Source organism: Mycobacterium arosiense ATCC BAA-1401 = DSM 45069, assembly GCF_002086125.1.
GTDB classification, from domain to species: domain Bacteria; phylum Actinomycetota; class Actinomycetes; order Mycobacteriales; family Mycobacteriaceae; genus Mycobacterium; species Mycobacterium arosiense.
Genome location: NZ_MVHG01000008.1, coordinates 1 through 56303, shown reverse-complemented (window position 1 = coordinate 56303; position 56303 = coordinate 1). Strand labels below are relative to the sequence as shown.

General features: G+C 66.4%; 58 protein-coding genes and 1 pseudogene (1 of these 59 running past the window's edge). 22 read left to right on the top strand and 37 right to left on the bottom strand.

The window, feature by feature from the left end:
- The 6 genes from BST14_RS05810 to BST14_RS05785 form a co-directional block, all read left to right on the top strand.
- Positions 1–33, top strand: partial view of a hypothetical protein gene (locus BST14_RS05810; RefSeq protein ID WP_083063625.1) — the final stretch only. The gene continues 291 nt to the left of window position 1, outside the view; the window shows 33 of its 324 coding nt (coding positions 292–324); its start codon lies off the left edge, out of view; it ends in the stop codon at positions 31–33.
- Positions 34–36: 3 nt separating this feature from the next.
- Entirely contained in the window at positions 37–1263 is a 1227-nt protein-coding gene (locus BST14_RS05805) for a metal-dependent hydrolase family protein (protein ID WP_083063624.1), read from the top strand.
- Positions 1235–1690 carry a nuclear transport factor 2 family protein gene (locus BST14_RS05800; protein ID WP_083063623.1) on the top strand — a complete coding sequence of 152 codons (456 nt, stop codon included), beginning with the start codon at positions 1235–1237 and terminating at the stop codon, positions 1688–1690. The genes BST14_RS05805 and BST14_RS05800 overlap by 29 nt, the downstream gene beginning before the upstream one ends.
- Positions 1691–1701: 11 nt before the next feature.
- Positions 1702–2805, top strand: coding sequence for an acyl-CoA dehydrogenase family protein (locus BST14_RS05795; protein ID WP_083063622.1), 1104 nt, complete (start codon positions 1702–1704; stop codon positions 2803–2805).
- A gap of 74 nt (positions 2806–2879) precedes the next feature.
- Entirely contained in the window at positions 2880–3638 is a 759-nt protein-coding gene (locus tag BST14_RS05790; protein WP_245845324.1) for an acyl-CoA dehydrogenase family protein, read from the top strand.
- Positions 3639–3779: 141 nt separating this feature from the next.
- Positions 3780–4049, top strand: coding sequence for a DUF4190 domain-containing protein (locus tag BST14_RS05785; protein ID WP_083063620.1), 270 nt, complete (start codon positions 3780–3782; stop codon positions 4047–4049).
- 7 nt (positions 4050–4056) lie between these two features.
- Here the strand turns inward: BST14_RS05785 and BST14_RS05780 are convergent, their stop codons facing one another.
- The gene (locus BST14_RS05780) at positions 4057–5232 is read right to left on the bottom strand and encodes an acyl-CoA dehydrogenase family protein (protein ID WP_083063619.1); all 1176 of its coding nucleotides are present in this window, start codon (positions 5230–5232) and stop codon (positions 4057–4059) included.
- A 241-nt stretch (positions 5233–5473) separates the two neighbouring features.
- Here BST14_RS05780 and BST14_RS05775 point away from each other — a divergent pair, with 241 nt between their 5' ends.
- On the top strand, positions 5474–6124 hold the full coding sequence (locus tag BST14_RS05775; RefSeq protein ID WP_083063618.1) for a TetR/AcrR family transcriptional regulator: 651 nt from the start codon (positions 5474–5476) through the stop codon (positions 6122–6124).
- A gap of 232 nt (positions 6125–6356) precedes the next feature.
- Positions 6357–7205, top strand: a complete 849-nt coding sequence (locus BST14_RS05770; RefSeq protein ID WP_083063617.1) for a mycofactocin-coupled SDR family oxidoreductase — start codon at positions 6357–6359, stop codon at positions 7203–7205.
- A 3-nt stretch (positions 7206–7208) separates the two neighbouring features.
- Here BST14_RS05770 and BST14_RS05765 read toward each other — a convergent pair whose 3' ends face one another.
- Positions 7209–7625: a DUF5313 domain-containing protein gene (locus tag BST14_RS05765; RefSeq protein ID WP_083063616.1), complete on the bottom strand. Its 417-nt coding sequence runs from the start codon at positions 7623–7625 to the stop codon at positions 7209–7211.
- Between the two features lie 21 nt (positions 7626–7646).
- Positions 7647–8138, bottom strand: a complete 492-nt coding sequence (locus tag BST14_RS05760) for a MarR family winged helix-turn-helix transcriptional regulator (RefSeq protein ID WP_083063615.1) — start codon at positions 8136–8138, stop codon at positions 7647–7649.
- Positions 8139–8223: 85 nt separating this feature from the next.
- Here BST14_RS05760 and BST14_RS05755 point away from each other — a divergent pair, with 85 nt between their 5' ends.
- The gene (locus BST14_RS05755) at positions 8224–9054 is read left to right on the top strand and encodes an SDR family NAD(P)-dependent oxidoreductase (protein ID WP_083063614.1); all 831 of its coding nucleotides are present in this window, start codon (positions 8224–8226) and stop codon (positions 9052–9054) included.
- 50 nt (positions 9055–9104) lie between these two features.
- Here the strand turns inward: BST14_RS05755 and BST14_RS05750 are convergent, their stop codons facing one another.
- The 10 genes from BST14_RS05750 to BST14_RS05705 all read right to left on the bottom strand — a co-directional run bounded on the left by BST14_RS05750 (position 9105) and on the right by BST14_RS05705 (position 20017).
- Complete coding sequence (locus BST14_RS05750; protein WP_083063613.1) at positions 9105–9914, bottom strand: SDR family NAD(P)-dependent oxidoreductase; 810 nt, start codon at positions 9912–9914, stop codon at positions 9105–9107.
- Positions 9915–9920: 6 nt separating this feature from the next.
- Positions 9921–12350, bottom strand: a complete 2430-nt coding sequence (locus tag BST14_RS05745) for a CaiB/BaiF CoA transferase family protein (protein ID WP_245845320.1) — start codon at positions 12348–12350, stop codon at positions 9921–9923.
- The gene (locus BST14_RS05740) at positions 12350–13372 is read right to left on the bottom strand and encodes an enoyl-CoA hydratase/isomerase family protein (RefSeq protein ID WP_083063611.1); all 1023 of its coding nucleotides are present in this window, start codon (positions 13370–13372) and stop codon (positions 12350–12352) included. Before BST14_RS05740 ends, BST14_RS05745 begins: the two co-directional genes overlap by 1 nt.
- 2 nt (positions 13373–13374) lie before the next feature.
- Entirely contained in the window at positions 13375–14514 is a 1140-nt protein-coding gene (locus BST14_RS05735) for a M24 family metallopeptidase (RefSeq protein ID WP_083063610.1), read from the bottom strand.
- A complete protein-coding gene (locus BST14_RS05730; protein WP_083063609.1) occupies positions 14504–15757 on the bottom strand; it encodes a M24 family metallopeptidase in 1254 nt (417 codons plus the stop codon). The genes BST14_RS05735 and BST14_RS05730 overlap by 11 nt, the downstream gene beginning before the upstream one ends.
- Positions 15757–16818: an amidohydrolase family protein gene (locus BST14_RS05725; RefSeq protein WP_211280662.1), complete on the bottom strand. Its 1062-nt coding sequence runs from the start codon at positions 16816–16818 to the stop codon at positions 15757–15759. Before BST14_RS05725 ends, BST14_RS05730 begins: the two co-directional genes overlap by 1 nt.
- 157 nt (positions 16819–16975) lie before the next feature.
- Complete coding sequence (locus BST14_RS05720; protein WP_083063684.1) at positions 16976–18220, bottom strand: cytochrome P450; 1245 nt, start codon at positions 18218–18220, stop codon at positions 16976–16978.
- Between the two features lie 5 nt (positions 18221–18225).
- Positions 18226–18420, bottom strand: a complete 195-nt coding sequence (locus tag BST14_RS05715) for a ferredoxin (protein ID WP_083063683.1) — start codon at positions 18418–18420, stop codon at positions 18226–18228.
- Between the two features lie 11 nt (positions 18421–18431).
- On the bottom strand, positions 18432–19097 hold the full coding sequence (locus BST14_RS05710) for a TetR/AcrR family transcriptional regulator (protein ID WP_083063608.1): 666 nt from the start codon (positions 19095–19097) through the stop codon (positions 18432–18434).
- A gap of 113 nt (positions 19098–19210) precedes the next feature.
- Positions 19211–20017, bottom strand: a complete 807-nt coding sequence (locus BST14_RS05705) for an SDR family NAD(P)-dependent oxidoreductase (protein WP_083063607.1) — start codon at positions 20015–20017, stop codon at positions 19211–19213.
- Between the two features lie 169 nt (positions 20018–20186).
- On the opposite strand from BST14_RS05705, the gene BST14_RS05700 reads away from it, so the two are divergent.
- Together BST14_RS05700 and BST14_RS05695 are read left to right on the top strand one after the other, a co-directional pair.
- On the top strand, positions 20187–20951 hold the full coding sequence (locus tag BST14_RS05700; RefSeq protein ID WP_083063606.1) for an SDR family oxidoreductase: 765 nt from the start codon (positions 20187–20189) through the stop codon (positions 20949–20951).
- A gap of 355 nt (positions 20952–21306) precedes the next feature.
- Positions 21307–22845 carry a multicopper oxidase family protein gene (locus BST14_RS05695; RefSeq protein ID WP_083063605.1) on the top strand — a complete coding sequence of 513 codons (1539 nt, stop codon included), beginning with the start codon at positions 21307–21309 and terminating at the stop codon, positions 22843–22845.
- 3 nt (positions 22846–22848) lie between these two features.
- Here the strand turns inward: BST14_RS05695 and BST14_RS05690 are convergent, their stop codons facing one another.
- The 8 genes from BST14_RS05690 to BST14_RS05655 are packed head-to-tail and all read right to left on the bottom strand — an operon-like array spanning position 22849 to position 31996.
- Positions 22849–23664: an alpha/beta fold hydrolase gene (locus BST14_RS05690; RefSeq protein WP_083063604.1), complete on the bottom strand. Its 816-nt coding sequence runs from the start codon at positions 23662–23664 to the stop codon at positions 22849–22851.
- On the bottom strand, positions 23664–24653 hold the full coding sequence (locus tag BST14_RS05685) for a cyclase family protein (protein ID WP_083063603.1): 990 nt from the start codon (positions 24651–24653) through the stop codon (positions 23664–23666). The genes BST14_RS05690 and BST14_RS05685 overlap by 1 nt, the downstream gene beginning before the upstream one ends.
- Positions 24641–25468: a coniferyl-alcohol dehydrogenase gene (locus BST14_RS05680; protein ID WP_083063602.1), complete on the bottom strand. Its 828-nt coding sequence runs from the start codon at positions 25466–25468 to the stop codon at positions 24641–24643. Before BST14_RS05680 ends, BST14_RS05685 begins: the two co-directional genes overlap by 13 nt.
- A 41-nt stretch (positions 25469–25509) precedes the next feature.
- A complete protein-coding gene (locus tag BST14_RS05675) occupies positions 25510–26811 on the bottom strand; it encodes an LLM class flavin-dependent oxidoreductase (RefSeq protein ID WP_083063601.1) in 1302 nt (433 codons plus the stop codon).
- Positions 26812–26813: 2 nt separating this feature from the next.
- Entirely contained in the window at positions 26814–28541 is a 1728-nt protein-coding gene (locus BST14_RS05670) for an FAD-binding protein (protein ID WP_142279283.1), read from the bottom strand.
- A gap of 8 nt (positions 28542–28549) precedes the next feature.
- The gene (locus tag BST14_RS05665; protein ID WP_245845319.1) at positions 28550–29467 is read right to left on the bottom strand and encodes a 3-carboxyethylcatechol 2,3-dioxygenase; all 918 of its coding nucleotides are present in this window, start codon (positions 29465–29467) and stop codon (positions 28550–28552) included.
- A complete protein-coding gene (locus BST14_RS05660) occupies positions 29415–31133 on the bottom strand; it encodes a bifunctional 3-(3-hydroxy-phenyl)propionate/3-hydroxycinnamic acid hydroxylase (protein WP_083063598.1) in 1719 nt (572 codons plus the stop codon). The genes BST14_RS05665 and BST14_RS05660 overlap by 53 nt, the downstream gene beginning before the upstream one ends.
- On the bottom strand, positions 31133–31996 hold the full coding sequence (locus BST14_RS05655; protein WP_083063597.1) for an alpha/beta fold hydrolase: 864 nt from the start codon (positions 31994–31996) through the stop codon (positions 31133–31135). Before BST14_RS05655 ends, BST14_RS05660 begins: the two co-directional genes overlap by 1 nt.
- Positions 31997–32121: 125 nt before the next feature.
- Between BST14_RS05655 and BST14_RS05650 the strand changes: the two genes are divergently transcribed.
- The 3 genes from BST14_RS05650 to BST14_RS05640 all read left to right on the top strand — a co-directional run bounded on the left by BST14_RS05650 (position 32122) and on the right by BST14_RS05640 (position 35740).
- Positions 32122–32799, top strand: a complete 678-nt coding sequence (locus tag BST14_RS05650; protein ID WP_083063596.1) for an IclR family transcriptional regulator — start codon at positions 32122–32124, stop codon at positions 32797–32799.
- Between the two features lie 14 nt (positions 32800–32813).
- Positions 32814–34430, top strand: a complete 1617-nt coding sequence (locus tag BST14_RS05645) for an FAD-dependent oxidoreductase (RefSeq protein WP_083063595.1) — start codon at positions 32814–32816, stop codon at positions 34428–34430.
- Positions 34431–34633: 203 nt separating this feature from the next.
- On the top strand, positions 34634–35740 hold the full coding sequence (locus BST14_RS05640; protein ID WP_158085855.1) for a GGDEF domain-containing protein: 1107 nt from the start codon (positions 34634–34636) through the stop codon (positions 35738–35740).
- Positions 35741–35908: 168 nt separating this feature from the next.
- Here the strand turns inward: BST14_RS05640 and meaB are convergent, their stop codons facing one another.
- Both meaB and BST14_RS05630 read right to left on the bottom strand, forming a co-directional pair.
- Positions 35909–36796: a methylmalonyl Co-A mutase-associated GTPase MeaB gene (gene meaB, locus BST14_RS05635; protein ID WP_083063593.1), complete on the bottom strand. Its 888-nt coding sequence runs from the start codon at positions 36794–36796 to the stop codon at positions 35909–35911.
- A 7-nt stretch (positions 36797–36803) separates the two neighbouring features.
- On the bottom strand, positions 36804–37943 hold the full coding sequence (locus BST14_RS05630; protein ID WP_083063592.1) for a thiolase family protein: 1140 nt from the start codon (positions 37941–37943) through the stop codon (positions 36804–36806).
- Positions 37944–38143: 200 nt separating this feature from the next.
- Between BST14_RS05630 and BST14_RS05625 the strand changes: the two genes are divergently transcribed.
- Positions 38144–38998: a proline iminopeptidase-family hydrolase gene (locus tag BST14_RS05625; RefSeq protein WP_083063591.1), complete on the top strand. Its 855-nt coding sequence runs from the start codon at positions 38144–38146 to the stop codon at positions 38996–38998.
- A gap of 22 nt (positions 38999–39020) precedes the next feature.
- Here BST14_RS05625 and BST14_RS05620 read toward each other — a convergent pair whose 3' ends face one another.
- The 4 genes from BST14_RS05620 to BST14_RS05605 all read right to left on the bottom strand — a co-directional run bounded on the left by BST14_RS05620 (position 39021) and on the right by BST14_RS05605 (position 43212).
- A complete protein-coding gene (locus BST14_RS05620; RefSeq protein ID WP_083063590.1) occupies positions 39021–39791 on the bottom strand; it encodes an enoyl-CoA hydratase/isomerase family protein in 771 nt (256 codons plus the stop codon).
- Between the two features lie 65 nt (positions 39792–39856).
- Complete coding sequence (locus BST14_RS05615) at positions 39857–40939, bottom strand: acyl-CoA dehydrogenase family protein (protein WP_083063589.1); 1083 nt, start codon at positions 40937–40939, stop codon at positions 39857–39859.
- Positions 40926–41831, bottom strand: a complete 906-nt coding sequence (locus BST14_RS05610) for an acyl-CoA dehydrogenase family protein (RefSeq protein ID WP_083063588.1) — start codon at positions 41829–41831, stop codon at positions 40926–40928. Before BST14_RS05610 ends, BST14_RS05615 begins: the two co-directional genes overlap by 14 nt.
- Positions 41809–43212, bottom strand: a complete 1404-nt coding sequence (locus BST14_RS05605; protein WP_083063587.1) for a class I adenylate-forming enzyme family protein — start codon at positions 43210–43212, stop codon at positions 41809–41811. Before BST14_RS05605 ends, BST14_RS05610 begins: the two co-directional genes overlap by 23 nt.
- 127 nt (positions 43213–43339) lie before the next feature.
- On the opposite strand from BST14_RS05605, the gene BST14_RS05600 reads away from it, so the two are divergent.
- The 3 genes from BST14_RS05600 to BST14_RS05590 are packed head-to-tail and all read left to right on the top strand — an operon-like array spanning position 43340 to position 45324.
- Complete coding sequence (locus tag BST14_RS05600; protein WP_083063586.1) at positions 43340–43678, top strand: 2Fe-2S iron-sulfur cluster-binding protein; 339 nt, start codon at positions 43340–43342, stop codon at positions 43676–43678.
- 20 nt (positions 43679–43698) lie between these two features.
- On the top strand, positions 43699–44013 hold the full coding sequence (locus BST14_RS05595) for a DUF4286 family protein (protein WP_083063682.1): 315 nt from the start codon (positions 43699–43701) through the stop codon (positions 44011–44013).
- Positions 44014–44055: 42 nt separating this feature from the next.
- Positions 44056–45324, top strand: coding sequence for an amidohydrolase family protein (locus BST14_RS05590; RefSeq protein ID WP_083063585.1), 1269 nt, complete (start codon positions 44056–44058; stop codon positions 45322–45324).
- 2 nt (positions 45325–45326) lie between these two features.
- Here BST14_RS05590 and BST14_RS05585 read toward each other — a convergent pair whose 3' ends face one another.
- Entirely contained in the window at positions 45327–46226 is a 900-nt protein-coding gene (locus BST14_RS05585; protein WP_083063681.1) for a TIGR03620 family F420-dependent LLM class oxidoreductase, read from the bottom strand.
- An 8-nt stretch (positions 46227–46234) separates the two neighbouring features.
- Positions 46235–47128, bottom strand: coding sequence for an SDR family oxidoreductase (locus BST14_RS05580; RefSeq protein WP_083063584.1), 894 nt, complete (start codon positions 47126–47128; stop codon positions 46235–46237).
- Positions 47129–47294: 166 nt separating this feature from the next.
- Here BST14_RS05580 and BST14_RS05575 point away from each other — a divergent pair, with 166 nt between their 5' ends.
- Positions 47295–48197 carry a LysR family transcriptional regulator gene (locus BST14_RS05575; protein ID WP_083063583.1) on the top strand — a complete coding sequence of 301 codons (903 nt, stop codon included), beginning with the start codon at positions 47295–47297 and terminating at the stop codon, positions 48195–48197.
- Positions 48198–48276: 79 nt separating this feature from the next.
- Here BST14_RS05575 and BST14_RS05570 read toward each other — a convergent pair whose 3' ends face one another.
- Genes BST14_RS05570 through BST14_RS05555 form a run of 4 tightly spaced genes read right to left on the bottom strand, consistent with a single transcriptional unit; the run spans position 48277 to position 52269 of the window.
- Positions 48277–49314, bottom strand: coding sequence for a CaiB/BaiF CoA transferase family protein (locus BST14_RS05570; RefSeq protein ID WP_083063582.1), 1038 nt, complete (start codon positions 49312–49314; stop codon positions 48277–48279).
- A complete protein-coding gene (locus tag BST14_RS05565; RefSeq protein WP_083063581.1) occupies positions 49311–50267 on the bottom strand; it encodes an LLM class F420-dependent oxidoreductase in 957 nt (318 codons plus the stop codon). The genes BST14_RS05570 and BST14_RS05565 overlap by 4 nt, the downstream gene beginning before the upstream one ends.
- Entirely contained in the window at positions 50252–50692 is a 441-nt protein-coding gene (locus BST14_RS05560; protein WP_083063580.1) for a cobalamin-dependent protein, read from the bottom strand. The genes BST14_RS05565 and BST14_RS05560 overlap by 16 nt, the downstream gene beginning before the upstream one ends.
- Positions 50692–52269 (bottom strand): methylmalonyl-CoA mutase family protein, encoded by a 1578-nt coding sequence (locus BST14_RS05555; protein ID WP_083063579.1) that lies wholly within the window; start codon positions 52267–52269, stop codon positions 50692–50694. Before BST14_RS05555 ends, BST14_RS05560 begins: the two co-directional genes overlap by 1 nt.
- A gap of 47 nt (positions 52270–52316) precedes the next feature.
- Here BST14_RS05555 and BST14_RS05550 point away from each other — a divergent pair.
- Positions 52317–52496, top strand: a pseudogene (locus BST14_RS05550) (SDR family oxidoreductase); the annotation flags it as partial.
- Between the two features lie 18 nt (positions 52497–52514).
- Here BST14_RS05550 and BST14_RS05545 read toward each other — a convergent pair.
- The 3 genes from BST14_RS05545 to BST14_RS05535 all read right to left on the bottom strand — a co-directional run bounded on the left by BST14_RS05545 (position 52515) and on the right by BST14_RS05535 (position 54448).
- Positions 52515–53327, bottom strand: a complete 813-nt coding sequence (locus BST14_RS05545; RefSeq protein WP_083063578.1) for a methyltransferase domain-containing protein — start codon at positions 53325–53327, stop codon at positions 52515–52517.
- Between the two features lie 85 nt (positions 53328–53412).
- Positions 53413–54111 (bottom strand): M15 family metallopeptidase, encoded by a 699-nt coding sequence (locus BST14_RS05540; protein WP_083063577.1) that lies wholly within the window; start codon positions 54109–54111, stop codon positions 53413–53415.
- Between the two features lie 133 nt (positions 54112–54244).
- Positions 54245–54448 carry a cold-shock protein gene (locus BST14_RS05535; RefSeq protein ID WP_083063576.1) on the bottom strand — a complete coding sequence of 68 codons (204 nt, stop codon included), beginning with the start codon at positions 54446–54448 and terminating at the stop codon, positions 54245–54247.
- A gap of 382 nt (positions 54449–54830) precedes the next feature.
- Between BST14_RS05535 and BST14_RS30290 the strand changes: the two genes are divergently transcribed.
- Positions 54831–54968, top strand: coding sequence for a hypothetical protein (locus BST14_RS30290; protein WP_169926053.1), 138 nt, complete (start codon positions 54831–54833; stop codon positions 54966–54968).
- 7 nt (positions 54969–54975) lie between these two features.
- On the opposite strand, the gene BST14_RS05530 is transcribed toward BST14_RS30290, so the two are convergent.
- Positions 54976–55209: a hypothetical protein gene (locus BST14_RS05530; RefSeq protein ID WP_083063680.1), complete on the bottom strand. Its 234-nt coding sequence runs from the start codon at positions 55207–55209 to the stop codon at positions 54976–54978.
- A gap of 462 nt (positions 55210–55671) precedes the next feature.
- Between BST14_RS05530 and BST14_RS05525 the strand changes: the two genes are divergently transcribed.
- Positions 55672–56121 carry a DUF5994 family protein gene (locus tag BST14_RS05525; protein ID WP_083063575.1) on the top strand — a complete coding sequence of 150 codons (450 nt, stop codon included), beginning with the start codon at positions 55672–55674 and terminating at the stop codon, positions 56119–56121.
- Positions 56122–56303: the final 182 nt, after the last annotated feature.

Sequence of the window (56303 nt, the reverse complement as noted above, 5' to 3'; positions counted from 1 at the left end):
TGGGTTGAAGTGATCCGGGAGCCGGTGATCTAGCCGGTGCTGACGCTCAAGGCCGCAGGGCTGCTCGACGTTGATAGCGGCGAGGTCGTTCGGCCCGGCATCCTCAAGATCGAGGACGACCGGATCGCCGGCGTTGGGGGCAATCCAGAGGGCGAAATCATCGAGCTGGGCGGCCAGATTCTGTTGCCGGGCCTGATGGACATGGAGGTCAACCTCCTGATGGGCGGACGCGGCGAGACGCCCGGGCTGTCCCAGGTCCAGGACGATCCGCCGACGCGGGTGCTGCGCGCGCTCGGCAATGCCCGACGCACGCTGCGCGCCGGTTTCACCACCGTGCGCAACCTGGGATTGTTCGTCAAGACCGGCGGCTACCTGCTCGACGTCGCGCTTGGCAAGGCCATCGACGCGGGCTGGATCGATGGACCCCGAATCGTCCCGGCCGGCCACGCGATCACTCCCACCGGCGGGCACCTTGACCCGACGATGTTCGCCGCATTCATGCCGGGCGCACTCGAGCTCACGATCGAAGAGGGCATCGCCAACGGGGTTGACGAGGTTCGCAAGGCGGTGCGCTACCAGATCAAGCACGGCGCCGAATTGATCAAGGTGTGTGTTTCCGGCGGCGTCATGTCGTTGACCGGTGAGGCTGGGGCGCAACATTATTCGGACGAAGAGCTGCGAGCGATCGTCGACGAGGCGCACCGCCGTGGGCTGCGTGTCGCCGCCCATACGCACGGAGCGGAAGCGGTCAAGCACGCGGTCGCGTGCGGTATCGACTGCATCGAGCACGGGTTTTTGATGGACGACGAGGCCATCCAGATGCTGGTCGACAACGACAGGTTCCTGGTCACCACCCGCAGGCTCGCCCAGGCGATGGACGTGTCCCGCGCCCCGAAAGCCCTGCAGGACAAGGCCGCCGAGATGTTTCCCAAGGCCGAGACATCGATCAAGGCCGCCTACGAGGCGGGCGTGAAAATCGCGGTCGGCACCGACGCGCCGGCCATCCCGCACGGCAAGAACGCCGATGAGCTCGTCACGCTTGTGGAGTGGGGCATGCCGCCGCTGGCGGTGCTGCGGGCCGCCACCATCACCGCCGCCGAGCTCATTAACGCGACCGACCGGGGGCGCCTCGTGATGGGCCAGCTCGCGGATATCATCGCGGTGCCGGGAAATCCGTTGGAAGACATCACCGTTACCCGCAATGTCAGCTTCGTCATGAAAGGCGGCAAGGTCTATGTCGACAAGTCAGCCCAGCAGAACTGACGACCTGGTCGAGATCCAGCAGCTGCTCGCCCGCTACGCGGTCACCATCACCCAGGAAGACATCGAGGGTCTGGTCGCCGTATTCACTCCCGACGGCACCTACAGTGCCTTCGGCGAAACCTACAGCCTGAGCCGCTTCCCGGAATTGGTGGCCGCGGCACCGAAGGGCTTGTTCCTCACCGGGACCGCGGTGGTCGACCTCGATGGGGATGCGGCCACCGGCACCCAACCGCTGTGCTTCATCGACCATGCCACTCACGACATGCGGATCGGGTATTACCGCGACACCTATCTGCGAACCGGTGATGGGTGGCGACTGAAGACCCGCGCCATGACCTTCATCCGCCGCAGCGGTGTGCACGACTCCGGGCGCCCGCACGCCATCGGCCGTCCGGCCGGTGACTCCGCGGCCCAGGCAGCTACGTAAGGAGCCGACCGATCGAAGCGAATGTCGAGCAGTTCCGGGCCGACCTGCGCGCGTGGCTCGACAACAACGATCTGACCCCCGGGCCCGACCACTCGCTGCAGGGCCACATGCGGCAGTTCGCCCGGGTCAGCCGCGCGCTCTACGACGCCGATTGGATGCGGTTCGGCTGGCCGGTCGAGGTCGGTGGACTGGGCGGCCCGGCCTTGCTGCGCGCGATCGTCGGCGAAGAGGTGGTGGGCCGCCGCCTGGCCGAACCCGGCCCCTATTCGATGCTCGAGGTGCTCGCGCCCACGATGATCGATTACGCGCCCGTGGAGCTCGCCAAAGAGATGGTGCCGCGGCTGCTCTGTGGGGAAGAGCAGTGGTGCCAAGGCTTTTCCGAGCCGGGGTCGGGCAGTGACCTGGCGTCGCTGACCACCCGTGCGACGCAGCAAGGCGACAACTGGATCGTCAACGGGCAAAAGGTCTGGACCAGTTTTGCGCAGTTCTCCACCCGGTGCGTCCTGCTCACCCGCACCGCGCCCGGCCACGACGGGATCACCGCGTTCTTCGTCGACCTCGACACCCCGGGCATCACCATCCGCCCGCTGCGCACGATGCACGGTGTCGACGAATTCTGCGAGGTGTACTACGACGACGTGGTGGTTCCGGCCAGCCGGATGCTCGGCAAGCCCGGGGACGGCTGGCGATTGGCCATGGACCTGCTGCCCTATGAACGCTCCGCCTGCTTCTGGCAGCGAATCGCCTACCTCTATTCGCGTTTCGACGACCTGATTACCGCGGCGTCGAAGACCGGGGAGCCCGACGAATCCGCCCTCGGCGCAGCCTATCTCGCGCTGCATACGCTGCGCTGCCGATCGCGTGCCACCCAGCATCGCATGCGCGACGGGGCCCGATTGGGGCCGGATACCTCCATCGACAAGGTGCTGCTGGCCTCCGCCGAGCAGCGGCTCTACGACACCGTTCGCGACGTGTTGCCGGGAACGCTGGAACTGGAAGACACACCATGGCGTTCGGAATACCTGTATTCGCGCGCCGCGACGATCTACGGCGGCACCGCCGAGATTCAGCGCAATATCATCGCCCGCCGGCTGCTCGACCTCGGCAAGGAGTGAACGTGACCCCTTCGACGGACACCGAGTCCGACCCCGAATCGCTGCGCCTGCTTGCGGAGTCGTTGCGAACGACGATGACGGCCGCCTCGGGGGCCAAACTGGACGCGGCGCTGACAGAGCTCGGCTGGCGCGACATGCTTGACGAAATGCCCGTCATCGCAATACCGCTGGTGTTCAAGCTACTCGGTGAGACCGGTGCGCACGCGCCCGTGCTCAACGACGTGGTGCTGTGCGCGGCGGGCGACGCGGCCGGGGGAACACTGCCGTTGCCGTTCGCCGGTGGCTCCTGGGTGCGCTGGGAGCGCCGTGACCACACCGACTCGGCGATCGACGAGCTGCTGCCGGTACACCGTGTGCCGCAAGCAGATCCCCTGCCGTCGGCCGCGCTGCACGCGGGTTGGCGAGCCCTGGGGTGGTGGTTGGTCGGCACCAGCCGCGCCATGCTGTCACTGGCCCGCCAGCACGCCGTGGACCGGGTCCAGTTCGGTCGGCACATCAGTTCGTTTCAGGCGATCCGGCATCGGCTTGCCGAGGCGCTGGTCGCGGTCGAGGGCGCCGAGGCGACACTGCAGACCGCCACGGAATGCGACGACCCGCAGGGGCTCGCTTCGCTGCTGGCCAAGGCGGCGGCCGGCCACGCGGCGCTGAGCACCGCACGCCACTGCCAGCAGGTGCTCGGCGGCATCGGCTTCACCGCCGAACACCCCCTGCACCACCACATCAAGCGGTCGCTGATCCTCGACGGACTGCTGGGTAGTTCAAGAGAACTCACCCGTCAGGCCGGACAGGCGGTCGTGGCGGCCGGCTCCGCGCCGCGGCTCGCGCAGCTGTAACGGGCCGACCCGGCAACCAGCACCCTCGAGCATGAGATGCTGCGCGGGGACGATAGCGCATTGTGAGCGCTTCCGGAGCCACTTGGTGGTTCGGTCAGCGCGCGCGTCGGCCCCGGCCGTAGCCCTGGGAGGTGGGACGCAATGAGCCAGGCGCAAGCACCACAGAACCAGTTCGGCGTCGCCTCGGTGCTCCTGGGCCTGGTCGGTCTCATCACCTGCTGGCTGCTGCTCGGGGTGCCGTTTGGCATCGCGGCGGTGGTCACCGGCGACATCGCCCGGCGCAGGGTGGCCCGCGGGCAGGCCAACAATCGCCGAACGGCCTTGGCCGGGATGGTCTTAGGTGCGATCGCGATAGTGGCGGGTCTAGTCGCCATCGGCTACTACGCCCGCCTGGACGCCCGAAATCATTGACGCACGATCAATTGCGCGGCAACCCGAGCACGCGCTCGGCGATGATGTTGCGCTGAATCTCTGAGGTACCACCGGCGATGGTCGCGGCGAAGGTGCGTGTGTACCGGTCGAACCAGCTGCCGTAGTGGCTGTCCAGGTTGAGCGGGGCGAACGGGGCGGTGACCCCACGCAGGGCCAGTCCCTCACCGTCCTTGGCGGCCAGCGCGTCCTCGCAGGCGCGTTGCATCGCCTCCGAGCCGAGCAATTTGAGCACGGACTGGGCGGGCACGTCCTCTTCCCCGCGCGCGGCTTTGGCCAGCGTCGCCGACCCCAGTAGACGCATCGCGTAGAAATCCATCACCAGCGTCGCGTAACGATCCCGCTGCACCGGCCCCGAAGGGCTGGATTCGACGGTCATCGCGTGCAGCATATCCGCGTAATCCAGCCACAGCATCGCGCGTTCGTGGCCGAGCGATCCGGTCGCGACGCGCCAGCCGGCGTTGAGCTCCCCCACCAGATTTTCGGCCGGCACCCGGGCATCGGTGAAGAAGACCTCGTTGAAGTCGACGTCTTCAGTGTCGCCCATCGAGGCGAACGGACGCCGAACCACACCGGGGGTGTCGGTGGGGATCAGTAAAGCGCTGATTCCCTTATGCTTTGGTGCGCCCGGATCGGTACGCACGAATGTCAGCAACACGTCGGCGTGATGGGCGCCCGATGTCCAGACCTTCTGCCCGTTGACGACGAAGTGGTCTCCGTCGAGCACCGCGCGCGTCTTCAGCGACGCGAGATCCGAGCCCGCGCCGGGCTCGCTCATCCCCAGCGACGCGGTGAGCTCCGCACGCAGGATCGGCACGGCCCAACGCTGCCTCTGTTCGGGCGTGCCGAACGACAACAACGACGCCGCGATGATCCCCACACCCTGCGGATTGAAACTTTGGTAGACCCGCCGCCGCGACAACTCTTCGGAGTACACGTATTGCTGCAGCAGCGTCGCGTTGCGCCCGCCGAATTCCGGCGGATTGCCGGGCTGTAGCCAGCCGTTGTCGAACAGCAGGCGTTGCCACCGGCGGGCCCACTCCGGGATGTCGGAGCTCGACCGCGGCCGCACCAATGCCTCGGCCTCGGACGGAAGATGCGCGTCGAGGAAGGCAACGAATTCGGCCCGGAAGGCCTCCACGTCGGCGTCAAATGTCAGCTGCACAGCACTTCCCCGGATGGTCCTGAGTACTCCGCGCGTCGGTAGATCAGGGTTTCCGCCGACGACGTGGTTCACTCTTGCGATTAAGCTTCCATACACACGTCTAAGAGAATAGTATTCTCGTGGTAAGAAAGTTACAATCTCCGACACGTGATCCGTGAGGGGGTCGAGCGCAGCGATGTCACGGCGTTCTCCGGTAGAGTCCAACCATGTTCTCCCCGCGCGGCAATCAACTGAGTCGGCCGTGACCAATCCAAGCGAAGAGCCGGCCTGGAAGCAGCGCGCGGTCGAACGGTCGATCAAGACGGCGAAACTGCGCGCGGCGCAGCGTGTTCAGCGCTTCCTCGATGCCGCCCAGGCCATCATCATCGAAAAGGGCAGCACGGACTTTACCGTGCAGGAGGTCGTGGACCGCTCCCGCCAGTCGTTGCGCAGCTTCTACCTGCAGTTCGACGGCAAGCACGAGCTGCTGTTGGCGCTCTTCGAGGATGCGTTGAGCCGATCGGCCGACCAGATCCGCGCGGCCACCGAGAACCAAGCCGACCCGCTGAAGCGGCTGCAGGTCGCCGTTCAGCTCCTATACGAAGCGTCCCGACCGGACCCGACGGCCAAGCGTCCGCTGTTCACCGACTTTGCTCCTCGGCTGCTGGTGACACACCCGGCAGAGGTCAAGGTGGCCCACGCTCCGTTGCTCGCATTGTTGACAGAACTGATGGAGGCGGCGTACGACGCCGGAAAGCTGCGCACCACCATCAATCCCAAGCGGGTGGCCGCCATGACCATGCAGACGGTGATGTTCATCGCGCAATCCAGCGGCGGGCCCGACGACGCGACGACCCATCCCATCACCGCCGACGAGGTATGGGATTTCTGCTCACAGGGATTCGTCGCGTAGCACCCGAACGCCCGCATCCTCCGCAACTCGCGGTGAGCAGATAGCGCACGCCGTTTGGCGGTGAGAATGAGATTCTCTAATATCTAGAACCATAAGTAGCCGAAACGGATTCGTCATTGACACCCGCGACGGCCGAATGACAGAGTTCAAGGGCGGCCAGACCCGTGGTCCCGAACGCATCGTTTTCCGGCGCAGGCGTGCCGATCGGATCAAAGTCAGGAGTTGAGTAGCCATGACCGGACGTGTTGAGGGCAAAGTCGCTTTCGTCACCGGAGCGGCGCGCGGTCAGGGCCGCAGCCACGCGGTGCGGTTGGCCCAGGAGGGCGCCGACATCATCGCCATCGACATCTGCAAGCCCATCCGTGAAGGCGTCGTGGACACCGCGATCCCGGCATCGACGCCCGAAGACCTGGCCGAGACCGCCGACCTGGTCAAGGGACACAACCGCAGGATCTTCACGGCCGAAGTCGACGTGCGCGACTACGACGCACTCAAGGCGGCAGTGGACAACGGCGTCGAGCAACTCGGCCGACTCGACATCATCGTGGCGAATGCCGGAATCGGCAACGGCGGTGAGACTTTGGACAAGACCAGCGAAGAAGACTGGACCGAGATGATCGACATCAACCTAGCCGGGGTGTGGAAAACCGTGAAAGCCGGTGTGCCACATCTGATCGCGGGCGGCAACGGCGGATCCATCATCCTGACCAGCTCGGTGGGCGGGCTCAAGGCCTACCCCCACACCGGCCATTACGTCGCGGCCAAGCACGGCGTCGTCGGGCTGATGCGCGCCTTCGGAGTCGAGCTGGGACAGCACATGATTCGCGTCAACTCCGTGCACCCGACCCACGTCAAGACGCCGATGCTGCACAACGAAGGCACCTTCAAGATGTTTCGCCCCGACCTGGACAACCCGGGCCCCGACGACATGGCGCCGATCTGTCAGCTGTTCCACACGCTGCCGATCCCTTGGGTCGAGCCGATCGACATCAGCAACGCGGTGCTGTTCTTCGCCTCCGACGAGGCCCGCTACATCACCGGCGTAACCCTGCCCATCGATGCGGGTAGCTGCCTCAAGTAGGCGCTAGAACGGGCTGCTGTTGGACTGCCATTCGGCCGATTCGGGTCGCGGCCCGTAGCGGCGGATGTAGTCCTCATGCATCCGAGCTTGTTTTTTTCGGTTGATCACGTCGACCAGGTTTGGGTCCAAGCCATGTACGGCCAACCGGTGTCGGCGCCAGACCTTGTTCAGGGCAAAGGTTATCAATAACGCCCAGATGTAGAGCGGCGCGGTCATCTCCGTGTGCACGTAGAGCGAGGCGGGCAGCAGCCAAAACGGGGCAAGGACCAGCAGCGGCGGTATGGCCCACCTGATCATGTGCCGGCGGATGGCTCCCTCCCCGGCCAGATCGCGCGCCACCCAGTCGCGCATCGAGTCGGGCAGTCGTCGGCCGTAGGCATAGCCGATGCGCTGCCAGAGATTGGGTTTCGCGGCGGTCATGATTGCTCCTTGAGGGTGATGTCAGGCTTGCAGCGCGCCGCCCGCCACGGCGGCGGCGTTGATTCGGCTGAGAACCTGATGCAGGTTCTCGAGTTCGGAGAGATCCACGCCCAGACGCGCCACGACGGCGGACGGAATCTCAAGTGCTTTCTCCCGCAACGCGATTCCGCGCTGCGTGAGCGTTACGTCGGTGGTGCGCTCATCGGCCGGATTCTTCGCACGGGTGATCAGCCCCTGCCCCTGCAACCGCTTGAGCATCGGCGACAGCGTCGCGGAATCCAACTGCAACGTCGCGGCGATCTGCTTGACCGACAACGGAAACCGGTCGGCTTCGGGCGTTTTACGGTGATCCCACAGTGCCAACATCACCAGATATTGCGAATGGGTCAGCCCGAGCGGCTCCAGCAGGGGCCGATACACCGCCAACACCGCCCGGTTGGTCGTCGCCAGCGCGAAGCAGACCTGGTGTTCCAGGGCCAGCGGATCGATTTCACTAATGGTCGGGGCGGCCATTATTATATGGTGCCCTAATAGTTAGCGGCCTATCTATATGACGTCACTCACACCGTGCCCCAAAGAGGTAATACGCTCGGAATCTATGGACGATTTCGAGGGGCGCGGGGCAGCCATCACCGGCGGTGCGAGCGGCATCGGTTTGGCCACCGCCACCGAATTCGCCCGCCGGGGAGCCCGCGTGGTGCTGTCCGACGTCGATCAGCCCGCACTGGAGCAGGCGGTGAACCGGCTGCGCGGCGAGGGGTTCGACGCGCATGGCGTGCTCTGCGATGTCCGGCATCTCGGCGAAATGGTTCACCTCGCCGACGAGTCCTTCCGGTTGCTCGGGCAGGTCGATGTCGTGTTCAGTAATGCCGGCATCGTCGTCGCGGGCCCGATGGCCCAGACGAACCACGACGACTGGCGCTGGGTGATCGACATCGACCTCTGGGGCTCGATCCATGCCGTCGAGGCATTCGTTCCGAGGCTGCTGGATCAAGGCAAGGGCGGGCACATCGCGTTCACCGCGTCCTTCGCCGGGCTGGTGCCTAACAACGGCCTCGGGACCTACGGTGTTGCAAAGTACGGTGTCGTCGGGCTCGCCGAAACGCTCGCCCGCGAGCTCAAGCCCAACGGCATCGGGGTTTCGGTGCTGTGCCCGATGGTGGTCGAGACCAAGCTCGTCTTAAACTCCGAACGGATTCGCGGCGCAGACTACGGACTCTCGGCGTCGCCCGAGGGCGCCTCTGGGACACTGCCGACGCAGGACGAGGCGGTCACCGCCAACGACGTCGCGCGGTTGACGGCCGACGCGATCCTGGCCAATCGCCTGTACGTGCTGCCGCACGGGGCCGCCCGCGATTCGATCCGGCGCCGGTTCGAGCGCATCGACCGTACCTTCGACGAACAGGCCGCCGAGGGCTGGACGCACTAGGTCGATGGTGGCGGCCCCGGCGTCCGGCTTCGCCGCACTTGCGACCGCCGCTAGCGCGTCGGACCCAACCGGTAGTCACCGGTCTGCGGGTCGTGATACCAGCCGCCGGCGGCGTGGGTGCCGCCGTCGACGTGCAGCGTCTGACCGGTGATATAGACCGACATGTCGGAGGCCAGAAACACTGCGGTGCCAGCGATTTCGTCGACATGGCCGGGACGCCCCAACGGCACGATGTCGGCCATGGCCGCCGCGGCGCCGTCGCTGTTGAGTGCGGCCAGGCCTTCGGTGAGCGTGATGTCGGGCGCTATCGCGTTGACCCGGATGCCGTGCGGCGCCAATTCCAGGGCCGCGGTCTTGGTGTAGTTGATGACGCCGGCCTTGGCCGCGGCATAGGCGGCGTAGCCCGGTGCGGCTCGGACGCCCTCGATCGATGTCACCGAGATGATGCTGCCGCCAACGCCCGCGGTAACCATCTGCCGGGCAACTCGCTGGGTGCAGAGCAGCACGTGGCGCAGGTTCGCCTTATACAATGCGTCCCAGCCGTTTTCGCTGGTGTCCAGCAGGGGCGAGGAGAACACCCCGCCGGCGTTGTTCACCAGGATCGTCGGCGTTCCCAGCTCGGCGCTGGTGCGCTTGAAGGCGGCGTCCACTTGGCCGCCGTCTCGGACGTCGGTGGCGATGCCCAGGGCCCCGATGGCTTCGGACGCCTGCGCACAGCTCTGCGGGTCACGCTCCCAGATCGCCACCCGCGCACCGAATGCGGCCATGCCGGCGGCGATGCCGCGGCCGATGCCAGCGCCCCCACCGGTCACCACGGCGACGCGGTCGGTGAGCAGAATGTTGGAGGGGCCGATGGCCATCGTCGATCAGCTCCGCGCGGGCATCGCCGGAACACTGCCGATCACACCGTCGGCTTCCAGGTCGGCGATCTCCGAATCGGACAGGCCCAGCCGGGACAGCAGCTCGTGATTGTGCTGCCCCAGCAACGGCGCATGCGCGGTGTGGAACTTGTGGGGCCCGGTCGAGAATCGAATCGGCACGGTGCTGAGCCTAGCCGGGCCGTTAACCGGATGGTCGACCACTTCGAAGAAGTCCCGGAAGGTCAGCTGTTCCAGCTCGGGTTGCCGGTGCGGCTGCATGACCTTGGCCACCGGCACGCCGGCGTCCCACAGGGTTGCGACGATTTCGTCGCGGGTGCGGCGCTCGCACCACGCGGCGAGTCGCTGGTCGATTCGGTCCTGGTGCCGGCGCCGCCCCGCCTCGGTCGAGAGCGCGGAATCCGTTGCCCAAGAAGGTGATCCGATCGCCCGGGCCAGATTCCCCCACTGCTCGTCGGTGGTCACGGCGATGGCGACCCAGCTGTCGAGTCGGCCGAATTCGTCGATGTCAGCGCTGAGATAAAGGTTCTGCGGCACGGCGGTCGGTCCCCGGTTGCCCGCGCGCTGCAGCAGCGCCCCGTATGCCGAGTACTCGATGACCTGCTCGGCGGCGATGCTGAGCGCGGCATCGACCATCGCCGCTTCGACGAACACGCCATCGCCGGTGCGGCGCCGGTGCTCGAGCGCCAGCAGTATCGCGTTGAGCGCGTGCACACCCGCGCATGCGTCGCCGATCGAATACGGGTCATACGGCGTGCGATCCGGATAGCCGGTGAGCCAACTCACCCCGGAGGCCGCTTCGATGACGTAGGCGAATGCCGGGTTGTCACGCCACGGTCCCTCGAGGCCGAAGCCCGGCATCCGCACCATCACGATGTCCGGCCGAACCGATTGAGCGGTAGCAAAGTCCAGGCCGATCTGGTCCAGCACTCGCGGCGTGAAGTTCTCCACGAGCACGTCGGACGTTGCGATGAGCTCGCGCAGCAATTCCCGGCCTCGCGGGCTCTGCAGGTCCAGCGTCAGGCCCTTCTTGTTGGTGTTGAGGGCCTCGAAGATCGGCGATTTCTCCCACCACAGATCCTCGGTGATCGGTAGGCCGGCGATCATCCGCGTGCCGTCGGGACGGCGGGCCGACTCGACGTGGATGACTTCTGCGCCGAGCAAGGCCAGCGAATGCGTGCAGCACGGGCCGGCCCAGAACGTCGTCATGTCCAGCACCCGAATACCGCTGAGCGGCAGCGCTTTCGCCGACCCGCTCGGCGCGGGTCGCGCCGGGAGATGCGCGGCGCGGTAGTGCTCGGTGTGCTCGCCCAGCCGCGGCGCCGGCTGCGGTTGGCGCAACTGCGCCGGCCGCATGCGATACGGGTGGCTGGGCTGCTGGAAGCCGTCGCGGGGGTTGCGCACGAACGAATCGCGTTCCACGAACTGATCGAACGAGGTCACGTTGGCACCGTTGGCGACGGGCGCGTTGGGGATACGGAATGCCGAGGCCAGCTCCCGGATTTCGTCGACCGGGGTGTCGGCAAGCCAGGCGAAGATCTCCTCGGCGTGGATGTTCGCCTGCTCGGTGATCGACAGCGGCGATTGCTCATCGATCCACTCCGGATGGCCCACCATCGCGCACAGGTCGAACCACTGCTGCGCGGTCCCACACCCGAGATCGACCAGGCCATCCTGGGCCTGCGCCACCCCCGGAATGGTCGGCCGCCGCATGTCCCGCCACGGCCGCCCGAGCACTTCGAAGTAGGAAACCGGGTAATAGGTGAGGCACAGGACCTGCGTCTCGAGCATCGACAGGTCCAGCAGTTCTCCTGCCCCACCGTCGATTCGGCGCCATCGGGACGCCAACGTGGCCGCGCTTGCGTAGACGCCGGCCAGATACTCGCCGACCTGACCGCCGACGAAGACGGGCGGACGCTCCTGCTCGCCGCGGCCCAACCCGACGATTCCTCCCGACCACGCCTGCAGGGTGAACTCCGTCGCCGCGCGGTCACGCCACGGGCCCTCCAGGCCGAACGGGGTGATCGAGGTGACCGTGAGATGCGGGTGTCGGGCGTGGATGGCGCCCGGCGTGAAGTCCGCACGCTCGGCGACTTCGGAGCCGGCTGACCACACCACCGCGTCCGCGGCGGCCAGCAGCCGGTCCACCAGTTCGACGTCGTCGACGGTGGCGGAATCGGCCACGACGCTGTGTTTCGCCCCGGCCAGGAAGCTGAACAGGGCCCCGTCACCGCCGGCGCCGATGGTGGCGCCCGAGGCCGACCATGCGCGCAGCGAGTCACCCTTTGGGGGTTCCACTTTCACGACACGGGCACCGCTGTCGGCGAGCAGCTTGGTGCAGTAGCCGCCGGCTATACCGGTGGACAGATCGATCACGGTGTAGCCGTCGAGCGGCGGTTCGACGCGGGGTTGCGTCACTATTTCTTTCTCTTCGCTTTGCTGTTCTTGTCGGCGTGCGCCGCTTTGCTGTTCTTGTCGGCGTGCGCCGCTTTGCGGGCCTTCTTGCTCAGCCGCCATTCGGCGGGGAACTTGCCGTCGTTGTCCTTGACTGCGCCACCCAGGCCCCGCTTCATCGCGTCGTCGAGCATCAGTTCGTCGCCGGCGTCCGGGCGGACGCTGCCTCCCATCGACTCGAATACGCCGCTGAGCATGCTACCCAGGTATTCGCCCTGGAACTGCTTCATGATTTCGAAGAAGACCTTCTGCATGAAGACCGTGTCGGTGGGGCGATTGGTGGCGCAGGCGAGTGCGTATTTCTCCACCTCTGCCTCGAGTTCAGCCCGAGGCACGATGCTGTTGAGGAAATTGCAGTCATACATCTCCGCGGCGGTGAAAGCCCTTCCGGTGAACACCATCTCCTGAAACTTCCGGATGCCCATGGTCTGCGCCCACCACCACATGCGGGGCCCCCAGCCATAATACCGGAACGACGGGTGCCCGAACAGCGCGTCATCGCTCGAGATCACCAGATCGGCGTCGGCGGCCTGGTAGAAATGCCAGCCGTAGCAGTAGCCCTTGGCCTCGAGGATGCTGATCTTTTTGAAGTCCTGCAGGCCTCGGATGCCCGAGTTCGGGTTGGCATACCACTGGCCCAGGGTGGCGCCGTTACGAAACGACCCCTGCGGCGGATATCGGACTTCGTCGGCGCCGATTCGGTATTCGGCGAGCCGCGGGCCCTGGTCCGCCGCGTCGCGCATCCGCATGACCTCCGTGAGATCCGCACCCGAACCCAAGTCGTCGCCGGCACCGCGGACCACCAGGACCTTGACGTCGTCGTCGATGTTGGCCCGGTGCAACAAGTCTGCGTAGCGCACCCGCCCGGCGATCGTCGGCGCGTTGAGATAGTCCGGCCGGTCGAACGTTATCGTGGCGATCCGCGTCGTGGCGTCCTTGTCGTACCGAACGATCTCTTCGGCCGCGGGCTCCGAGGGCTCGGGCATGGCTACGACTGCCAGAACGGGCTACCGGTCAACACGTCGGGGCCGTCGGCGGTGATCAGGACCGCTTCTCGCCCGAAGACCGCGCCGATGCCCTCTTCCCATACATAACCGGTGACGGCCAGCACCATCCCGGGCTCCAGGCGTTCGTCGGCCGCGGTAGCGGGCAGGTGCTTGGAGACGACGGGCGGGTCGAACCCCATGCCCAGGCCGCGGGCCACCGGCGTCGGCGGGTCGGGCTCGCCGGCGGCGTGGTAGGCGGCGAGCAGGTCGCACGCGACCGTGCCGGGCCGGCAGACACTGATCAGCCTGTCCCACAGGATCTCCCAGCGCCGCTGCAGAGCGGCGGCACCGTTGGGCGCGTGCCTGGTGTCGGCGGGCCAGGTCCGGCCGACCTCGCCGATGTAGCCTCCGGCCAGCACCCCTGCGGAGAACGCCACCAGGTCGCCATCCTGAACGCGGCCTTGAATCCGATCATCGTCGTCGGCCCGCCGCCATGGATGCGTGCGCGAGGTCACCCATGCGACATCCTGATTCGACGGGGTGCTCACCCCACCGGCCGCGGATGCCTCCAGCAAGGCTCCGGCCAGCGCCTGCTCGGTCACCCCCGGTCGCAACTCCGATACCGCGGCCGCCAGGGCCGACTCGGCCACCGCAACGGATTCCCGGATGGCGGCGATCTCTTCGTCCGTCTTGATGCGGCGGGCCGCCCGCATGGCCAGCTCGCCGTCGACCAGCTGGGCGTTGGGAAATGCGGTCGGCAACAACTGGGCGAAAACCGGTGAGAGGGCGTCGGTTCCGACACGGCGTGCCCCGGCCGCGCCGTCGATGCGCTGCAGCGCCGCCATGGTGTTCATCGGGTTCCACGAGATGCCGTAGAGGTTTTCGTGGGGGATGTCTTCCGGAACGCCCTCGTCCCAGGTGCTCAGGAGGTGAACGGCGCCGGTTTCGCGCACGAGCACGCAGGTGGGGCCGAAGGGCCGGGTGCCGGCAACCCACAGCTGCGGTGCGCCGGTGACATACCGGACATTGGCTTGCCGGCCCAGGACCAGGACGTCGAGATCGTGTGCCGCCATCTGGTCCAGCGCCCGCTGGCGGCGCCCCAGGCGCAGCGTGCGCTCGTCGGGGCAAACTTCAACTGACATGGGAGCCATAGGGGTCATAGGGGTAGTCGGTCAAACGGATCCAGCCTTCCTCGGTGATCACCAGGACCTCTTCGCTGCGATAGCCGCCGGTGCCGTCCTCCCACACGACGGGCTCCAGCACCAGTACCATCCCGGATTGCAGGACGAAATTCTCGTCGAACTCCTGGCCGAGATCGGTTCCTATCATCGGCATTTCGGCCGCGTTGACGCCGATTCCGTGACCCAGGTAGAAGTGCGGCAGCCAAGGTTTGCCGCCGTCGTTGGCCTTGATGGCGGCGCGCCCCAGATCCGCCGCGGTGGCACCGGCCTTGGCGACACCCAGCACCGCGCTCATGATTTCGAACCACTTGTCGAACTGCGCCCGTTGACGCGGCGACGGGTCGCGGCCGACGATCCAGGTGCGCCCGAAGTCCGAACAGTAGCCCTGATAGGTGATGCTGACGTCGGTCCACAGCACGTCGCCCTCGACAAGTTCGCGTTCCGTGGTGAGCAGCGGCAGCGCCAGGTCGCCGTGTGTGGTCCACACGCCCTCGGCCTTGCTGGGCGGCATCACCTGCCAGATCGGCTCGAGCATGCTGGCCGTGGCGCCCAGTTCGAAGGCGCGGCGCAAAAAGCTTGCCGACAAATCGATCTGACGGATTCCAGGCGCCAGGCTCTTCTGCACCTCGACCATCGCCTCGTCGGTAATCCGGATCGCGGTGCGAATGCACGACAATTCGTCGGGAGTTTTCACCGACTTGGCGGCGCTCACGATGGCGGCGGCGTCAACGGGCGCCCCGCCCGGGAACAAGGCCTGGGCGGCACGCGACATGGCGCCGGTGAATTCGTCGACCGCGACTACCGCCGTGGTCGGGATGAGATCGGCCAGCTGACGCGCGAAATGCTGAACGCCCTCGTCGAATTCGAGATACACGGGCCCGTGCAGGTGATCGGCGGGCAAGTCCGACTCCTGCGATGCCCCCTCGCGGAACGGCAGGAACAGGTGGGGCCACTCGTCGTCGGCGAGCACCACGGCCACCGGCCGTTCGACGTAGGACAATCCGGCGTCGCCGAGCGGCCAGCTGGCACCGGTCGCATAAACCACCGAATTGTTGCCCAGCAGGATCATCGCGTCGACACCGCGCTCGGCCATCGCCGCGCGCAGCCGGGCCCCCGTCTCGCGGCGCAGGCGGGCCAGGTCGACGGTCTCCGGGATCACCAGTGGATTGCCGGTGTTGGTGTCCAGTTGCGCGAAGGTCGTCACTATAGACCCAGGAACTTCGTGACGTTGTCGCTGACGATCTTCACCGCGTTCTCCGAACCAACCGCGTCCACAACGGATTTCAGCGACTTCTCGGAATAGCCGTAGGTACTCTCGTTGTGCGGGTAGTCGCTGGACCACATCACCTTGTCCACTCCGATCTGATCGATCAGCTGCAGGCCTAGCGGGTCGACCATGAACGAGGCGCTCATGTGCGTGTCCCAGTAGTAGCGCGGTTCGTGCTCGAGGATCCGGTTGAACATGTGTTGGTACGAGCCCATCAGGTGGTCGGCGTCCTGCAGCGCCCACGGCACCCAGGAGATGCCGCCCTCGAACCAGCCGATCCGCAGCCCGGGATGATCGTCGAGAATTCCGGTGAAGAGGTACTTGGCGAATTGCTCGCGGAACCCGTCGATGTTGATCATCATGCCGACCACCACGCTGTTGAACTGGCACGGGGTTTTCGGCGGGGTCTCCCCGATGTGGTGGGTCACCGGCAGACCGGCGGCCTCGATCTCGTCCCAGACCGGCTTCATTGCGGTGCTGCCGTAGTCGATGATATTGCCGTCGTCGTCCTTGCCCGGGTTGAGCGGCAGCAGGAAGGTCTTGAGGCCCAACGACTTCAGCTCCTCGAGTGTCTTCCTGGTGCCCTGCGGGTCCCACCAGTTGATCAGCCCGGCGCCGTAGAAGTGGCCGCCTCCGCGCTCCTGCAGCTCGGCGATGTATTCGTTGTAGATGCGAAAGGCGAGCTCGCGAAGCTGCTTGTCCGGGTAGTGAAACAGTGCCAGCACCGCGTTGGGGAAGGCCAATTCCTTCTCGACGCCGTCGTCGTGCAGCTCCTGGATGCGGGCCTCGATGTTGGTGCTCGCGGCGCCGGGCAGGTCGTCGTATTGCATGAGCACGGCGCTGAAGTCGCCCGGCAGGAATGACTGCCCCTTGCGGCCTACTTGGTAGGCGCCGTCCTCGTACCAGATCCGCGGCGCCTTATCCTTCAGATCGTCCGGGAAGCGTTGGTAGAAAATGTCATCCGCCAGCGAGATGTGGTTGTCGGCGGAGAAGACCACGGTCCCCTGCGGCAGACCGACATCGCTGCCCGCGGCGTGACCACGCCGGTCCTTCGGAGCTCCATAGCCTCCGGGTGGATAAGGCGTGCTTGCTTGAGTCGTCATCATTGACCCTCCAATCGGATCCGCGAAAATTCTTCACAAGTCATGAACTGGCCTACCACGTCACCGGCAGTTCGTACACGCCGTAGGCGAGTCGGTCGTCCTTGAAGGGAACCTCTTCGATCGGAATGGCAAGCCGCAGCGCGGGAATGCGCCGCGCCAGCGTGTGGAACACGATCTGCAGCTCGGCGCGGGCCAACTGCTGCCCGACGCACTGATGCCGTCCATAGCCGAAGGCGACGTTGCGGTCGGCGCCGGAGCGATGCAGGTAAAGCCGGTCCGGTTCGGCGAACGCGTCCGCATCCCAGTTGGCCGGGGCGAGATCGATGATGATGCCCTCCCCGGCACGGATGGTCTCGCCGGCGATGTGGATATCTTCGAGCGCGACGCGGCGCTGACCATTCTGAATGATGCTCAGATAGCGCAGCAGTTCCTCGACCGCGCTTGCGATGACCTTCGGATCTTCGGCGTCGCGGATGACGGCCAGCTGGTCGGGGTTTTCCAGCAGGGCAAGCACGCCGAGCCCGATCATGTTGGAGGTGGTCTCATGCCCGGCGATCAGCAGGCCGGTGCCCAGCTGGGCGGCCTCCTTCACGCTGAGTTCGCCGGCCTTGACCCGCTCGGCGAGGTCGGAAACCGCGTCCTCGGCCGGATTTTCCATCTTGGCCTCGACCAGCTGAGCGAGGTATTTGTGCAGGCTCATCGCGCCTTTGACGGTGTCCTCACCGGTGGCGTAACGCGCGAGCCCGACGTTGGCGTGATGCTGGAACATGTCGGCGTCCTCGTAGGGAACGCCCAGCAGCTGGCTGATCACCAGCGAGGGCACCGGCAGCGCCAGCGCGGTGACGATGTCGGCGGGCCGCGGTCCGGCCAGTATCGCGTCGATGTGCTCGTCGGTGATCCGTTGGATGGTCGGTCGCAGGCCTTCGACACGCTTGAAGGTGAACGGCTTGGACAGCATTCGCCGGAATCGGGTGTGCTCCTCGCCGTCGGAGGTGAAGACCGACCGCGGCCGCTTGTGCACCGTGGACAGCATGCCTTCGTTCCAGTGCGGGAACCCGGGCTGCCGGTCGTCGACGCTGACCCGCGAATCCGAAAACAGCTCGCGCACGTGCTCGTAACCCGTGATGAGCCATGGTGTGCTGCCGTCCCAGATCCGGACCCGAGACAGCGGCCGGGCTGCGGCCAGCGCCATGACGTCCGGCGGTGGCGCGAAGGGGCAGCGCGGCTCCCTGGCCATCGGGTAGTCCGGAATCTCGGAGGTGTGCTCCGTCGCGGTGCTCGTCAGGGTGTCGGACATCGTCTTCATTCCTCGATGTGGATGGCAAGGGCGGGGCAGGCCGCCGCCGCCCGGCGCGCGCCCTCGGCCTGCTCGGGCGTGGGATTGGGATTGAGCAGCACCACGACGCCGTCGTCGTCGCGCTGATCGAACACTTCGGGCGCATTCATCACACAATTCCCCGATGAAGCGCAAACATTCTGGTCGACAGTCACTTTCATTCGCACGCCCTTCACTCGTACGCCGTCACGGGCGCCAGCCACAGGCCCACGATCGCGTCGATGAGCCCGGACGCTGCGGCCCGCCATGAACGATGGGACGTCACTGCGCCCGCGGCAAGCGCGCGTTCACGGTCGGCGCATGTGTGCATCAACAGGTTTCGAGCCATGATGTTGCGATCGAAGTGCACTTCGGCCGGCAGCTCGGGCAGGCAGCGGTTGATGCCCTCCACGACCTGGACCAGCGACGGGGAGCTGAGCGCACCCTTGACGATGATGTTGTAGTAGGCGGGGTCGGTCATCGCCTGGGCCGCAAAACGCGCATACCAGGTCGGATTTCCGAGCTCCTCCAGGTGATCGGTGAGCGGACGCACCAGACAGGCCACCCAGTTACGCATTTCGGTCGAGCCGTCCGTGTCGAGCAGCTCGGTCACCATCTGTTCGCGCAGCTGCTCGACGGGCCCGCGGTGCTTGCGCTCGATCGCCCGCACCAGGTCGGCCTTGGTACCGAAGTGATAGCCGACGGCGGCGTTGTTGCCCTGGCCGGCGGCCTCACTGACCTGCCGATTGGACACCGCGAACATGCCATGCTCGGCGTACAGGCGCTCGGCCGCCACCAGGATCGCCTCCTGGGTGGAACTGGCCCGCTCGGTGCGAACGGTCCGGCCGACGGTGGTCATTGGATCAGTCAACCTCGTCCGGTAATTTAAGTCAAGCGATTGATTTAAACTGGCGGGCGGCTCCGTCGCCCACTGCTGTCGGCGCATCGTCACGTTCGGGCCGTTCGGGGATCTCAGCTCTGTTTTCTGGATCGGATCGGCTTGCCCGCCACGGTCCCGCCGTCGACCGGCAGCACCGTCCCGGTGACATAGCGCGAGCGGTCGGTGGCGAAATACAGCGCGGCCTCGGCGACGTCATCGGGCGTGCCCTCGCGCTTCAGCGGCCGGTCCTCGCGCATGCCCTGGCGGATCCGTGCCTCGAATTCCTTCAGCTGCTCCGGGTCCATGCCGGCCGCGGACTTGCCCAAGATGGGCGTGGGGATACTGCCCGGCGCGATCGCGTTCACCCGAATCTCGTGATACGCCAACTCGATTGCCGCCGCCTTGGTGAACTGGATGACCGCCGCCTTGGACGCGCGGTAGATCATCACGCCGCCGCCGGCCTGGATGCCGCCGATCGAGGTGATGTTGATGATCGATCCGCCGCCATGTTCGGCCATGTGCCGCGCGGCATCTCGGGTACCCGCCATCACGCCAAGCACGTTGACCCCCATCACCCGGTGAAAATCGGTGAGGTCGTCGTCGAGCAGCTTCCGTAGCGGGCTGGATATCCCGGCGTTGTTCACCATGACGTGCAGGCCGCCGAACTTCTCGACGGCATCGGATACCAGCGCACCCACCTGTTCGGGGTCGGAGACGTCGGTCTTCCGGAAGGCGGCGGCCCCGCCGAGCGAGGCGGCCAACGCCTCGCCGCGCTCGACCTCGACGTCGGCGATAACGACCTGCGCGCCCTCGGCCACAAACCGCTCCGCGAGACCGCGACCGATGCCTGAAGCGCCGCCGGTGACGATGGCGACCTTGCCGTCCAACTCGTTGACCACACGACGAGTTAAGGGCGCATGCCGCATTAAGTCAAGCAACTGCTTTAACGGCTGCGGCACGCGTAGTCCGGTGAATTCGATATGCCGCGGGCCGTCGAAGCTTCCGGTCCCTTGACGCCTAGTCCATGCTGAGTAGGCCAGTTCATCGGGAAACTCGGAAGGCGTGACCATGAAGGTGTTGGTAATCGGTGGCAGCGGGTTGATCGGGTCGCAGGTAGTCACCCAGCTCACCGAGCTGGGGCACGTGGCGGTTCCGGCCTCGCCTCGCTCGGGGGTCGACACCATCACCGGAGAAGGTCTCGCCGACGCTGTCGCCGGGGTTCACACGGTGGTGGACGTATCCAACTCCCCGTCCTGGGCTGACGACGACGTCTTGAACTTCTTTACGACCTCGACCCGCAACCTGCTCGAGGCCGAGCGTGCCGCCGGAGTGCAGCACCACGTCGCGCTGTCGATCGTGGGAGCCGACCGGGCCGCGGCGAGTGGCTACATGCGAGCCAAGATCGCCCAGGAGAATTTGATCAAGGAATCCGGAGGGCCGTTCACGATCGTGCGGGCCACGCAATTCTTCGAATTCGTTGGAGGCATTGCTGATTCGCTGGCCGATGGGGACACGGTTCGTGCACCGCATGGGGCGTTTCAGCCCATCGCTGCCGCGGATGTGGCCACGGCGGTCACCCGCGCGTCGATCGGTGAGCCGGCCGGGCTGATCAATATCGCCGGCCCCGAGAAGCGGGGCATGGACGACTTCATCCGGACCCGGTTCACCGCAATCGGCGACACCCGCGAAGTGGTGACCGATCCGGACGCCCAGTATTACGGGGCGGTGCTCGACGACAGCATGATCGTGCCCGTCGAGGGCGAAGAAGTGACCCTCTACCCCACCAGGTTCGGCGACTGGCTGGCTGCCCAGGCGCCCAGCGCCGCCAAGTAGAAAGCCCGCCGCGATCGGGTCCGGATCGATCAAGCGTTGAAACCATTGGTGGCAACGCACGGTTCGTTCAGACCGACAGGCTCAGGGCCGTGCTCTTCCTCGACTCTCGGGCGGCCTGCATCCGCCGTCTGACCAAATGCATTCGAGCGCAGTCGGGTTGGTGTGTCCGCCTGCTGGCACGGCACATCCGGCGGCACGAGCGACGGCCGCAAGGCCTAGCGGTGGCGGTTGCGGTCCGCCTAACATCCAAGCACCAGAACGTTTGGGCGAGCCATAGACGAGGAGCGCCAATTTGTCCGTGCAACCCTCCAGTGGCGTGCCCTTCGACGGGGCCCGGCTCACCAGGCGCGGTTTCATGGCCGCCGGCATCGCCGGCGGGTTGGCGCTCACGGCGTGCAGTCAAACCAAGCCGAAGCCGTCGGGCAGTGCCGGGATGTCCACGGCCATCGCCGAAACCGAGGCCGCGCGGCCACATAGCGGCCGCACCGTCACCGCCGAGCTGACAGCGCAGGTGGTCCAGGTCGACCTGGGCGGGCCGGTCGTCCGCACGCTGGCCCTCGGCAACAGCATCCCCGGCCCGGTGATTCGCGCCGGCATCGGCGACGAGGTCGTGGTGTCGGTGTCGAACCGGCTCGACCATCCCACGTCGGTGCATTGGCACGGCATCGCCCTGCGCAACGACATGGACGGCGCGGAGCCGGCCACCCCGAACATCGCGGCCGGCGAGGACTTCACCTACCGGTTCTCGGTGCCGAATTCGGGGAGCTACTGGGCACATCCGCACACCGGCCTGGACGAGGACACCGGTCTCTATTTACCGGTCATCGTCGACGACCCGACCGAGGCCGACTACGACGGCGAATGGATCGTCGTCCTCGATGATTGGACCGACGGCGCCGGAAAGAGTCCCCAGCAGCTTTACGGCGAACTGAGCAACCCGAAGAAGGCGCCGCAGAACGCGCCCGAAACGACAACCCCGACGACGACCGAAACAAGTCCCGCATCGACGTCGGAGACGACGTCGACCAGCCCGACAACCTCGACGAGCGAAGCGCCCCCGCCACCGGCGGCCGTTGGCACCAGCGACCTCCTCGGAGGCGACGCCGGAGATATCGTCTACCCGTACTATCTGGCCAACGGGCGAATCCCTTCCTCACCCATGACCTTTAATGCCAAGCCCGGCCAGCGGATCCGCATTCGCCTCATCAACACCGCCTCCGACACCACGTTCCGGGTGGCGCTGGCGGGTCACGCGATGACGGTGACCCACACCGACGGCTACCCCGTGGTACCCGCCCAGGTCGACGCCCTGCTGATCGGCATGGCCGAGCGTTACGACGTCATCGTGACGGCCGCGGACGGCGTCTTCCCATTGGTTGCGGTCGCCGAAGGCAAGAACGGCCTGGCCCGCGCACTCCTGTCCACCGGCGCGGGTAACGCGCCCGACCCGCAGTTCCGGCCGGACGAACTCACCAAGCGGGTGGGCACCGTCGAGATGTTCACCGCCACAACGCCGGTCAACCTGGGCCGCCCCGACCCCGGCCTCAATCTGCACGTGGTCCTCGGCGGCAACATGGCGCGATACGATTGGACGATCAACGGTCAGCCCTACGGCAAGACGAATCGGCTGCGCGTTCAACAGGGCCAACGGCCGACCATCACGTTTGAAAACACGACCACGATGTATCACCCGATCCACCTGCACGGGCACACCTTCCAGGTGATCAAGGCCGACGGAAGCCCGGGCGCCCGCAAGGACACCGTCATGGTGCTGCCCACGCAGAAGCTCGTCGCGGTGCTCGTCGCCGACAATCCCGGCACCTGGGCGATGCACTGCCACAACACTTATCACCAGGTCGCGGGAATGATGACTCGCCTGGACTACGTCTTCTGACGTTCAGACCGCGCCCAGGAAATCCAGCAGCAACTGGTTGACCACCGAGGCCTGCTCGATCTGGGGGCAGTGTCCCGCGTTGTCGACCACCACCGAGCGGGCACCCTCGATCTGCTTGGCGATCTCGGCGGCCCAACCGGCCGGAAGGAGCTTGTCGCCTCCCCCTTCGACGACAAGCGTTGGCACGTCGATGCGCTCGTAGGCGCGAGCGCTCGACGGGGTGGCGGACGGTGTGGCGCCGGGGCGGCGAAACCTGGCCGCGGCGATGGCCTCCCACGCCCCCGGCGCGGTGCTCGACTCGAAACGGCGCCGCACGTAGTCGTGGTCATCCGGATATCCGGGATCGAAGAACAACGCCTCGACGATGCGGCGCATCGCCGGCAGCGTCGCGTCATAGTTCTGCAGCGCCTCGAAATGCTGGTTCTGCTGGATTTCTCCGCCGCCACAGATGATGGTCAAGCTGCGAATGGGCAGCAGCGGGGTGTCCGACGTGGCGTCGGTGAGCAGATTGATGGCGCCCATCGAATTGCCGACGAAGTGCGCCGAGTCGACGCCGAGCAGTTCGCAAAACCGCGCCACATGCCGGATCCGCATGCCGCGGCCGTCGACGAAATCGATGACCTTTGCGGATTGCCCGAAGCCCAGCTGGTCGGGCGCCAGGACCCGATGTCGTGCGGACAGCGCGGCGATGTTGCGTTCCCACCCCAGTTCGGCGCCGGCGCCGAACTCACCACCGTGCAGCAGTACCACCGGGTCGCCGTCGCCGGCTTCCAGATAGCTGGTGGTCAGCCCATCGACCGACAGCGTTTTGCGCCGCATCACTTGATCGCGATCGGGTTGACCGGTGAGCCCACCGCCCCAACGAATCTCAGGGGTGGGGCGATGAGTTGAAACTCGTACACACCGTCGGCGGCGCAGTCGGCGGCCAGTGCCGTGAGGTCCCAATACTCGCCTAGCATCAGGCCCATGTCGCGCAACGTCAGCAGGTGGAAGGGCAAGAACACGCCCTCGACCCCCGACACCGGGTCTTCGACCTGGAGGTTGTCGGACGCGACCGCGGCGATCTCGTGATCGTGCAGCCACTGGGCGCATTGCCAATCCAGCCCGGAATACGGTTCGGTCTTATTGCCCGTCTGCAGGAACCTCGTCCACCACCCGGTCCGGATGAGCAGGATATCGCCGCGACCGATGGTCACGCCCTGGGAGCGGGCGACCTCGTCCAATTCCCCTGGGGTGATGGGTTTTCCATGCTCCAAGAAGACTTCCGCGCCGCGATGGCGCACCAGATCCAGCAACACACCGCGCGAGGTGATGCCCTTGCCGTCAACCTTCTCGATGCCGAGGTGTCGGGCCCCGAGGCTGGTCACCGAACCCGCCGGGATCCCGTTGTAGAGCTTGTCGTCGTAATAGACGTGCGACAACGCATCCCACTGGGTCGCCGCCTGCAACGGCATGATGATCATGTCGTCGTTGAACCTGAACAGATTGTCGACGAAGTACGGACCCATCTGCGCCGCCGTGGGATTGCGGTCCCAATCCGGGCCGTACTGAGCGAGCGTGCTGGCGTCACCACCATCCACCGTCATCACGTGGATGGGATTGTGCCGAAACCCGAAGGCGCCCTGCGGTCCCGACGACCCGAAGTCCACGCCGAGCGGGAAAACCTTCCCGTGCCGGACCAAACTCGCTGCCTGGGCGATCTTTTCGGAGGTGATGAAGTTCAGCGTGCCGAGCTCGTCGTAATCGCCCCAGCGGCCCCAATTGCTGACATCGCGAGCGGCCCGGCGAAAGTCGGTCACACTGGCCACGGAGCACGCCCTTCCTCGAGTTCATCCGCGATCGCGGCGCCGACATTTCCGCCGTCAACCCACAACACCTGGCCCGAAATATAACTGGCGGCACCGCTATTCAGGAAGAGCAGAGCCGCTGCCTGCTCGGCCGGTTCAGAAACGCGGCCCAGCGGCTTGGGGATGTCGTCGAGAAATCCCTGTCCGTAGGCGGTACGCAGCTGGTCCAGGATCGGCGTCTCGGTCACACCGGGACCGGTGCAATTGATGCGGATTCCCCGCGCGCCCAGCGGCGTGGCGTTGCGCATGGTGTACAGGATGATCGCTTCCTTGGACAACTGATAGCCGGTACCGAGCGTGTCGGGATGCTCACGGCACCAGTCGATGCCCTCCTGCATCGTTGCCGTGTGCAGCAGCGGCGCCACCGCCAGCAGATGCTCCCGGTAGGCGGCCGCCGCGAGCGATGTCACGCTTACGATGGCCGACCCCGCGACCATCTTGGGTATCAGCGACTCGGTGACGTGGCGCGTGCCCAAAAAGTTGACGGTCACCACTAGCAGCGGGTCGCCGATCCCGGACGACACGCCCGCGACATTGAACAACGCGTCGACAGGACCGGACACGTCGGCTACGGCCGACTCGATCGATGTCCGATCGGCCAGGTCCACCTCGTAAAACTCGTCGATCGCGAAGTCCGGGCGTCGCTTGTCCAGCCCGATGACTTCGGCCCCGAGCTCGCCGAGCCGCCACACCACGTGTTCGCCTATGCCGGAGGAACATCCGGTGACAACCGCACGGCGACCGTCGTAGCGCCACAGCTCGTCGATTGCGCCCAAGGCTCCCCTCGAAAATCTCCCGATTCAGATGCCGTTCGGCACTACTTCTGCTGTTCCTTCGCGCGCTGCGCCGCCTGCACGCGGCCCTCGTTGATCTCCGCCATGGCTTCGGGGATCTCGCTGGCGGTGAACTTACCGCCGCGGCCGGTCGGGAGTCCACCGAACGAGTAATCCTCGTCGAATTGCGGTGCGGTCGATTTCGGCCGGCGCGCCTCCACCTTCTCGATGACGGGCTCGAGCCGCTTCGCCTTCTCCGCCACGGCCTTCGCGTCGCGCTCGATGAACTCGGGAAGCACCTCGGAGCCCATCAGTTCGATGGATTCCATGGTGCCCTCGTGGCTGCGCGGGTTGAGCAGCAGGATGATCTCGTCGACGCCGCTTTCTTCATAGCCGCGCAAGAACTCGCGCACCGTGGCGGGAGATCCGATGGCACCCCGGCCGGGACCGTACGCCAGCGTCGGATCCTTTTCCACCTCTTCGAGGTAGCGCTGCCACACCCCGGTCCGCCCGGGCGTGTGCACCCCCGTCATGTAGTAGTGCATGATTCCGAACGAGAAGAACCCGCCGCCCTGGCCGAGCCGTTGCAGGGCTTGCTCATCGGTCTTGGCCACCATCATCGACAGGTCGCCGCCGATGGCCAGGATGTTCGGGTTGATGCGGGGGGTGACGGGGACGCCGTTCTCCTCGAGCTCCTTGTAGTAGCCGTTTACCCGCTCGGTCAGCGGACCGGGGCCGGTGTAGGCGAAACTCAATGCGCCGATGGCCTTTTGGGCCGCCATCTGCACGCTGGCCGGCCGCGTGCAGGCGACCCACACCGGGGGGTGCGGCTTTTGCAGTGGCTTCGGGACGACGTTGCGTGCCGGCATCTGCACGTGCTCACCGTTGAAGCCGGTAAACGGCTCTTCGATCATGCATCGGATCGAGACCTCGAGGGCCTCTTCCCACTGTGCCCGCTTGTCCGCGGGGTCGATGTTGAATCCGCCGAGTTCACCGACCGACGACGATTCCCCGGTGCCGAATTCGACGCGACCGTTGGAGAGCAGGTCGAGGGTGGCGATGCGCTCGGCCACCCGGGCGGGGTGGTTGACCACCGGCGGCAGGTGCATGATGCCGAACCCCAGCCGGATGTTCCTGGTCCGCTGGCTGGCCGCGGCCAAAAAGATTTCAGGCGCCGTCGAGTGGCAGTACTCCTCGAGGAAGTGGTGCTCGGTCAGCCACACGGTGGAAAAACCCGCTTTGTCGGCGGCCTCGACCTCGTTGAGACAGTCCTGCAGCAGGACGTGTTCGTCGTCGGGTGCCCAAGGCCGCGGCAGGGCGAATTCGTAGAACAGGGAAATTTTCATCGTTACCTCCTATGAGTATTAGCGGCTCGGTTGGCTGCCTGTGCCGCAACGTGTTTCGCCGCGACATAGCCGAAGGTCATGGCCGGGCCGATGGTCGCCCCGGCACCGGCGTAACTGCGGCCCATCACCGGCGCGGAGGTGTTACCCACCGCGTAGAGGCCGGGCACCACCGTGCCATCGGTGCGCAGCACGCGGGCGTGCTCGTCGGTCAGGAGGCCGCCCGAGGTGCCCAGGTCGCCCAGCACGATCCGGAAGGCGTAGTACGGCGGATCGCCCAGCGGGTACAGGTTCGGGTTGGGCAAGGTGTGGTCGCCGTAGTAGTTGTCGTACACGCTGTCGCCGCGGTTGAAATCGTCGTCGTGTCCCTTGCGGGCGAGTTCGTTGAAGCGGCGGGCGGTTTCGGCCAGCTGGTCCGCGGGCACGCCGATCTTGGTCGCCATCTCATCCCACGTCGCGGCCGCTTTGACCACACCGGATTCCAGCCAGGCCGGTGGGATCTTCCGGCCGGTGGGCACCGGTGCCCCCGGAATTTTCGGTATGGGCAGGTGTCCACCGACGACGTAGCGATTGAACGATCTGTGGTCGGTGATCAGCCAGCACGGGATGTGGGTGACGCCGGACCTCTGGCCCTCGATCATGGCGTGGCCGAAGTCCATATAGGGAGCCGCCTCGTTGATGAAGCGCTGGCCCGCACCGTTGACGATGAACTGTGCCGGCATCATCCGCTCGTTGAGCATGAATTGCATGCGGCCGTCCGGCCACTGGATAGCCGGGAACCACCAGGCTTCGTCCAGTAGATCCGTTGCGGCGCCGATCTGTTGACCGGCACGGATACCGTCGCCCATCGCCGCCGGATTGCCGAAGCTCCAGTCCTGGTCCACCTCGGGCAGAAGTTCTTTGCGCCAGGCCAGGTCGTGGTCGAACCCACCCGACGCCAGGATGACGCCCAGGCGTGCGCCGATCAGCTGGGGCTTGCCCCCGCATTCCACCACCGCTCCGGTGACCGCCCCGTCGGAGTCGGTGAGCAGTCGCACCATCGGCGAGTCCAGCCATAGCGGGATGCCGCGTTCCCTCAGCGCCAGCCGGAGCCGGGCCGCCAGCGACTGTCCGATGGCGGCCATCCGCTCGCCAAACACCCGGGCCCGGACCATCCGCGAAATCAATTTGAGCAGCACACCCTTGCCGGCCCATGACTGCCTGATCCGGTAGAACGTGCGAAGCTCCTTGGGCCCCAGCCAGATTCCCTTCGGGGCCAGCGCCAGCGGCTGCAGCAGCTTCTGCTCGTCGGGACCCAACTTCCGCAAGTCGATGGGCGGCACGTTGATGGTGCTGCCCAGTGCGGAGCCCCCGGGCAACTCAGGATAGTAGTCGGCATAGCCGGGCTTCCAAACGAACTCGAACCATCCGGACAGTTGCTCCAAGAACTGCAGCATCTGTGGTGCGGTCTCGACGTACTGCCGTAACCGTGCCTCGCTGACCAGGCCGTCGGTAATCCGTTTGAGGTATTCCACGACGCCGTCGGGTGAGGGCACATAGCCCTCCCGCCGCTGCGCGGGGGCGCCGGGCACCCAGATGCCGCCCCCGGACAGAGCGGTGGAACCCCCGAAATGAGACGACTTTTCGACCACCAACGTGTCAAGGCCGGCGGCCTGGGCCGTCAGCGCGGCCGTCATGCCGCCACCACCGGACCCGACGATGAGTACGTCGACGACATGATCGAAGCCGTCCAATGCCGCCGTCATTTCGGCAGAGCCGTTCTGATGGCGAAACCGGCGATCAGCTCGGGCGCGGGTTTGTAGTATCGCCCGGTGGTTTCGTAGGGCCCCGCCGCTGCCAGCGCCGCGAATGCCGCCACCCACGTGCGGATCTCCTGCGCGGAGCTGCCGCCCTCGTGGGCGACGAACGAATTCGACCAGCCATCCAATTCGCTCAGCCATCCCCCGTCGATGATCTCCAGGAATCGGTGGTCCCACGCCGGGTTGAGTGCCTGCAGCTCACTGTCGCCGGCGGCGAAGTTCTTGGCCGCGTCGATGACGGCGGCTTGCCGGGCCTGGCGCTGCTCGGGCGTCATCGGCTGGCCGTGCACGATCCGCTCCAGTACCGCCGCGGGAGCGGTCGCCAGAGTCGGCACCGGCGGGCTGTGCGACAGCCCGCCCGATCCCAGGATCAGGACGCGCTTGTCGAGGGCGGCAAGGTGACTGCCGACGGCGGTACCCAGTGCGCGGCAACGGTGCATCGGGCCCAGCGGTACCCCGATGGCGTTGACGAAGATCGGTATCACGGGACGCGAGGTGGCGTGGCCGAACAGCTTTTCCAGGGGCTGAATCGTCCCGTGGTCGACGTCCATGCTCGCCGATACCGCGATGTCGACGCCCGCATCGAGGATCGCCTTCGCGCAGTCGGCCGCCAGCATTTCCGGCACGTCGAGCGGGCCGCAGTACGTGCCGTAGTCCCCCACCCCGCGGGCGCTGGTGCCGATGCAGAAGGGCGGCATCACCTTATAGAAGAAGCCGTTGTAGTGATCCGGAGAAAAACTGACCACCAGTTCGGGGTCGTACTCTTCGACGAATCGCCGTGCCCCGGCGATCGCCCCCTCGATGTCATCAAGCAGGTCCCGCGACGGCCCCGGAAGATTCAGGAGAGGGCTGTGCGACATACAGCACAGAGCCAGTGCCACTTTGCAAATCACCCCCTCGCGGCGTGAGTGTGAGCGCGTCGATGAGCGCGGCGCTCAAGTCCGGTGCGCGCTGAGCGATGCAGGCACCCGCGATGCATCGATCGGGGCGCAGGAACAGCACCGACTCGGGGTGCGTGTCGAACCAGGACTTGACGCCCCCATGCCGATCGCCCACGACGACGACGTCGGGGTCGTCGTGCCCCGCCCAATGCAGCTGGGTCGCAGGGCGGAGCGCGAAGAAGCGCGCGCCCAACGCTTTCCAGTTCTCAAACGCCACATCGCCGAGGATGGTGCGCGGGTTGTTGTTCCAGCACAGCACGGCGAACCACGAACCCAGTACGTCGTCGAGCAACACGTTTTGCTGGTCTCGGGTGTCGACGCGCGGCTGGATGAACAGCGTTCCTACCGGCGAATCGGCACGGCCCGGCGCGGCGTGCACGACGGCCCCGTGCTCGTAGCGCGGCATCGGCTTGAACCGCATTTCCAGCACATATCGCTTGAGCGACGGCATGATTGACGCCGACCGGATGAGGAGATCTCGCGCGTTCGCCACCCGGCGGTTCGTCGGCGAGATCACCCGTCCCACCATGGTGGACAGGTCGATCATCGCGCGGGCATGCTTGCGGCGTTCCACGTCGTAGGTGTCCAGCAGCTTGTCCTCGGCCCGTCCGCTCACCACCGCGGCCAGCTTCCAGCCCAGGTTCGCCGCGTCGCGGATTCCGCTGTTGTAGCCCTGCCCCTGCCATACCGGCATCAGGTGGGCGGCGTCGCCGGCCAACAGCAGCCGGCCCTGCCGGAACGCGCCGGCGATCCGCGAGTGGTGGGTATACACGCGGCGCCGGATCACGTCGACCCGGTCGGGGTGGGGCACCATCCGCGCCAGCATCTGGGTCAAAAACGCCGGATCTTCGGCCTGCTCGTCGGTTTCGTCGGCGTGAATCATGAACTCAAAGCGCCGAATTCCGTGGGCGATCGAGATCGAGGCGTACGGGCGCTCGGGGTCCGCGCCGACCTCGCTGTTCGGGTGGCCCAGCGGGTCATTGGCGATGTCGACCACCAGCCAGCGCGTCGACGACGTCGTTCCGTCGAACGACACCCCCATCACCCGCCGGGTCATGCTACGGCCGCCGTCGCACCCGACCACATAGCGGGCCCGCATGCGTCCGACGTCGCCGTCGTTGGCGCCGCCGAGTTCGACGGTCACCCCGTCGGCGCTTTCCTGGCACGCCGTCATCGGGCGTCCCCAGCGCACCTGGACGTGCTCGAATCGGTCCAGGCCGGCCAACAACTCGGCGTCGACGAGGGGTTGCACGAAGCCGTTTCGTTTCGGCCAACCGAAACGTGCGTCCGGCGGGGCCATTTCGGCGAGCACCCGGCGCTTGGCGTCGACGAAGCGCAGGATCTGATTGGGCACCGTGTGCGGCAGCACCCGGTCGGCGAGCCCTATCGACTGGAAGGTCCGCAACGCCTCGTCGTCCAGTCCGACGCCACGCGGATAGTCGATGAGGGTGTCCCGCTCGTCCACCACCACCGTGCGGATGCCTTGCAGGCCAAGGATGTTGGCGAGGGTCAAACCGACCGGGCCGGCGCCGACGATGAGGACATCGGTCTCGACGTCACCCACTTTTTGTTCCGGCGCGACCATCACCGGCCCAGCAGGAAATCGAGATGCAGGCGATTGAAGGTCTTGGCGTCCTCGTACTGCGGCCAGTGGCCACAACCGGGCATCACCTCGAAGCGGGCGCCGGGGATCATCGACGCCATGCGACGCCCCTCCGTCACGTCGGCGGTCGGGTCGTCACTGGTCCACAGCACCAGCGTCGGGGCGATGATCGACCCGTATTCGTCCGGGCCGAGGATGTTGCGCGCCCGGATCTCGGGATCCTGCAATGCCATGATGTCGCTCATCGCCGAAACGAAACCCGGTTGGCGATAGACGCGCTGGCGGCTGGCGACCAGGTCGTCGTAGTCCTTGGATTTGTCGGCCATCAGCCATTTGATGCGCGCTTGCACCGTTTCCCAGGTCGGGTCCTCGGCGGCCGCCATGGACAGCGTGATGATCCGTTGCATCACCACCGGATCGGCCTGGGAGCCGCCGGCGGTGTTAAGCACAAGCCGCTCAACCACATCCGGATGGTCGACCGCGGCGCGCGCGGCCACCCAGCCGCCGAGCGATTCGCCGCTGAGGTAGGCGCGGTCGACACCGATGGTGCGCAGCACGGCCATCAGGTGCTCGACGTAGTGGGCGATTTCCAGCGGATGGCCCGGCTTGTCGGTATACCCGTGACCGAGCATGTCGATCGACCAGGTCCAGAAGTGCTCGGCATGCGCACCCAGATTGCGCACGTAGGCCTCGGCATGTCCGCCGGATCCGTGCAAAAAGACCAGCACCGGCTTTCCGGGGTCACCGGCGCGCAGGTACCGGGTCCGCACGCCTCCGGCGTCGAGGTAGCCCTGCTCAAACGCGACTCCCTGGAGGTCGCTCCAGATGCTCTCGAACTCCGCCACGGTGCTGTCCGGCCTCCAGATCGGGAAATCTCGTTCTCGTTTTCGGCTTACTCGGTGTGCTAATATCGCACATTAATGTGCGTTATATATAGAGCTTCGCTCCCACGGGAAGGTCTGTCAAGGCTGTGACGGGGTCCGGTACCGGTTCGCAGACCCTGGCCAGGGGTCTGACCGCGCTGCAGATGGTGGCGGACTCGCCCAGCGGGCTGACGGTGCAACAGCTCGCCGACCAAGTGGGGGTGCATCGCACCATCGCCTACCGGTTGCTGACGACATTGGCCGAGTTCCGGCTGGTGGCCAAGGGAGAGGACGGGCGCTACCGTCCGGCGGCGGGCCTGGCCGTGCTCGGCGCTTCCTTCGACCGCAACGTGCGTCAGGTGAGTCTGCCGACGCTCCGCGCGCTGGCCGACGAACTCGGCACTACCGTGTCGCTGCTCATCGCCGAAGGCGACCAGCAGGTGGCGATCGCGGTGATCGTGCCCAGCCACGTCGCCTACCAACTCTCCTTCCACGAAGGCAGCCGATATCCGTTGGATCGGGGCGCGGCCGGGATCGCCCTGCTCGCGTGCATGCCGCCGCGTCCGGGCGAACGGGAGCTGGTTTCCCTTGCGCGCGAACGTGGTTGGGTGACAACCTATGGCGAGATCGAACCGAATACCTACGGCCTGGCCGTGGGGGTGCGCCGCCCGGTGCCCTCGCCACCGACGTGCATCAACCTCATTTCACACCGACAAGACGTGGTGATGCGCGGCAAGGACGCGGTCATGAAAGCCGCCAAGCAGTTGTCGGAGCTACTGAGCTGAAGGGATAGCAGTCCATGTCATGGGACCACGAAGTCGACGTCGTCGTGCTTGGCAGTGGCGGCGCCGGCCTCACCGCCGCATTGACCGCAGCCGTAGCGGGTGCCTCGGTGGAGGTTTACGAAAAGGCCCCGACCGTCGGCGGGACCACGGCCGTATCGGGTGGCATCGTGTGGATCCCCGCCCACAACCGTTCTCCCGACGGCGAATTGACCCCGGCCGACGCGTTGCGATACCTGCGCGCCCAGTCGCTCGGTTCGATGGACGACGAGTTGGTGGAAACGTTCGTGCGCACCGGCCCCGCGATGCTCGATTTCATCGAGGCGCACAGCGGTCTTCAGTTCGAGATCGCCACCGGCTTTCCCGACTACCGTCCCGAGTTACCGGGCGGACAACCGACCGGCGGCAGGTCGCTGAGCGCAGCGCCCTTCGATCTGGCTCAACTGGGCGAATGGGCAACTCGCATCACGTCTTTCCCAGCTGACTGGTCCAACGTCGGTTTCGACGCCGAGACCAGGGCGCGCCTGCACGCGGCGATCGACGAACGAACCAGCCATTTGTGCGTGGCCGGCACCGCGCTGATCGCGGGACTGCTCAAGGGCCTGCTGGACGCGGGAGTGACGCCACATACCAATGCCCGCGCCGAAGGTCTCATCACCGACGACGGAGAAGTCACCGGGGTGCACGTGGCCATGCCGGAAAGGACCATCAGTATCCGCGCCCGGCGCGGCGTCATCCTGGGCACCGGCGGCTTCGAGTGGGATCCTGCTCTGACACAGGCGTTTCTGCGCGGCCCCATGCACGGGGCGGTCTCGCCGCCCAACAACACCGGCGACGGCTTGCGCATGGCGATGGAGCGGGGGGCCGACCTGGCCAACATGGGTGAAGCGTGGTGGGTGCCCATCGTGCAAATCCCGGGCGACACCATCGAGGGCAAGCCACGCAGCCGCAGCGTGCGACTGGAAAGAACGAGGCCGCGCAGCATCATCGTCAACTCGGCAGGCCGGCGCTTCGTCAACGAGGCGTGTGACTACAACTCGATGGCCGGCGCCTTCCACTACCTGGACCCGCGCGGCGGCTACGTCAACGACCGCGGATGGATGGTGTTCGATTCGATCCACCTGCAGCGCTACGGTTTTCTGGGTGTCGAACCGGGGCAGCCCGTCCCGGACTGGTTCTGCGAGTCGGCGGACCTCGCCGAGCTGGCCGCCAAGACCGGCATCGACGCCGACGGTCTGGGCCGCACCGTCGAGAGCTGGAATCGTCACGTGGCCGCCGGCGCGGACCCCGACTTCGGTCGTGGCGCGAGCGCCTACGACGGCTACTGGGGCGACGACAGCGCGACCACCCAGGCCGGTAAGACCCTGGGCCCCATCGACACCGCGCCCTTCTACGCGGTGCCGGTGAGCATCGGCGCGATGGGCACCAAGGGCGGCCCCCGCACCGATCACGATGCCCGCGTCCTGCACGTCGGCGGCGAACCGATACCGGGTCTTTTCGCCGCGGGCAACGCGATGGGCGGCGTGACCGGGCGGGCCTACGGTGGCGCCGGAGGGACTCTCGGCCCGGCAATGGTTTTCGGTTATCGCGCGGGCCATGCGGCCGCCACCGGGAAGTCGGTCGACCTGAAGTAGAGGCTTCCGCTTCCGCCGGCTGGTCAGCGACAGTGGCTGAGAAGGCGACTCGCGGTGGTCACGTCGCGCGCACCGGCACTTTCGCGGTGTAGCCACGGCCGGCTGCGAAACGTTGAATAATGGCGCCGGGGGTCACGAAAGGTCGCCGGTCCGATGGACTGCACAGCACGAAACCTGACGTATGGCCGAGGGATCGCAGACTGATGCGGGCGCTGCGGACCTGGTGGGGTCATTCCGACCGGTATGAGTGGATCACCACATTCCTGCGCCAACGCGGAATGTTGTCTTCGGCGCGGGCGGCCTTGGCCGTCATCGCCGGTTCATCGGCGTTGGTGCCGCTGACCGTGTTGCCGAGCCAACGCCGGCCCGGCGTCGTCGAAGTCTTCACCGGCGGCGTTGCCGCCACATTCACCCTCGGCCTGACCGTTTTGTTGTTGACGCGCTGGCCCACGCGTCGACAGTCGCAAGTCGGCGTGCTGATCGGCGCGCTCTGCATCGGCGGGTGGAGTCTCGTCCAGCCCACCGGCGCCCTTGCCGCCCTGGCCTGTACCGCGATGGCCCTCCCCGGCGGCTACATCGCGCTCTTTCACGGGCCCCGACTGCTGCTGTTCAACGGTGCGATAGCGGTCACCGTCACCGCCACGGCGGTGGTGCGGCTCGCCCGGGAAACCAACATGGCCATGGCGGCCTCCGCGTTTTGGGTAAGCGCCTTTCTCAATCTGTCAGTTCCCCTGGGCATCGGAGTGATGTCGCGGGCGATGGAGACGTATGTTCAACGCTCCGAGGAGGATTCGCTCACCGGGCTGCTGAATCGGCGAGCGTTCACGGCTGCGGTCAGCAACCGCTTGGCGAGTCCGCCACCGGCCCACACCCATCTGGCGGTGGTGATGGTCGATCTCGACAACTTCAAGCGGATCAACGACACCCAGGGGCACTCGGCCGGTGACCGTGTGCTGCAAGCGGTGGCCGAGCTGCTGCGCACACACACCCCGGCCGACGCGATCATATGCCGCGCCGGCGGCGAGGAGTTCCTGGTGGCCCTGACCGCTACGACCCCGGACGTCAGCCATCTGGCCGCGCGAATCTGCGCCGAGCTCGCCGCTCAATCGCCGAAGATCACGGCCAGCATCGGCACCACCAGCGCCGAACTGGACCTGTTGACCGGACCCGATGCCGGATGGCTCGTCGACGAGCTCATCAGGATCGCCGACGGTGCGATGTACGCCGCGAAGCGCGGCGGCGGAAACCGCGCTCACCATGGAACGCGGACATGGCAGCCGAGGCGAACCGCCGCCGAACCAAGTAGGTGACTGTCATTCGTGGTGACGCCCCGTGATAGCGCGCAGGAAACTCCCCTAATGCCGGCCCACCGCGGGTGCGCCGGAGCGGTTAACTCCGCAGCGGCACTTCGACGCAGGCATGGGTGGCCCGCAAATGTGGTGAATGCCCGTTCCCCCGATCGGGGGACAGCCGGGCCGTCAGTCGGCGGGAGGTGCAGGAGGTGAGATCAGCCGATCGGCGGCCGTGTAAGGGGCCTGGTCGCCGTCGACGACCGCCTCGGCGAGCCGGTCGAGATCCGGCTGGGTCCGCAGCCGGGTCTGCGCGAGTGACAAAATTTGCGCTCGGGCCCGGGCCAGTCGGCGGGCACGACTGTCGGTGCGGCGATGGTCCTCGATGGCGGCCATCAGATCCTCGATGCCCTCGCCCCGGGCGGCGATCAGGGAAACGATCGGGGCAGTGGTTTCGGCTCGCAGATCCCGAACCGTCTGCTCGGCACCGTCGCGGTCCGCCTTGTTGACCGCCACGATGTCGGCGACTTCCAGCACACCCGCCTTGGCGGCCTGAACCGCGTCGCCCGCGCCCGGATTCAGGATGACGACCGTGGGGTCGGCGACGGCGGCGATCTCGATCTCGGATTGGCCCACCCCCACCGTCTCCAGCAGGACCACGTCGTAACCGATCGCCGCCAACAGCCGGATGGCCGCCGGAACCGCCGCCGCCAGGCCGCCGAGATGCCCACGGGTGGCCACCGAACGAATCAGGACGTCGGAGTCGTTGATGTGCGCGGCCATTCGAATTCGATCGCCCAGGAGCGCACCCCCACTGAACGGGGACGACGGGTCGACCGCCAACACCGCCACCCGCGAGCCGCGCTTGCGGTAGGCACCGACCAGCGCGGCGACCGTCGTCGACTTTCCCGCCCCCGGCGGGCCCGTGATGCCGACGACCGGCCCCATGCCGCCCGGCGCCGGACCGATATTCGCCAAGACCTCGTCGCGCTGGTCGCCCTCGACAAGGCTGAGAAGCCGACCGGCCGCGCGGGGAGATCCGTTGCGCGCGCGGGCAATCAGATCGGCGATGATCATGTACGCATTATGGCGCCGCGACCTCGATCACCGTCGCCGAGCCCATCCCGCCGCCCGCGCACATCGCCGCGACGCCGATGCCACCGCCGCGGCGGCGCAACTCATGCACCAAGGTGACGAGCATCCGGGCGCCGGTGGCCGCGACGGGGTGCCCCAACGAGCAGCCGCTGCCGCTGACGTTGACCTTGTCGGGGTCCAGCTCGAGCAGCCTGACGGTGGCCACGCACATCGCGGCGAAAGCTTCGTTGATCTCGAAAAGATCCACGTCGGCAATCGAAAGTCCGCCTCTTTTCAGGGCTTTCGGTATCGCTTCCACCGGCGCCAGGCCGGTGATCGCCGGGTCGACGCCGACGGATGCCCAGGAGCGGATGGTGGCAAGCGCGGGCAACCCCAGTCGGTCGCTGGCGATCGTCAGCACCGCGGCACCGTCGTTGGCGCCGCAGGCATTGCCGGCGGTGATCGAGAAGCCCTCGATTTCCGGGTGCAGCGGCTTGAGCGCGCCCAGCTTCTCCATGCTGGTGTCCCGGCGCGGGTGCTCGTCGACAGCGAACAACCCGTGCGGGGTTTCGATCGGCACGATCTCCTGTTTGAAGCGCCCCTCGTCAATGGCGGCGATCGCGTTGCGGTGCGACCGCAACGCCCAGGCGTCCATCTCCTCGCGACTCACGCCGGCCTTGACCGCGGCGTTCCAGCCCACGGTGATCGACATGTCCATGTTGGGCGCGTCTGGCCGGTCCGGGTGGGTCGGCGGGAACCAGTCCACCCACTCGCCGTCCACCTGCATCCGCGACCGCGGGGACGTCGACGCCGAGTTCACGCCGCCGGCGATGACCAGCTGGTCCATGTCCGCGCGCACGCTCGCGGCCGCGGTCTGCACGGCCGCCTGACCCGCCGCGCAGTGCCGGTTGTTGGCCAGCCCGGGTACCTGCGTCAGGCCGGCGGTGACGGCGGCGTGGCGGGCGAGCACACCCCCGCCGTAGAGACCCTCACCCAGGATCACGTCGTCGACCTGCGCCGGGTCAAGGTCCCTGGCGGCCTCGCCGACGACGTGGTGGGCCAGGTCGAACGCGCTGGTGTCGCGCAGCGTGCCCTTGCGAGCGGTGCCGATGGGGGTGCGCAGGGCGGACACGATGACGGCTTCAGACACAGGTCTTTCTCCAGTTCGGCCGGCGGGGTACGGGGCCAGACAGGCTTCCGCACATCAGTGAGAATCGTATTCTCTCATTTCGAGAGTACGAGTCGCAACAAGTGCGCGGCCGCAGGCAATGCGACCCGGGGTCGACGACGGCCGGCGTCAACAACGCGAGAAACCCGCCCATTTGCGATGGTGGACGCATGACTCAGGGAATGGTCGCGGTTCCGGGCGGCAGCGTGTGGTTCAAGCGGACCGGCGGCGGCGCGGGCCTCCCGCTGCTGGTCGTGCACGGCGGGCCTGGATTGCCGCACGACTACTTGCGGTCGCTGGGGCGGTTGGCCACAGAGCGCGAGGTCATCTTCTGGGATCAGCTCGGTTGCGGCCGTTCCAAATGCCCGCCCAATCATGAGCTTTGGACGCTGGAGCGCTCGGTGGCCGAGGTGGACGCGGTGGTGCGGGCGCTTGGCCTGGACCGCTTCCATTTGTTCGGCAACTCCTGGGGTGCGATGCTGGCCCAGCAGTACGTGCTCGACGCGGCCCCCGCCGGCGCAGCGAGCCTGACCATTTCCAACAGCATCGCGTCCATCCCGGAGTTCGCGAAAATGGTGGCGCGTTTGAAGTCCGAGCTGGATGCGGCCACCCAAGCCGCCATCGACCGCCATGAAGCCGCCGGCACCACGTACTCCCCCGACTACCAGGCCGCCATCCGCACTTGGAACGAAACCTACCTGTGCCGGGTGCGCCCTTGGCCGCGAGAGCTAGAGGATGCATTTCGCAACATGGGCGCCGAAATCTTCGAGACGATGTTCGGCCCCAGCGACATTTACATCATCGGGACCATCCGGGACTGGGACGTGCTCGACCGGCTCCATGAAATCACCGTGCCGACACTGGTTCTCGCGGGCAAGTACGACCAATGCGTTCCCGAACACATGTGGGAAATGCATCGGCGCATACCGGGTTCACGGTTCGAGTTGTTCGAATGCAGCGCTCACATGCCGTTCATCGAGGAGCCGGACAAGTTCGATGCGGTGATGCGTGACTTCCTGCGCGGGCATGATTCTTGAGGCCGTCGGGCGGTGCGACACCTCAGTTCTTCTTGGCCGCGTTGAATTTCGCGACGTTGGTCCGGAAGTCCTCGGTCACGAAGGACTGACTCTCGGCCGACAGCGCGTAGTCCAGACTGGCGAGCACGGCCCGCTCCAGGTGAATGTTGAGCACCCGCTTGGTGCTCTCGACCGCCTGCTGCGGCAGTTGCAAAATCTTTCTAGCGGTGGCGATCGCCTCCGCAACCGGGTCTCTCGCGATGTGATTGGCCAGCCCGAGCTCGACGGCCCGCTGGGCGCTGATGCGGGTGCCGGTGAGGGCGAATTCCTTGGCCAGCAGCAGGCTGATGTGCAGCGGCCAGGTCAGCGGCCCACCGTCGGCGGCCACCAGGCCGACCTGCACGTGCGGGTCGGCCAGATACGCGTCCTCGGCGATGTAGACGATGTCGCTGAGCGCCACCAGGCTGCAGCCCAGCCCGACGGCGGGGCCGTTGACCGCCGCCACCACCGGAATCCGGCACCGCGCCATGCCGAGCACGATTTCGCGCCCGTCGCGAATTGTCTTGGCGCGCAGGTCGGCATCGTTCGCCAGCTCCTCCAGATACGTGAAATCGCCGCCGGCCGAAAACGCCCGGCCGGCACCGGTGATCACCGCGGCCCGGGCGGTGGGATCATCGGTGAGTCGCTGCCAGAGCCGCGCGAGCCCGACGTGCAAATTGTCGTTGACCGAGTTGAGCGAATCCGGCCGGTTGAGGGTGATGATGCGCAGGGCACCGTCGGCCTGGACGTCGATTTCGGTAGGCATGTCGTACACGTCAGACTCCTTCGATGGTCGTGACCCGCTTCACCCGGGCTTTGCAAGCGTTCGCGCGATCACTTTTACAATCCCAAGATTCGCGAAGCGATGATGTTCTTTTGTATTTGTGACGTTCCGCCCATGACGCTCTGCGCACGGCTGTACAGGTAGGCGCTGAGCAGATCGGGATCGCGCGTGCCCGTCACAGCCAGAGCCGCATGCCCGACCGATTGTTCCACCCAGGTCATCAGCAGCTTGTCCAGCGACCCTTCCGAGCCGTGCGAGACCCCGTCGAGCTGTTCGGACAGCCGCCGGCGCACGTGGTGGGTCAGCATATCCGACTGGACGGCGGCCCAGGCCAGTTCTTCGGATACCTCACCGTCGTTGCGGGACAACAGCTCTCGAACGAGCTTGCCGTAGCGCGCCGCATAGCCCAGCGTGGAGGGCTCGCGTTCGTGCCCGACGACGGTCATCGCCACCGCCCAACCGTCGCCGGGAGCACCGACCATCCGGTCCGCGGGCACCTTGGCACCGTCGAAGAACACCTGACCGAATTCGTTGGTCACCCCGTTGATCATCTTCAGCGGGCGCTGTTGCACGCCGGGCTGTTTCATCTGTAGGACGAATGCCGACAGGCCGCGGTGACGCTTGGCCTCAGGGTCGGTGCGGGCCAGCAACAAACACCAATCGGCCACGTCGGAGTAACTGGTCCAGATCTTGTGCCCGTTCACCACATACGTGTCGCCCTCGAGGCGAGCGGTGGTGGTCAACGACGCCAGATCCGAACCGGCGCCCGGCTCGCTGAAGCCCTGGCACCAACGCTCGGTGCCGTTGATGATGCCGGGCAGGAAGCGCTTTCGCAGGTCGTCGCCGGCGTGCTCACCGATGCCGTACACCAGATACCCGACGCTGGGACGTGGCGGCGCGCCCGCCCGCACCAGCTCCTCGTCGACGATGACGTCGTAGACGGGCGCCAGGTCCTGACCGCCCCAGTCGCGTGGCCAGGACAGGCCGAAGAAGCCGTTGTCGTAGAGGGCGCGGTGCCAGTCCGCCATGCGCGCCCAATACTCGTCGCCCGAGCCGGAGAACTCCTTGGCGTGTGCGGCGAGCCAGGTTCGCAGCCGCTCACGAAACGCGGCTTCATCGGGTGAGTCACGAAAGTTCAAAATCGATCTCCTTCAACGCGACCGGCCACAGCTCGGTCGATGTGAGGGCGCGGCGCAGATAGACATGCGCCACGCATTCCCAGGTATTACCGATTCCGCCGTGCACCTGGATGGCCGTCTCGCAGACGGTGCGGGCTGCGCGCGCGCAGTACACCTTTGCGATCTGGGCTGCCCGAATGGCTTCCGCGGGAGCCAACTCGTCGACCCCCCACGCCGCATGCCGCAGCACGCTCACCGAACCTTCAATCAACGCAAGGCTTTCGGCCAGCAAGTGGGCGATGGCTTGATACGAGCCGATCTGCTTACCGTACTGTTCGCGGATTTTGGCGTAGTCACACGCGACGGCGTGGGCGCCCCGGGCGATGCCGACCAGGTCCGCCGTCGTGGCGACCAGAGCGAGAGCCCGCCACTGCTCGGCGACCTGGGATGACACTTCCCCCAGCGTCTCCGGCGACCCCGTGATCTTCGCTTCGGCCCGCGTCAGATCGACGCTCTCCGGAGCGGCCTGCACATCACCGGCGACAACGGTGCCCGCCGAGAGCCACAGGGCGCGCCGCGCGCCGCGGGCGTCGACCACGCGATCGCCGAGGGCGACGGTCGTCGCGGATATGTCGGCATCGACGTGGCGGCCGAGATCGTCGGCCAGCACCGGACCGAGGAAGGGAGTGTCCACCAGCCGCCGGCCGAATTCCTCGGCTACGATGGCCACCTCCACGCCGGAGGCGCCGTCGGAACGCAACGACCGCCAGCCGGTGTTCTCAATCTGCTTGTCCAATCGCGCAATTCGGGTCTGGTCATCGAGATCCTGCACCGCGGCCGGCCCTAGATCGTCGGCCAGCTTGGCGGCGGCGTCGCGCAATTGCTGTTGTTCAGCTGTCAGACGTACATCCATAGCGCTCCTTCAGCACTCGGCGCAGCACCTTGCCCGAGGGCAGGCGGGGAATTTCGGGGACGAACACCACTCGGCTCAGCTGTTTATAGGACGCCAGTTTCTCGTCCACCATGGCGGTCAGGTGGGTCGCATCGACGGGCGCGGACGTCGTGACCGCGGCGACCACGGCTTCGCCGTTGAGTCCGTCGGGAATGCCGAACACCGCGCAGTCTTTGACGGCGGGATGAGCGTGCAAGACGGTCTCGATCTCGGCGGGGGCGACCTGGAAGCCGCGCACCTTGATCATCTCTTTGAGGCGGTCGGTGATCCGCAGCCAGCCGCCGCTGTCGAGCCAGCCGACATCTCCGGTGCGGTACCACCCGTCGCGGATCGCCTCGCCGGTCGCGGCGGCCGGCAAGTAGCCGGCCATGAGCGAGGCCGCCCGAGCCTGAATCTCCCCGACCTCGCCCGGGCCGACCGGCTCGCCGGTGTCCAGTGAGACGACCCGTAGGTCCACACCGGGCACCGCCCGTCCGACGGTGTCCAGGCGGGAGTCCTCGATCGGATTGCACGCCATGACAGGCAATTCCGTGGTCCCATAGGCCGGAAGCCAACCCACTCCGGTGCGCCGGGTCACCGTCTCGGCGACGTGGGCATTGACCGGCGCGGCCCCCCACATGATGTAGCGCAGCGAGGACAGGTCATAGGATTCGAGACCGGGATGCGAAGCGATGGCCAGCGCGATGGGAGCGACCGCCATTTCCACTGTGATGCGGTCGCTTTCGATGTGCTGCAGCACCCGCTCGACGTTGAACCGGGGATGCAGGCGCACACCGGCGCCGGTCCGCCATGCGGTCAGCAGGTTCAGCAGCCCCAGGATGTGTGACGGTGGCGTCGCGACCTGGATACGGTCGCGGTGCGTCAGTTGCAGCGCTTGACGCCAATGCCGTACCGCTGCATCCAGTGAGGCGTGGGTGTGCCGGACGGCCTTGGGCAGGCCGGTGGTGCCGGAGCTGAACACCAGCGCCGCGTCGGCCCCGGGCGGCGGTGAGCCGGCCCCCGGCTCCGCGGCGGCGACCGGCTCGTCCAGGTGCAGCATCGGCATCAGACCGGCCAGCACTGGGTGGTCCCCGACGGCGTACGCCGGCTCGGTCAGGGCGAACGCATGGTCGACCTCGTCGCGCTTCCACGCGGGGCTGACGAGTACCGCCGTGGCGGCCAGCCGCCAGATCGCGAGCACCACGGCGAGAAATTCCGGCCGGTTCGAGGCCATGACCGCGACGCGATCACCCGCGGTGACACCGTCTTTCGCCAGGGTCGCGGCCCATCCGTCGGCCAACGCGTCGAGTTCGGGCGCGCTGAATCGCCGTTCCTCGAACACGAGCGCCGCCGGCTCGGTCACGTCCCGTCCTTCCCTGACAGACCGGGCTGACCCGACATCCATACAGTCCTGAGAAGATGCTATCGCTTCGTGAGAATATTATTCTCTATACTGAAGAATGCAAATACGGGCAAAGGGGGCGGTCTCAGTGACGGTCACCCGGATCATCGAGGAGACCCCAGGGGTGACAGATCCGGAAACAAACGGCTCAGGCGCCGGGACGGTGACGATTCACCTCGACCGCAAGAAGGTCTCGGTGCCCAGGGTCCCGGGCGAGACGCTGCTGGAGAGCGCGCGACGCGCCGGGCTGGAGCCGCCGTTCAGCTGCGAGGCCGGCAATTGCGGTACCTGCATGGCCAAGCTCGAAGAGGGGCATGTCACCATGCGGGTCAACGACGCTCTCGAGGAGGACGAGGTCGCCGAGGGTTACATTCTGACGTGCCAGGGCGTTCCGGACACCGACTCGGTCACGGTGCGCTACGAGTAGCGGCCAGGGAGGTGGCGACGATGGCCAAGGGCATCATCCTCGTGGAGAGCCGACCCAGCTCGCCGGAGCGCGAACAGGAATACAACACCTGGTATGACGAGGTGCATCTGGGTGAGCTGGTGGCCCTGGACGGGTTCGTCTCGGCGCGGCGGCTGCGGCCCGTTGACGGCGACGGACCCTACGTCGCCATCTACGAGATCGAGGGCGACGATCTGCAGGCGATTCTGGACAACATGATCGCCAACGCCGGTCAGCTGCACATGTCCGACGCGCTGCAGCTCGACCCCGCGCCGATTCCACGCCTGCTCGAGACCACCACGGAGCACTACGGATAGCCGACTTCCGGCTCGAGTCGCAGTACGAGAGAGGACCGCTTGATGAAGGTTGACGACCTGATTTTGGTGAGCATCGACGACCACGTGGTCGAACCGCCCGACATGTTCCTGCGGCATGTGCCCGCCAAGTACAAGGACGAGGCGCCGATCGTCGTCACCGACTCTCGCGGCGTCGACCAGTGGATGTACCAGGGCAGGCCGCAGGGCGTGAGCGGCCTCAACGCGGTGGTGTCGTGGCCGGCCGAGGAGTGGGGCCGCGATCCCGCCGGCTTCGCGGAGATGCGCCCCGGCGTCTACGACGTCCACGAACGCGTCCGCGACATGAACCGCAACGGCATCCTGGCGTCGATGTGTTTCCCGACGTTCACCGGCTTTTCGGCCCGCCACCTCAACATGACGCGTGAGGACGTCACGTTGGTGATGGTGTCGGCCTACAACGACTGGCACATCGACGAGTGGGCCGGGTCGTATCCCGATCGGTTCATCCCGATCGCGATCTTGCCGACCTGGACTCCCGAGGGCATGTGCGCCGAGATCCGACGCGTCGCGGCGAAGGGCTGCCGCGCGGTCACCATGCCGGAATTGCCGCACCTGGAAGGGCTTCCGAGCTACCACGACGACGACTACTGGGGTCCGGTGTTCCGCACGTTGTCGGAGGAGAACGTGGTGATGTGCCTGCACATCGGCACCGGTTTCGGGGCGATCAGCATGGCACCCGATGCGCCGATCGACAACATGATCATCCTGGCCACCCAGGTCTCGGCGATGTGCGCCCAGGATCTGCTGTGGGGCCCCGCCATGCGCAACTATCCCGACCTGAGATTCGCCTTCTCCGAGGGTGGTATCGGCTGGATTCCGTTCTACCTGGACCGCAGCGACCGCCACTACACCAACCAGAAGTGGCTGCGCCGCGACTTCGGCTCTCAACTGCCCAGCGACGTCTTCCGGGAACACTCGCTGGCCTGTTACGTCACCGACAAGACGTCACTGAAGCTGCGCCACGAGATCGGCATCGACAACATCGCCTGGGAATGCGACTACCCGCACTCGGACTGCTTCTGGCCGGACGCGCCCGAGCAGGTGTTGGCCGAGCTCAACGCCGCCGGCGCCGACGCCACCGACATCAACAAGATCACCTGGGCCAACGCCTGCCGGTTCTTCGGTTGGGACCCGTTCGCCCGCACTCCCCGCGAGCAGGCGACCGTTAAGGCCTTACGCGCCAAGGGAATTGACGTGGACGTGTCGATCCGGTCGCGTGCCGAGTGGGCGCGCCTTTATCAGGACAAGCAGCTGGCCAAGGCCAGCTCCTGACGTCAGACGACGAGTTCGGTCAACGCCGGGGCCAGTGTTTCGAGGTGGTCTATGCCGGCAGCGAATTCGCCGCCGATCGGCGGGAGCAGTGTGACGTGGTCCGCACCGGCCTCCAGATGCTCGGCCACCTTGGCTGCGATCCGTGCCGGGTCACCGTGCGCGACAAGCGCGTCGACCAGGCGATCGCTCACCTCGTCGATGTCAGCAACCGGGTAGCCCAGCTCCGCCAGCCGTGCCGCATAAGACGGCACAGCGAGTCTGGCCGACACCGACTCCCGCGCGGCCTGAATGTCGTGCGTTACGGACAGTCCGACGACCAGTAGCTTGTCCGGCCCTAGTGCCCGACGAGCCGCAGCGGTGAACTCCGGCGGCAGCCCGGCCGGAAGCGCCCCGTCGGCTCCCGAACCGGCCAGCGCAAGCATTTTCGGTCCGTTGGCGGCGATAATGCGGGCATAGGCCGCATCCGGCGCCGGTGGCCACGTCGGAGCGTCCATCGCCTGCAGATAGTCACGCATGGTGGCCACCGGGCTGCCGTATTCGCGGCCGACGCTGACCGCCTGCTCCGGATAGCCGATCCCTAACCCGAGCACGATCCTGCCCGGATAAGCCTGGGCGAGTTGGGCTGTCGCGGCGTGCATGGTCTGGGCCGGCCGGGCCCAGACGTTGGCGACGCACGTGCCGAAGGTCATTCGCGTGGTGGCGGCCAGCAGCACGGCGAGCTGCACCAGAGCGTCCTTGCCGATCGCCTCGTTGGTCCACATCACGCCGTACCCGGCTTCGTCCAGGCGGCGCGTGGCCTCACGCAACAGGTCGGCCGCGGGCGCGCTGGTGAGCGAGACCGGCAGGCATACACCCACCGGCCCCAGCGCCTTTCGGGTCGTCGTGATCACAGAGTCAGCCATGGCGTCGCTCACTCGCCGAAGTAGTGGCCGGCATCGAGGTCCTCGAGCAACCCGGGGCGTTCCGGATGCCAGTCGAGGATTTTGCGCGTCAAGACGTTCGACGTCGGATTGTCCAGCGATGCGAAAAGCGCGAGAAAGCCGAAGTGGCCCGCGTTTTCGGCGGCAATGCTGGATGTCGGCACCCCCAGGTGACGACCGATGACGGCGGCGATGTCCCGGAAGGGCACTCCCTCATCGGCTACGCCGTGCAGACGCGTTCCAGCGGGCGCGTTTTCGAGCGCCAACCGGTACAACAGCGCGGCGTCGAGCGTGTGCACACCGGGCCACCGGTTGGCGCCGTCACCGATGTAGCCGGACACGCCGGAATCACGGGCGACGTTGATCAGGTGGTGGGCGAAGCCGTGGTGATCCAAATCGCTGTGCACCAGCGGCGCAAGGCGTATCACCGACGACCGAACCCCGCGTTCGGCGAGCGCGATCACCGCGTTCTCGGAGTCGACCCGCGGCCCGGCGGCCAACGTGTCCTGCTCCGTGGCGACACCACCCTGGTCCAGCAGCGAGAGCAGGAGTGTCCCCGACGTGCTGACGAATGGCCGATCGGATCCGGCGAGCGCGTCCCCGATGGCGCGGACAGCGCGAAGGTCCGTCTCGGCCGCCCGCGCGAAGTCGTCGAAGTCGTGTTTGAAGGCAAGATGAATGACGCCGTCGGACGCCGCCGCCGCGTCCCGCAGGCCGTCGAGATCATCGAGGTCGCCGCGGCAAGGCGTTGCCCCCGCGGCTTGCAGGGCGGCGGCACCGGCGTCCGAGCGCGCCAAACCGGTGACCTGATGCCCGGCGTCGAGGAGTTCGGCGACAACGGCGGACCCGATGTGGCCGGTCGCGCCCGTGACGAAAACGTGCATGGAAGTTCCCCTTCTGGTCCCCTGAGGCGTACGCCATCAAGTCAACGGCGACAGGCAAGCGGTGTCCAAGTCCCGTTTCACATCAAGCGATGCAATTCAGGTATCACGGCAGCTCACCTGGGCTTTTGCAGCATATGACGCGGTGAGCCGTGATTACACTGAGCGCATGACGGACTCGGCATCGCCGTTGGTGGATCTCGACCTGCGGTTGGTGGGTTACTTCGTCGTCGTGGCCGAGCACCGGCATTTCGGCCGGGCCGCCTCGGCGCTGCGCGTCGCGCAGCCGTCGTTGAGCCGCCAGATTCGCCGGCTCGAGCAGCAACTCGGCGTCCGCCTGTTCGACCGCACCCCACAGGGCACCCGCCTCACCGAGGCGGGCGAGGTGTTCCTGCCCCGAGCCAAGGCACTGCTGCGTTCGGCCGCCCAAGCCGCCGCGCAGGCGCGAGCGGCCGCGCAGCCGAGCCGGATCACCATCGGGTACACGATGGGCATGATCGTCACGCCCGCGGTGCGAGAAATGCGCCGCGAGCATCCCGAAGCCGACGTTCAAGTCACGCACTTGGACTGGGACCAGGCGCTCGATGCGCTGCTCGGTCATCGGGTGGACGCGGTGGTTACCCGGCTGCCCTTCCCGACCGAAGGGCTGCACGTGACGATCCTGTACGACGAACCACGGGTGCTGGCCATACCCATCGACCATCGCCTGGCGGGCCGGAAATCTGTCACCCTCGATGACATCGCCGACGAACCCATGCCGCAGGTGCGGCATTCGGACCCGGCGTGGAGTGCCTTCTGGCGCATCGATCCGCGGCCCGATGGGCGCCGAGCACCCGGCGGCCCGGTCATTGACGCGCTCGAGGACAAGTTCGAGCTCATCGCCTCCGGTCAGGCCGTCGCGATCACGGCCGGCGTCCACGGCACCAGCCTGCGGCCCGACATCACCACGGTCCCTTTGGAAAACGTAGAGCCCAGCCATGTCGTGTTGGCGACACGGGCCGGGGATCGCGGCCGGCTGGTGACCGCATTCCGGAAGCTCGCCGAGGCTCACCTCACCGGGCCGCGTGCCTGACGCCCAACGTGAAGTTACTGTCACGCTCGGCCCCCAGCGTGAAACTGGTTTCACGTCCGAAGCTTGACCGCGAAGGTGCCTACCGGCTCAACTCCGGCGGCGGCCGGTACTCGGGCTTATAACCAGAGACGTGGATGGGGCTTCCCACCAAGCGGAATTCGCCCGCCGTCACCACCACCTCCGGCGTGGCTTCGAGCGCCTCGGGCAAGGTCCGGACCGCGGCCGCCGGTACCCCCAGCGGCCGCAGGCGCCGCTCCCAGGCGACCGCGCTGTCGGTGGCGAGCATCGCCGTGACGATGGCCAGCACCTCGTCGCGTCGGGCGACTCGCTCGGCCATCGTTTCGAAACCCCCGATGCCCGCTTCCGCGGCGAACGACTTCCAGAATCCGTCGTGCGTGATGAACAGCGCCAGATACCCGTCTGCGGTGGGAAACAGTTGCGCCGGAACGTAATACGAGTGCGCGCCGTAGGGGCGGCGCTGCGGTTCGACACCGCCGTTGAGATAGGCCGACGCGTGGTAGTTCAGCTGGGACAGCATGACGTCGCGCAGCGACACATCCACTTGGCCGCCGGTGCCGGAGATGATCTTGGCCAACAGCCCCAACGCCGCGGTCATTCCGGTTGAGTTGTCGGCCGAGGAGTAGCCGGGCAGCGTCGGCGGCCCGTCCGGGTCGCCGGTCAGGGCGGCGGTACCGACGCCCGCCTGCACCACGTAGTCGAACGCCGGATCGTCGCCGCCGTACAGCCCGAAGCCGGTGATCGCCACGCAGACGATCGTCTCGTTGTGCCGGCGCAACTCGTCGTAGGTCAGGCCCAGCCGGCGGATCGCCGAGGGCTTCAGGTTCACCAGCAGCGCGTGCGATTCGGCGGCCAATTCACCCAAACGCTGTTGTCCCGCATCGGAATTCAGGTCCAGCGTGACGCTGGATTTGTTGCGGTTGAGGCTGGCGAAGTAGGTGGCGCCGACGCTGCGGGAGATCTCGCCGCCGACGGGTTCGATCTTGGTGACGTCGGCACCGAGGTCGGCGAGCAGCATGGTAGCATACGGGCCCGCCAGCATGGTGCCGACCTCGAGGATGCGTATCCCCGCCAGCGGCCCGGTGTTGTTGGGGGTCAATGCAATTCCGCTGCAAGTGAGGCGATCATTTCGCGGGTGCGGCGCTTGGAAGCGACCAGCTCGTCGCGGTTGTCGCCGATGGGCAACAGCCGCACCGACAGATCGGTCACGCCCGCATCGGCGAACCGGCGCATCCGGGCCAGGATGGCGTCCTCGTCGCCGGCGGCGCATAGGTCACCAACATCGCGGGCATCGCCGCGGTCGAGCAGGCGCTGGTAGTTGGGCGACACCTCGGCCTCACCCAGGATTCGGTTGGCCCGCTCCTTGGCTTCGTCGACTCGCCCAGGCGCACACAGGCATACCGGGATCCCGGCGATGATCCGCGGCGCGGGGCGCCCGGCGTCGGCGGCGGCCTTGGTGATCTTCGGCGCGATGTGGTCACCGATCGCGCGCTCGTCGGCCATCCACAGCACGGTGCCATCAGCGAGTTCACCGGCGATCTGCAGCATCACCGGCCCCAGCGCGGCGACGAGTATCGGCATCGGGCTGTCGGCCCCGATCGCCAACGGGTTGTGCACGGTGAACGAATCGTTCTCGACATCGACCGATCCCGGGCCGGCGACGGCCGCGTTGAGCACCTGCAGGTAGTCGCGGGTGTAGGCGGCCGGCTTCTCGTACGGCAAGCCCAGCATGTCGCGGATGATCCAGTGGTGCGACGGCCCGACACCCAGGGCAAGCCGGCCGCGCGCCACCGCGTGCGTCGAGAGCGCCTGACGGGCAAGGGCGATGGGGTGTTGAGCCTGCAACGGCACCACGGCGGTGCCCAGCTCGATGCGCGAACTGTGCTCTGCCATGAGCGACACCATGGTCAAGCAGTCGAAGTCGTTGGGCACCTGCGGCATCCACGCGGTGTCCAGGCCTGCGGATTCGGCCCATTCGATGTCGGCCGTCAGCTTGTCCACCTTGCGGGCCATATCGCCACGCTCGGCGCCGATCATTACTCCGACGCGCACGGTTCCTCCACGGCTGGTTCCTTCGGTTCGGCTTCCGCCGTGCCGGTCAGTTTGCGGATCTCTCGCACCAGATTCTCCAGCGGTGTCCCGGTGGGGAATACCGCTGCCGCACCGGCAGATAACAGCTTGGGTACATCGGCATGCGGGATCGTCCCGCCGACGACGACGGCGATGTCAGCGGCGTCGGCGGCGCGCAACGCTCCGATGGTGCGCGCGGTCAGCGCCAGGTGCGCACCCGACAGGATGCTCAGGCCGACGACGGCGACGTCTTCCTGGACGGCGATGGACGCGATGTCTTCGATGCGCTGCCGAATGCCGGTGTAGATGACCTCGAAACCGGCGTCCCGCAGGGTGCGAGCGACGATCTTGGCGCCGCGGTCGTGTCCGTCCAGGCCGGGTTTGGCGACCAGAATGCGCGCCGTCATCAGAACACCACCGGTTGCTGAAACTCGCCCCAGACCGCCTTGAGCGCGGAGACCATTTCCCCGACCGTGCAGTACGCATTGGCGCAGTCAATCAGTCTGTGCATCAGGTTGTCGTCTCCCTCGGCCGACCGCGACAGGGCGGCCAACGTGAATTTCACTGCGGCCGAATCCCTTTCGGCCTTTACCTTGGACAGCCGCTTGAGTTGCAGATCGCGCCCCTCGGCGTCGAGTTCATAGGTGACGACGTCGTGTTCGGGCTCCTCGGTCACGAACCGATTGACCCCGACGACCGGTCGGGTGCCGGCTTCGACGTCCTGGTGCAGCTTGAACGCCTCGTCGGCGATCAGGCCCTGCAGGTAACCGTCTTCGATGGCCTGGACCATGCCGCCGTGCCGCTCGAGGTCCGACATGATCTCGATGATGCGCTCTTCGGTGGCATCGGTGAGCGCCTCGACGAAGTAGGACCCGCCCAACGGGTCGGCGACGCTGGCCACTCCGGTCTCGTGCGCCAGGATCTGCTGGGTGCGCAGCGCCAGGGTCGTGGTTTCCTCCGTGGGCAGGGCGAACGGCTCGTCCCAGGCGGCGGTGAACATGGACTGGACACCGCCCAGGACCGCGGCCATCGCCTCGTAGGCAACCCGGACAATGTTGTTGTGGGCCTGCGGCGCGTACAGCGACGCGCCGCCACAGACGCAACCGAAGCGGAACATCGCCGCCTTGGCCGTCGTCGCCCCGTAGCGCTCCTGCACGATGGTCGCCCAACGGCGCCGTCCCGCACGGTATTTGGCAATCTCCTCGAAGAAGTCGCCGTGGGTGTAGAAGAAGAACGAGATCTGCGGCGCGAACTGGTCGATGGTCATGCGGCCGCGCTCGACCACGGTGTCGCAATAGGTCACGCCGTCGGCCAGGGTGAACGCCATCTCCTGTACGGCGTTGGCTCCGGCGTCGCGGAAGTGCGCCCCAGCCACCGAGATCGCGTTGAACCGCGGCACCTCGGCCGCGCAGAACTCGATGGTGTCGGCGATCAGTCGCAGCGACGGCTCTGGCGGCCAGATCCAGGTTCCGCGCGACGCGTACTCCTTGAGGATGTCGTTCTGGATGGTTCCGGTGAGCTTGGCCCGCGGAATGCCCTTTTTCTCGGCGGCGGCGACGTAGAACGCCAGCAGGATCGCCGCCGTGCCGTTGATCGTCATGCTCGTGCTGAGCTTGTCCAGCGGGATGCCGTCGAACAGGACCTCGAAGTCGGCCAGGGTGTCCACCGCGACGCCGACCCGGCCGACCTCCTCGCCGAACTCCGGGTCGTCGGAGTCGTACCCACACTGCGTGGGCAGATCCAGCGCCACCGACAGCCCCGTCCCGCCCTGCTCGAGCAGATAGCGATAGCGACGATTCGATTCCTCGGCGGTGCCGAACCCGGAGTACTGCCGGAAGGTCCAGAGCTTCCCGCGGTAGCCGGACGCGAAGTTACCCCGGGTGAAGGGAAACTCGCCCGGTTGCGGAGGCTCCGCGCGCACGTCCCCCGGCCCGTAGACGGGCCGCAGCGGAATACCAGACGGAGTGTGGGCCGTATTATCCATCGGTGAATAACGTACTTGCAAAAAAAGAGAATGCCAATACCACACGCCTGACCAGGCCAAAGGAGACCCATGGCAGACAAACGCTCGCCGATCGGGCCGTCGTGATCTCCGGCGGCGGCCGCGGGATCGGGCTCGCGATCGGAATCGGCGCGGCGCGGCGGGGCGCCAACGTGGTGCTTTTGGCCAAGACCGCCACCCCGCATCCCCGCCTGCCCGGGACGGTGCACGCCTTGCTCGACTGAATGCTATGCGCGGCAGATGATTTCGCCGTGCGGGATGGCAATCCAACCGTCCGGGGCGGCGGCCCATTCTCGCCACGCGGCGGAGATCTCTTCGAGCTGCTCGGCGGTGGCAAGCTTGAGGCTGCGCAGGTCGCGGGCCACGGTGGAGTGCAGGATTCGGTCGGCCCACGTCCCGCCCCACCAGTCGCGTGTCGCGGGCGTGGCATAGCACCACAGGCTGCCGGTGGGCGTGATGCCGGCGAATCCCGCCTGCTGTGCCCACGACAGCAGGCGCCGGCCCGCGTCCGGTTCGCCGCGGTTGGCGCGCGCGACGCGCTGGTAGAGGTCGCGCCACAGGTCGAGCGCCGGCAGCTCGGGGTACCAGACGAAACCCGAGTAGTCGGCGTCGCGGGCCGCCACGACGCCGCCCGGCGCGCACACCCGTCGCATCTCGCGCAGGGCCGCCACCGGATCGGCGACGTGCTGTAACACCTGGTGCGCGTGGACCACATCGAAGGTGTTGTCGGGAAAGTCCAGGTTGTGCGCGTCGGCGATCCCCAACGAGACGTTGGTCAGATTCCGTCGCTCGACTTCGGCGCGGGCCACGCTGAGCACATCGGCGACCTGATCGACGGCGGTGACCTGCCCGGGAGCGACCCGCGCGGCCAGGTCGGCGGTGATGGTGCCGGGCCCGCAACCTACGTCGAGCACGGCGAGCCCCGCTTTCAGGTGCGGCAGCAGGTACGCCGCGGAATCCTCGGCGGTGCGTCGCCGGTGGGAGCGCAACACCGACTCGTGGTGTCCGTGCGTGTAGGTCGCGCGGCGTCCGTCGTCCATTGTGGCCTTCCCTGCCCCTCGCTCGTCCGGAAGACTACGCGTACTTATCACACTATGAAATCTCTGTCTCAGATATTGAGACAGTCTAATCGATAGGAACGTTCAGAATCGATTGGTCGGCACCGGCTCCCGGGCCGTCAAAATGCCACCATTCCCCCGAATACACTTTCAACCCGCCGTAGTTCATGGCGTTTCGCAGCGCGGCCCGGTTCGCGACAGCGTCGGCACTGATGCCCTGGGTGTTGAAAGCAGTTGCCCGAGGGGTGAAGTCGTCGAAATCCGTGCCCATGTCCGCCAGGCAAAGCCCGGCGGCATGCAGCCCCGACGAGCAGGGCTGCTGCGCGGTGCTGAACGTCACGTCGACCGAGCGCCCCGACTCGTGGCTGTGTGCGAACGGGCCCGGGCGGGCCACCCACGCCGGGTTGGGGACCAGGTTGAACATCTTGACCTGAACGTCATGCGGGCGATAGCAGTCCCAGAACACCAGCAGGTGACCCTGCGGCCGCAGGGCGCCGGCCGCAGCGACCAGCCCGGGGGTCATCGATTGGTGCACAAGGCATCTGGCGTCGGAGGGATAGAGCTGCGTATGGGTGAAATTGTTGGTTGTCGCGTAGCGCAGGTCGAGCACCGCGTCGGGAACGACGCTGCGGATATCCACGAAGCCGGCCGCTCGCGCGGCGTCGCTGACCGGCGGGACGTCCGGGCTGGCCCGGGCGGTGGGTGTGCCGCCCGCCGAGACCAGCGACACCGCAATGGTCAATCGCAGCACCCATGCGAGACGCATGCGGTCATTATCCCGGTTGGCCGGTCCGGATCGGGTTAGGCGCCGGGTGTTGTCGCAATCGGCGAGGTCTGAAAGACACCAGTGGGCTGGTACGAAGCGACCGCACCAGCCCACCGTGACGTTGGTGAATTTCTTAGACGGAACTGACTCCTACCGCCTGGGGTCCTTTGGCTCCTTGCTCAATCTCGAACTGAACCCGTTGGTTCTCGTCGAGCGAGCGATAGCCGTTTCCCTGGATCTCGGAGTAGTGGACGAAGAGGTCCTTCGTGCCGTCGTCAGGGGTGATGAAGCCGAAGCCCTTTTCACCGTTGAACCATTTCACAGTTCCCTGTGCCATTTACTTACTTCTCTCATCGAATGCGGATGTACCAAACACATCCATGCGTACTCAGGGTAGCACGAGGCCAACCGCTTCTGAAAAAAGTTCTCTCGCTTGCTAATTCATTTGCCGATGGGTCGAGACGATGGCCGCGCCCGTGACCGGGCGGAACGAGCACGCCCAGCCTGCCAGGAAGTCGCCTTTTTGGATGCGGAATGCACGCCATGGCGGCTTCTCACTTGAACTACGCCGACGGCCTGTAGAGTGAAGAGGAACCGTGTTCTTACGGTCACCGCGAATCGCAAACGAATCACGAATGAGACCGCCGTGCGATTCGATCGTCGTCCGACGCCAGGTAACAATGCGTATCGGCCGAACTCTTCATTCGGAAGGACAACCTATGGACCAGTCCAGCCTGTTTTCTCACCCCGAGGCGCCGAAGCATGTCGCTTCGGGTGAAGCCTCCGCGAAACCGGTCGAGCACCCGACGTTTTCCGATCGGCCCGACACCGAAGGTTCTACAAATCAGCGTCGCTGATCGCACGTCAGGAGGCTTTGGTGTACCTGCGAACCAATTCGCCTTCTCCGAACGTACTGGTTCGCTGCTGACCGCTCTCGTCTCGGCTGAAAAATGTCCACTGCCCCAGTCCAGTCTGCGGACCACTGATCATCTTGACCGTCAGACGCAGTTCGGTGGGCCGGCGCGTGCCTATGATGTCACCGACCCGGATCTGCGATGGGTGGATCTCGACCGCGTCGCACCAATCCTCTATTGCCATGTAATCCATCCTCGCTGTTGCGACCACCCTACCCGTCATCCCGCTCCACGGGTAGATCGCCAGAATGGTCGTCGAATCCGTTGCACCACAACGCTTCAGTGTGATCAGCGATCACGAAGTTCATCTAAGCGGGCGAATTCCCGAAATGCGCCCGGCCAAGCCGTGCCGCGCTCGCGCGCCGTCGGTGGTCACCCGGCCGCCAAAGTGGCCCGGCGGTGGCGTACCGTCGCAAACGAGCCGTTCGTTGTCAGCGGTGGTCGACTGCGCTGTTCGGCGCGGATGACATCCACGGGCAATGTGATTCCTCCGTCGGTCCCGCCCCCGTGGCCCGACGACGCCGAGCGCGAAGGAACCGTTCATGGGTGATGCAACCCCGGCCGGTACACGACACAAGAATCCGACGACTCTTGCGGGCGCCTGCGCCGTGATCGACCGCGCGACCTGCCGGCTGCGGTATCTGCGATGAGCTTCGCGGTCAGGACCCGACGCCAATCCACCCCCATCCGGGTCTCGGTAGCTCGCGAACTCGGCCGCGACATCGACGGCGCGTGGTGGCCGCGTGCCGATCGCATCACCAATGAATTGCCGGAGCTTGTTGCGGTCCTGACGCCTCTGCTCGGCAATGTCACCTCGATCAACGTGAACTGGTCATCGCTGCAACGACCACCCGATTTCAACTGGCCGGGATGGGAAAGCAAACACCAGCACGTCATGACGGTGAGGGGCGCGCATGCTTGCGCGAACCTGCTGATCGTCTCCTACGCCACGCACAGCGCGTTGGCCCTCATGGTGCTGCGCCACGCCGCAAACCTGCCCATCGAGGGTGCCGACCGTGCCAAACCCGCGTTCGTACTCGCGGACTCGATCCTGCGCGCCGCACAACAACAATGTGAACGTGCTGGCGGAAATTAGCTAGACATAGAGCGTGGCGATCATCGCGATCCATTGCCCAACCGACCGACGAGGCTGATCGGTTGCCAGTCAGCTAGGAGCTTGCTGAATTAGGGGTTTGTGGGGCGGGGCGTCTCGAGCCGTCTCGCGGCGTGTTGGAGTCAGACCCTCGGGTCGACAGAAAAGAGATCGCCCCGCCGGGT

Coding starts and splice junctions, on each gene's coding strand:
- BST14_RS05800 (WP_083063623.1), top strand. CDS start 1,235: ATGTCGACAAGTCAGCCCAGCAGAACTGACGACCTGGTCGAGATCCAG.
- BST14_RS05790 (WP_245845324.1), top strand. CDS start 2,880: ATGACGGCCGCCTCGGGGGCCAAACTGGACGCGGCGCTGACAGAGCTC.
- BST14_RS05785 (WP_083063620.1), top strand. CDS start 3,780: ATGAGCCAGGCGCAAGCACCACAGAACCAGTTCGGCGTCGCCTCGGTG.
- BST14_RS05770 (WP_083063617.1), top strand. CDS start 6,357: ATGACCGGACGTGTTGAGGGCAAAGTCGCTTTCGTCACCGGAGCGGCG.
- BST14_RS05765 (WP_083063616.1), bottom strand. CDS start 7,625: ATGACCGCCGCGAAACCCAATCTCTGGCAGCGCATCGGCTATGCCTAC.
- BST14_RS05760 (WP_083063615.1), bottom strand. CDS start 8,138: ATGGCCGCCCCGACCATTAGTGAAATCGATCCGCTGGCCCTGGAACAC.
- BST14_RS05755 (WP_083063614.1), top strand. CDS start 8,224: ATGGACGATTTCGAGGGGCGCGGGGCAGCCATCACCGGCGGTGCGAGC.
- BST14_RS05750 (WP_083063613.1), bottom strand. CDS start 9,914: ATGGCCATCGGCCCCTCCAACATTCTGCTCACCGACCGCGTCGCCGTG.
- BST14_RS05740 (WP_083063611.1), bottom strand. CDS start 13,372: ATGCCCGAGCCCTCGGAGCCCGCGGCCGAAGAGATCGTTCGGTACGAC.
- BST14_RS05735 (WP_083063610.1), bottom strand. CDS start 14,514: ATGTCAGTTGAAGTTTGCCCCGACGAGCGCACGCTGCGCCTGGGGCGC.
- BST14_RS05720 (WP_083063684.1), bottom strand. CDS start 18,220: ATGTCCGACACCCTGACGAGCACCGCGACGGAGCACACCTCCGAGATT.
- BST14_RS05715 (WP_083063683.1), bottom strand. CDS start 18,420: ATGAAAGTGACTGTCGACCAGAATGTTTGCGCTTCATCGGGGAATTGT.
- BST14_RS05710 (WP_083063608.1), bottom strand. CDS start 19,097: ATGACCACCGTCGGCCGGACCGTTCGCACCGAGCGGGCCAGTTCCACC.
- BST14_RS05700 (WP_083063606.1), top strand. CDS start 20,187: ATGAAGGTGTTGGTAATCGGTGGCAGCGGGTTGATCGGGTCGCAGGTA.
- BST14_RS05695 (WP_083063605.1), top strand. CDS start 21,307: ATGGCCGCCGGCATCGCCGGCGGGTTGGCGCTCACGGCGTGCAGTCAA.
- BST14_RS05690 (WP_083063604.1), bottom strand. CDS start 23,664: ATGCGGCGCAAAACGCTGTCGGTCGATGGGCTGACCACCAGCTATCTG.
- BST14_RS05675 (WP_083063601.1), bottom strand. CDS start 26,811: ATGAAAATTTCCCTGTTCTACGAATTCGCCCTGCCGCGGCCTTGGGCA.
- BST14_RS05665 (WP_245845319.1), bottom strand. CDS start 29,467: ATGTCGCACAGCCCTCTCCTGAATCTTCCGGGGCCGTCGCGGGACCTG.
- BST14_RS05660 (WP_083063598.1), bottom strand. CDS start 31,133: ATGGTCGCGCCGGAACAAAAAGTGGGTGACGTCGAGACCGATGTCCTC.
- BST14_RS05645 (WP_083063595.1), top strand. CDS start 32,814: ATGTCATGGGACCACGAAGTCGACGTCGTCGTGCTTGGCAGTGGCGGC.
- BST14_RS05640 (WP_158085855.1), top strand. CDS start 34,634: ATGCGGGCGCTGCGGACCTGGTGGGGTCATTCCGACCGGTATGAGTGG.
- meaB (WP_083063593.1), bottom strand. CDS start 36,796: ATGATCATCGCCGATCTGATTGCCCGCGCGCGCAACGGATCTCCCCGC.
- BST14_RS05625 (WP_083063591.1), top strand. CDS start 38,144: ATGGTCGCGGTTCCGGGCGGCAGCGTGTGGTTCAAGCGGACCGGCGGC.
- BST14_RS05610 (WP_083063588.1), bottom strand. CDS start 41,831: ATGGATGTACGTCTGACAGCTGAACAACAGCAATTGCGCGACGCCGCC.
- BST14_RS05595 (WP_083063682.1), top strand. CDS start 43,699: ATGGCCAAGGGCATCATCCTCGTGGAGAGCCGACCCAGCTCGCCGGAG.
- BST14_RS05590 (WP_083063585.1), top strand. CDS start 44,056: ATGAAGGTTGACGACCTGATTTTGGTGAGCATCGACGACCACGTGGTC.
- BST14_RS05585 (WP_083063681.1), bottom strand. CDS start 46,226: ATGGCTGACTCTGTGATCACGACGACCCGAAAGGCGCTGGGGCCGGTG.
- BST14_RS05580 (WP_083063584.1), bottom strand. CDS start 47,128: ATGCACGTTTTCGTCACGGGCGCGACCGGCCACATCGGGTCCGCCGTT.
- BST14_RS05575 (WP_083063583.1), top strand. CDS start 47,295: ATGACGGACTCGGCATCGCCGTTGGTGGATCTCGACCTGCGGTTGGTG.
- BST14_RS05560 (WP_083063580.1), bottom strand. CDS start 50,692: ATGACGGCGCGCATTCTGGTCGCCAAACCCGGCCTGGACGGACACGAC.
- BST14_RS05555 (WP_083063579.1), bottom strand. CDS start 52,269: ATGGATAATACGGCCCACACTCCGTCTGGTATTCCGCTGCGGCCCGTC.
- BST14_RS05545 (WP_083063578.1), bottom strand. CDS start 53,327: ATGGACGACGGACGCCGCGCGACCTACACGCACGGACACCACGAGTCG.
- BST14_RS05540 (WP_083063577.1), bottom strand. CDS start 54,111: ATGCGTCTCGCATGGGTGCTGCGATTGACCATTGCGGTGTCGCTGGTC.
- BST14_RS05535 (WP_083063576.1), bottom strand. CDS start 54,448: ATGGCACAGGGAACTGTGAAATGGTTCAACGGTGAAAAGGGCTTCGGC.
- BST14_RS30290 (WP_169926053.1), top strand. CDS start 54,831: ATGGACCAGTCCAGCCTGTTTTCTCACCCCGAGGCGCCGAAGCATGTC.
- BST14_RS05530 (WP_083063680.1), bottom strand. CDS start 55,209: ATGGCAATAGAGGATTGGTGCGACGCGGTCGAGATCCACCCATCGCAG.
- BST14_RS05525 (WP_083063575.1), top strand. CDS start 55,672: ATGAGCTTCGCGGTCAGGACCCGACGCCAATCCACCCCCATCCGGGTC.